44 protein-coding genes and 3 pseudogenes (2 of these 47 only partly in view) are annotated in these 57,671 nt (G+C 72.0%); 25 read left to right on the forward strand and 22 right to left on the reverse strand.

Annotated features, from left to right (window positions below; genetic code table 11):
- On the forward strand, window positions 1-580 hold the 3' portion of the coding sequence (locus AMK33_RS18700; RefSeq protein WP_073933973.1) for an aldo/keto reductase. The gene continues 362 nt to the left of window position 1, outside the view; only the last 580 of its 942 coding nucleotides appear in the window; its start codon lies beyond the left edge, outside the window; the stop codon is at window positions 578-580.
- Window positions 581-632: 52 nt separating this feature from the next.
- Window positions 633-2,525, forward strand: a complete 1,893-nt coding sequence (locus AMK33_RS18705) for an SMI1/KNR4 family protein (RefSeq protein WP_073933974.1) — start codon at window positions 633-635, stop codon at window positions 2,523-2,525.
- 200 nt (window positions 2,526-2,725) lie between these two features.
- Here AMK33_RS18705 and AMK33_RS18710 read toward each other — a convergent pair whose 3' ends face one another.
- A complete protein-coding gene (locus AMK33_RS18710; RefSeq protein ID WP_073933975.1) occupies window positions 2,726-3,490 on the reverse strand; it encodes an SDR family oxidoreductase in 765 nt (254 codons plus the stop codon).
- Between the two features lie 101 nt (window positions 3,491-3,591).
- Between AMK33_RS18710 and AMK33_RS18715 the strand changes: the two genes are divergently transcribed.
- On the forward strand, window positions 3,592-4,440 hold the full coding sequence (locus tag AMK33_RS18715) for a helix-turn-helix transcriptional regulator (protein WP_073933976.1): 849 nt from the start codon (window positions 3,592-3,594) through the stop codon (window positions 4,438-4,440).
- Here the strand turns inward: AMK33_RS18715 and AMK33_RS18720 are convergent.
- Window positions 4,437-4,733 carry a hypothetical protein gene (locus tag AMK33_RS18720; RefSeq protein ID WP_073933977.1) on the reverse strand — a complete coding sequence of 99 codons (297 nt, stop codon included), beginning with the start codon at window positions 4,731-4,733 and terminating at the stop codon, window positions 4,437-4,439. The two genes, AMK33_RS18715 and AMK33_RS18720, sit on opposite strands and share 4 nt — an antisense overlap.
- A gap of 186 nt (window positions 4,734-4,919) precedes the next feature.
- Here AMK33_RS18720 and AMK33_RS18725 point away from each other — a divergent pair, with 186 nt between their 5' ends.
- Both AMK33_RS18725 and AMK33_RS18730 read left to right on the forward strand, forming a co-directional pair.
- The gene (locus tag AMK33_RS18725; RefSeq protein WP_073933978.1) at window positions 4,920-5,702 is read left to right on the forward strand and encodes a DUF899 family protein; all 783 of its coding nucleotides are present in this window, start codon (window positions 4,920-4,922) and stop codon (window positions 5,700-5,702) included.
- Window positions 5,703-5,725: 23 nt separating this feature from the next.
- Window positions 5,726-6,334, forward strand: a complete 609-nt coding sequence (locus tag AMK33_RS18730; RefSeq protein WP_073933979.1) for a dihydrofolate reductase family protein — start codon at window positions 5,726-5,728, stop codon at window positions 6,332-6,334.
- Between the two features lie 52 nt (window positions 6,335-6,386).
- Here the strand turns inward: AMK33_RS18730 and AMK33_RS18735 are convergent, their stop codons facing one another.
- Entirely contained in the window at window positions 6,387-7,868 is a 1,482-nt protein-coding gene (locus AMK33_RS18735) for a family 43 glycosylhydrolase (protein ID WP_073933980.1), read from the reverse strand.
- A 623-nt stretch (window positions 7,869-8,491) separates the two neighbouring features.
- Here AMK33_RS18735 and AMK33_RS18745 point away from each other — a divergent pair.
- Together AMK33_RS18745 and AMK33_RS18750 are read left to right on the forward strand one after the other, a co-directional pair.
- Complete coding sequence (locus AMK33_RS18745; protein ID WP_073933982.1) at window positions 8,492-8,992, forward strand: GNAT family N-acetyltransferase; 501 nt, start codon at window positions 8,492-8,494, stop codon at window positions 8,990-8,992.
- Between the two features lie 120 nt (window positions 8,993-9,112).
- Entirely contained in the window at window positions 9,113-9,883 is a 771-nt protein-coding gene (locus AMK33_RS18750) for a GNAT family N-acetyltransferase (protein ID WP_073933983.1), read from the forward strand.
- Between the two features lie 138 nt (window positions 9,884-10,021).
- On the opposite strand, the gene AMK33_RS43855 is transcribed toward AMK33_RS18750, so the two are convergent.
- From AMK33_RS43855 to AMK33_RS43860, 4 genes and pseudogenes are all read right to left on the reverse strand, one after another.
- The gene (locus tag AMK33_RS43855) at window positions 10,022-10,465 is read right to left on the reverse strand and encodes a hypothetical protein (RefSeq protein WP_073933984.1); all 444 of its coding nucleotides are present in this window, start codon (window positions 10,463-10,465) and stop codon (window positions 10,022-10,024) included.
- 130 nt (window positions 10,466-10,595) lie between these two features.
- A complete protein-coding gene (locus AMK33_RS18760) occupies window positions 10,596-12,353 on the reverse strand; it encodes a lectin (protein ID WP_073933985.1) in 1,758 nt (585 codons plus the stop codon).
- A gap of 17 nt (window positions 12,354-12,370) precedes the next feature.
- On the reverse strand, window positions 12,371-15,193 hold the full coding sequence (locus AMK33_RS18765) for a lectin (protein WP_107425144.1): 2,823 nt from the start codon (window positions 15,191-15,193) through the stop codon (window positions 12,371-12,373).
- A 305-nt stretch (window positions 15,194-15,498) separates the two neighbouring features.
- Window positions 15,499-15,883 (reverse strand): annotated as a pseudogene (locus AMK33_RS43860) (glycoside hydrolase); the annotation flags it as partial.
- Window positions 15,884-16,125: 242 nt separating this feature from the next.
- Here AMK33_RS43860 and AMK33_RS18775 point away from each other — a divergent pair.
- Window positions 16,126-16,728, forward strand: coding sequence for a sugar O-acetyltransferase (locus AMK33_RS18775; RefSeq protein WP_073933987.1), 603 nt, complete (start codon window positions 16,126-16,128; stop codon window positions 16,726-16,728).
- Between the two features lie 61 nt (window positions 16,729-16,789).
- On the opposite strand, the gene AMK33_RS18780 is transcribed toward AMK33_RS18775, so the two are convergent.
- Both AMK33_RS18780 and AMK33_RS18785 read right to left on the reverse strand, forming a co-directional pair.
- Window positions 16,790-17,605, reverse strand: a complete 816-nt coding sequence (locus tag AMK33_RS18780) for a class I SAM-dependent methyltransferase (RefSeq protein WP_073933988.1) — start codon at window positions 17,603-17,605, stop codon at window positions 16,790-16,792.
- 238 nt (window positions 17,606-17,843) lie between these two features.
- Window positions 17,844-19,547: a SpoIIE family protein phosphatase gene (locus tag AMK33_RS18785; protein WP_073933989.1), complete on the reverse strand. Its 1,704-nt coding sequence runs from the start codon at window positions 19,545-19,547 to the stop codon at window positions 17,844-17,846.
- 303 nt (window positions 19,548-19,850) lie between these two features.
- On the opposite strand from AMK33_RS18785, the gene AMK33_RS18790 reads away from it, so the two are divergent.
- The 5 genes and pseudogenes from AMK33_RS18790 (at window position 19,851) to AMK33_RS42180 (ending at window position 27,263) form a co-directional block, all read left to right on the forward strand.
- Window positions 19,851-20,450 (forward strand): DUF2087 domain-containing protein, encoded by a 600-nt coding sequence (locus AMK33_RS18790; RefSeq protein ID WP_073933990.1) that lies wholly within the window; start codon window positions 19,851-19,853, stop codon window positions 20,448-20,450.
- Between the two features lie 97 nt (window positions 20,451-20,547).
- Window positions 20,548-21,081: pseudogene (gene tpg / locus AMK33_RS18795) on the forward strand (telomere-protecting terminal protein Tpg); the annotation flags it as partial.
- A gap of 749 nt (window positions 21,082-21,830) precedes the next feature.
- Window positions 21,831-22,160 carry a hypothetical protein gene (locus AMK33_RS18800; RefSeq protein ID WP_073933991.1) on the forward strand — a complete coding sequence of 110 codons (330 nt, stop codon included), beginning with the start codon at window positions 21,831-21,833 and terminating at the stop codon, window positions 22,158-22,160.
- Between the two features lie 17 nt (window positions 22,161-22,177).
- Window positions 22,178-25,342: an ATP-binding protein gene (locus AMK33_RS18805; protein ID WP_158075129.1), complete on the forward strand. Its 3,165-nt coding sequence runs from the start codon at window positions 22,178-22,180 to the stop codon at window positions 25,340-25,342.
- Between the two features lie 1,186 nt (window positions 25,343-26,528).
- The gene (locus tag AMK33_RS42180) at window positions 26,529-27,263 is read left to right on the forward strand and encodes a hypothetical protein (RefSeq protein WP_143203839.1); all 735 of its coding nucleotides are present in this window, start codon (window positions 26,529-26,531) and stop codon (window positions 27,261-27,263) included.
- Window positions 27,264-27,282: 19 nt separating this feature from the next.
- On the opposite strand, the pseudogene AMK33_RS18815 reads toward AMK33_RS42180, so the two are convergent.
- The 3 genes and pseudogenes from AMK33_RS18815 to AMK33_RS44720 all read right to left on the reverse strand — a co-directional run bounded on the left by AMK33_RS18815 (window position 27,283) and on the right by AMK33_RS44720 (window position 29,379).
- Window positions 27,283-28,003: pseudogene (locus AMK33_RS18815) on the reverse strand (transposase family protein).
- 77 nt (window positions 28,004-28,080) lie between these two features.
- Window positions 28,081-28,446 carry a hypothetical protein gene (locus tag AMK33_RS42465; protein WP_158075130.1) on the reverse strand — a complete coding sequence of 122 codons (366 nt, stop codon included), beginning with the start codon at window positions 28,444-28,446 and terminating at the stop codon, window positions 28,081-28,083.
- Between the two features lie 804 nt (window positions 28,447-29,250).
- Complete coding sequence (locus AMK33_RS44720) at window positions 29,251-29,379, reverse strand: hypothetical protein (RefSeq protein WP_268817372.1); 129 nt, start codon at window positions 29,377-29,379, stop codon at window positions 29,251-29,253.
- Between the two features lie 436 nt (window positions 29,380-29,815).
- On the opposite strand from AMK33_RS44720, the gene AMK33_RS42185 reads away from it, so the two are divergent.
- Complete coding sequence (locus tag AMK33_RS42185) at window positions 29,816-30,001, forward strand: hypothetical protein (protein WP_143203840.1); 186 nt, start codon at window positions 29,816-29,818, stop codon at window positions 29,999-30,001.
- Window positions 30,002-30,012: 11 nt separating this feature from the next.
- On the opposite strand, the gene AMK33_RS18830 is transcribed toward AMK33_RS42185, so the two are convergent.
- Entirely contained in the window at window positions 30,013-30,939 is a 927-nt protein-coding gene (locus AMK33_RS18830; RefSeq protein WP_073933996.1) for a ketopantoate reductase family protein, read from the reverse strand.
- A gap of 117 nt (window positions 30,940-31,056) precedes the next feature.
- Between AMK33_RS18830 and AMK33_RS18835 the strand changes: the two genes are divergently transcribed.
- Both AMK33_RS18835 and AMK33_RS18840 read left to right on the forward strand, forming a co-directional pair.
- Window positions 31,057-33,084: a DUF4139 domain-containing protein gene (locus tag AMK33_RS18835; protein WP_073933997.1), complete on the forward strand. Its 2,028-nt coding sequence runs from the start codon at window positions 31,057-31,059 to the stop codon at window positions 33,082-33,084.
- Window positions 33,085-33,090: 6 nt separating this feature from the next.
- Entirely contained in the window at window positions 33,091-34,650 is a 1,560-nt protein-coding gene (locus tag AMK33_RS18840; RefSeq protein WP_073933998.1) for a DUF4139 domain-containing protein, read from the forward strand.
- A 139-nt stretch (window positions 34,651-34,789) separates the two neighbouring features.
- On the opposite strand, the gene AMK33_RS18845 is transcribed toward AMK33_RS18840, so the two are convergent.
- Window positions 34,790-36,304, reverse strand: a complete 1,515-nt coding sequence (locus tag AMK33_RS18845) for an MFS transporter (RefSeq protein ID WP_073933999.1) — start codon at window positions 36,302-36,304, stop codon at window positions 34,790-34,792.
- 241 nt (window positions 36,305-36,545) lie between these two features.
- Here AMK33_RS18845 and AMK33_RS18850 point away from each other — a divergent pair, with 241 nt between their 5' ends.
- The 4 genes from AMK33_RS18850 (at window position 36,546) to AMK33_RS18865 (ending at window position 41,138) form a co-directional block, all read left to right on the forward strand.
- The gene (locus tag AMK33_RS18850) at window positions 36,546-37,421 is read left to right on the forward strand and encodes a hypothetical protein (protein WP_073934000.1); all 876 of its coding nucleotides are present in this window, start codon (window positions 36,546-36,548) and stop codon (window positions 37,419-37,421) included.
- A 144-nt stretch (window positions 37,422-37,565) separates the two neighbouring features.
- Window positions 37,566-38,537: an alpha/beta fold hydrolase gene (locus tag AMK33_RS18855; protein ID WP_073934001.1), complete on the forward strand. Its 972-nt coding sequence runs from the start codon at window positions 37,566-37,568 to the stop codon at window positions 38,535-38,537.
- 139 nt (window positions 38,538-38,676) lie between these two features.
- Complete coding sequence (locus AMK33_RS18860) at window positions 38,677-39,564, forward strand: AurF N-oxygenase family protein (protein WP_235618134.1); 888 nt, start codon at window positions 38,677-38,679, stop codon at window positions 39,562-39,564.
- 47 nt (window positions 39,565-39,611) lie between these two features.
- Window positions 39,612-41,138 (forward strand): FAD-dependent oxidoreductase, encoded by a 1,527-nt coding sequence (locus AMK33_RS18865; RefSeq protein WP_073934003.1) that lies wholly within the window; start codon window positions 39,612-39,614, stop codon window positions 41,136-41,138.
- A gap of 634 nt (window positions 41,139-41,772) precedes the next feature.
- Here the strand turns inward: AMK33_RS18865 and AMK33_RS18870 are convergent.
- Complete coding sequence (locus AMK33_RS18870; protein ID WP_073934004.1) at window positions 41,773-42,753, reverse strand: GlxA family transcriptional regulator; 981 nt, start codon at window positions 42,751-42,753, stop codon at window positions 41,773-41,775.
- A 126-nt stretch (window positions 42,754-42,879) separates the two neighbouring features.
- Between AMK33_RS18870 and AMK33_RS18875 the strand changes: the two genes are divergently transcribed.
- Together AMK33_RS18875 and AMK33_RS18880 are read left to right on the forward strand one after the other, a co-directional pair.
- Window positions 42,880-43,842 carry an NADP-dependent oxidoreductase gene (locus tag AMK33_RS18875; protein WP_073934194.1) on the forward strand — a complete coding sequence of 321 codons (963 nt, stop codon included), beginning with the start codon at window positions 42,880-42,882 and terminating at the stop codon, window positions 43,840-43,842.
- A 139-nt stretch (window positions 43,843-43,981) separates the two neighbouring features.
- Window positions 43,982-45,073, forward strand: a complete 1,092-nt coding sequence (locus AMK33_RS18880; RefSeq protein ID WP_073934005.1) for a DUF475 domain-containing protein — start codon at window positions 43,982-43,984, stop codon at window positions 45,071-45,073.
- 5 nt (window positions 45,074-45,078) lie between these two features.
- Here AMK33_RS18880 and AMK33_RS18885 read toward each other — a convergent pair whose 3' ends face one another.
- Window positions 45,079-45,567 carry a hypothetical protein gene (locus AMK33_RS18885; RefSeq protein ID WP_073934195.1) on the reverse strand — a complete coding sequence of 163 codons (489 nt, stop codon included), beginning with the start codon at window positions 45,565-45,567 and terminating at the stop codon, window positions 45,079-45,081.
- Between the two features lie 96 nt (window positions 45,568-45,663).
- The gene (locus tag AMK33_RS18890) at window positions 45,664-46,050 is read right to left on the reverse strand and encodes a MerR family transcriptional regulator (protein ID WP_073934006.1); all 387 of its coding nucleotides are present in this window, start codon (window positions 46,048-46,050) and stop codon (window positions 45,664-45,666) included.
- Window positions 46,051-46,165: 115 nt separating this feature from the next.
- On the opposite strand from AMK33_RS18890, the gene AMK33_RS18895 reads away from it, so the two are divergent.
- Window positions 46,166-47,239 carry an alkene reductase gene (locus AMK33_RS18895; protein WP_073934007.1) on the forward strand — a complete coding sequence of 358 codons (1,074 nt, stop codon included), beginning with the start codon at window positions 46,166-46,168 and terminating at the stop codon, window positions 47,237-47,239.
- Between the two features lie 54 nt (window positions 47,240-47,293).
- A complete protein-coding gene (locus AMK33_RS18900; RefSeq protein ID WP_073934008.1) occupies window positions 47,294-47,803 on the forward strand; it encodes a hypothetical protein in 510 nt (169 codons plus the stop codon).
- 84 nt (window positions 47,804-47,887) lie between these two features.
- On the opposite strand, the gene AMK33_RS18905 is transcribed toward AMK33_RS18900, so the two are convergent.
- The gene (locus AMK33_RS18905) at window positions 47,888-48,895 is read right to left on the reverse strand and encodes an epimerase (protein ID WP_073934009.1); all 1,008 of its coding nucleotides are present in this window, start codon (window positions 48,893-48,895) and stop codon (window positions 47,888-47,890) included.
- 120 nt (window positions 48,896-49,015) lie between these two features.
- Here AMK33_RS18905 and AMK33_RS18910 point away from each other — a divergent pair, with 120 nt between their 5' ends.
- Window positions 49,016-49,972, forward strand: a complete 957-nt coding sequence (locus AMK33_RS18910; RefSeq protein WP_443030921.1) for an SDR family NAD(P)-dependent oxidoreductase — start codon at window positions 49,016-49,018, stop codon at window positions 49,970-49,972.
- An 18-nt stretch (window positions 49,973-49,990) separates the two neighbouring features.
- On the opposite strand, the gene AMK33_RS18915 is transcribed toward AMK33_RS18910, so the two are convergent.
- The 4 genes in view from AMK33_RS18915 to AMK33_RS18930 are tightly spaced (at most 35 nt apart) and all read right to left on the reverse strand, a layout consistent with a single transcriptional unit that may run on beyond the window.
- The gene (locus tag AMK33_RS18915; RefSeq protein WP_073934010.1) at window positions 49,991-51,730 is read right to left on the reverse strand and encodes a hypothetical protein; all 1,740 of its coding nucleotides are present in this window, start codon (window positions 51,728-51,730) and stop codon (window positions 49,991-49,993) included.
- Window positions 51,727-55,272, reverse strand: coding sequence for a vWA domain-containing protein (locus tag AMK33_RS18920; protein WP_107425157.1), 3,546 nt, complete (start codon window positions 55,270-55,272; stop codon window positions 51,727-51,729). Before AMK33_RS18920 ends, AMK33_RS18915 begins: the two co-directional genes overlap by 4 nt.
- Window positions 55,269-56,438, reverse strand: coding sequence for an ATP-binding protein (locus AMK33_RS18925; protein WP_073934012.1), 1,170 nt, complete (start codon window positions 56,436-56,438; stop codon window positions 55,269-55,271). Before AMK33_RS18925 ends, AMK33_RS18920 begins: the two co-directional genes overlap by 4 nt.
- Before the next feature lie 35 nt (window positions 56,439-56,473).
- A protein-coding gene (locus AMK33_RS18930) for a hypothetical protein (RefSeq protein WP_073934013.1) crosses the window boundary here: on the reverse strand, window positions 56,474-57,671 show its 3' portion. 3,860 nt of this gene lie beyond the right edge of the window; the window shows 1,198 of its 5,058 coding nt (coding positions 3,861-5,058); its start codon lies beyond the right edge, outside the window; its stop codon occupies window positions 56,474-56,476.

Here is a 57,671-nt window from a genome sequence, read left to right on the forward strand (position 1 = left end):
GGACAACCTGGCGGCTCTCGGGACGGAACAGATCCCCCTGGTCAACCTCCGTCGTACGGACACCGGCCCCGGTCTGCGCGCCGAGGGGGACCAGGTCGTCCCCCTCGACGACCAGCTCGCCGTCATGACCGCGCTGCGCGACGAGGGCAAGATCGGCGCGATCGGCCTCAGCGGTGTCTCCCTCGACGTCCTGCGCAGCGCCCTGCCCGCGGGCATCGCCTGCGTGCAGAACGCCTACAGCCTGCTGGCCCGCGACGACGAGGACATGCTCCGCCTGTGCCGGGAGGAAGGTGTCGCCTGGGTGCCGTACTTCCCTCTCGGCAGCGCCTTCGACGGTATGCCGAAGGTGACCGACGAGCCCGCCGTGCGCTCCGCCGCGCGTGAGCTGGGCGCCACACCCGCACAGGTGGGTCTGGCCTGGCTGCTCCACCACTCCCCCAACGTCCTGCTGATCCCCGGCACGGCCGACCCCGGACACCTGGAGGCGAACGTGGCGGCGGGAGCGGTCACGCTCGACGAGGCGACGCTCTCCGCCCTGGACGCCGTGCCTTCCCGCTCGGGAGACATCGTCCTCGACTGAGGACTTCCGGCACTCGCCCGGGACTGTCAGTGGTGGGTGACAGCATCGGAGCATGACGGAGAACTCACCCTTCGATTGGCGGCCGTTCCTGCTCAAGTGGAGCGGGGAGTGGGCGGATTCCCTGCCGGACAGCGAGACGCGGGGCGAAGAGGACGAAGCCGCCCGGCAGGCGCGGTGGCTGGGGTTCCCGCCCGCGTCCGAGGAGCGGATCACGGCCCTGGAGAAGCGCCTCGGCCGGCGGATGCCGCCCTCGTACCGGGAGTTCCTGAAGGTCAGCGACGGCTGGCGGCACGCGGGCGGGTTCGTGTCGTTGCTGGCGGGGACCGCGGACGCGCGCTGGCACGACGACGAGTCGGGTCTCGCGGTCATGTTCGAGGAGTACCTGGACGAGGACGCCGGGCCCGAGGAGCGGCGGGAGGTGGACATCTGGCGGCGCGGGCTGCAGCTCGACGTCGAGTCCGACGTCACCTACGTCCTGTTGGATCCCGAGGACGTGGACGAGGACGGCGAGTGGGCCGTGTACACGTGGGCGAGCTGGCGGGCCGAGTCGCCCGAACGGCACGCGAGCTTCCTCGCGTTCATGCAGGACATGCACCGTGAGTTCCACAGCCTGCGGGCGCAGCCGCGCGACGGGGAGCCGGAGTTCGTCAACGACACGACGCGGAAGCTGGACACCGCGGTGGAGGAGGCCCGGCTGGAGGCGCTGCGCGGCGGCTGGGAGCGGGCCGGGAAGGCGCTGGACGAGGCCAAGGGATACAACAGGCCGCGGGCCGCCGGGCTGGGCGACCAGATACGCCGCCTGCTCGGGCAGACGTACATGGTGTACTTCGACGGCCTGGTGACGGACCCCCGGTACGCGCCCGAGCTGCTGCCGCTCCTGGTCGCCGAGCACGCGGCGCACTCGTACCGGGACGACTCCACGCTGAAGTTCCACCTGCGGGGCGCCGACGAGGACCTGATGGCACTGGCTTACGCGACGCTGGAGCGGGTGCGCGGCGGCACGTACCGGTACACGGCGGCCGGGCCGTTCGGGGAGGCGGTGGAGCGGGCTCGGGAGCTGGCCCGGTGGGGGGACACCGACGGGGCGTGGCGGAACCTGATGGACGCCCTGCCCTCGTGGGAGCCGCTGGGGCCGGACCTCCTGGCGCCGCTGGGGTGGGTGGCCGACCCCCTGCTCGGACCGCTGCTGACCCCGGAGCGGGGCCGCGAGCTGCTGTCCACTCCGCGGGGCGGGCAGACGGGCGGGGCACCGGGGCCGACGGCCGGGATCGACCCGGACGGCCTGGCCTGGCTCGCGGAGCCCGACTCCGGCAACAACCGTACGTCCTACCGGTTCGTCCTGGTGGAAGGGGTGGAACCGGAGGAGTTGCCGGCCCGTCTGGCGGACGGGGACGGCACGGTGCTGAACGAGCCCATGACCCTCTGGGATGCGCGCAGCAGGCTGCTGCACAACCGGAGGGAGTTCTCGTCCTACGACGACAGGGCGCTCATGGCGGTCGGCCGGGCCGGCACCGGCTGGAGCTTCGCCTTCGACGGCGACCCCGCCTCGTTCGACCGGCAGCGGTTCGTCTCCCCCGCCCCGGCCGCCGGCGCGGACACCCGCGCGGTGGTGGTGTGGAGCGGCCTCAGAGCATGGCACGGTGAGCCGTTCTTCCATCTCTCGGTGGCACGGGACGGCGTCGAGCAGTACGCGTTCACCTACGCGGACGGGGAGGTCCGGCGCAGCGGGGACATACCGCGGGCGCTGGACCCGAGCCGGTTCTTCGGTGCTCCGGAGGACGCCGCCGAGGCGGAACGGCCGCTGCTGGAAGCGGTGGCCGGGGAGTTCGGTGCGCGGCTGCCGCGCCACGCGATCGTGAACGGACGGCTGCACACGTTCACCACCCGCTCCTGGACACGGCCGCCGGGGGACGGCGAGACGTACGTGGTGATCCGCATGAATTGAGGAGCCACGCGCCCGGGCTTCCGGAACCGCCTCGTCACCGCTCCGCGGGGCGGCCGACGGCGTCCACGTCACCTGGCCTCCGGCCTCGGGCCGATCGCACCGCACGCCCGGTCCGACGGGTCAGGAACGCGGCGTGTCCCGGCAGCCCACGGTGCGGCACCGACAGGCCGGGCGGGTGCGTGGTGGCGAGCGGTTCCGGCTTACTTTCCGTGCGGGTCGGTGCCGTTGAGTGTCTCGACGACCTGGTCGTAGTCGCCGCGGGCCTCGCCGTAGCGCAGGAACTTCACGCGCTCGACCTGGATCTCCTTCGCGTCGGGCCGGGTCTCGATCAGGCCGATCACCTCTGCGACGAACTCGTCGAGCGGCATGGCGTGTTCGTTGTCCTCGTGTCCGGGCAGCAGCGCGGTGCGGACGGACGGCGGTTCGAGTTCCACGACCTTCACCGAGGTGCCGGCGAACTGCAGCCGGATGGACTCGCTGAGCATGTGGATCGCCGCCTTCGACGCGTTGTAGCTCGGTGTGGCCTTGAGCGGGGTGAAGGCCAGGCCCGAGGAGACGGTCATGATCGTGGCGTCCGGCCGCGCCTGCAGATGCTCGACGAACGCGGCGATCAGACGGATCGGACCGAGCACGTTCGTCGTCACCGTGGACTCCGCGGAGGCGAGGAACGACGCGGGATCGCGCCAGTCCTCGACGCGCATCACGCCGGCCATGGTGACGAGGACGTTGAGGTCCGGGTGACGGTCCAGCACCCGCTTCGCGGCGGAGGTGATGCTCGCGGCGTCCGCGGTGTCGATCTGCACGGTGTCGATGCCGGGGTGCTCGGCCGCGATCCGTTCCAGCAGCTCGGTGCGTCGGCCGCCGACGATGACGGTGTTCCCCCTGGCCTTCAGCTCGAGGGCGAGAGCGAGACCGATGCCGCTGGTGGAGCCGGGGATGAAGACGGTGTTTCCGGAGATGTTCATGCCCCGATCGTCGCCGGTCCGCCGCCGCGGGGGCAGAGACCGGTTGTCGGGGGATCGGCGATCCCTGGCTCGGGCACCGGTGCCGGACGATAATCGCCTCCATGGACCGTGCAGCTCTGGCCGACTTCCTGCGCCGCCGCCGCGAGGCGATGCAGCCGGAGGACCTCGGCCTTCCCACAGGCGCACGCCGGCGGACCCGGGGTCTACGGCGTGAGGAGGTCGCGTCGCTGGCCGTGATGTCGACCGACTACTACACCCGGCTGGAGCAGCGGCGCGGGCCGCAGCCCAGCGAGCACATGCTGGCCTCGCTCGCCCGGGCGCTGCGGCTGACGGGTGACGAGCGCACCTACCTGTACCGGATAGCCGGGCACAACGCACCGGTGTCGCTGTCGGCCTCGCCGCATGTCGCTCCCGCGCTGCTGCGGGTGCTGGACCGGCTCGACGACACCCCGGCGCTCGTTCTGACCGACCTCGGCGAGACGCTGGTGCAGAACAGGATGGCCGCCGCCCTGCTCGGGGACGCGTCGAAGCACACGGGTCTCGCCCGGAGCGCGATCTACCGCTGGTTCACCGATCCCGCGGAACGGTCGATCTATCCCGAGGCCGACCACGCCCGGCAGAGCCGCGCCCAGGTCGCGAACCTGCGCGCCGCCCATGGGCTGCGCGGCCCGCGCTCGCGGGCCGGTGAACTCGTGCGCGCCCTCCAGAAGGCGAACGAGGAGTTCGCCGAACTGTGGGCCCGCCATGAGGTGGCGCAGCGGTTCGAGGACCACAAGACGCTCATCCACCCCGAACTCGGCGCGATCGAGCTGGACTGCCAGGCGCTGTTCACCGAGGACCAGTCCCAGACACTGCTCGTGCTCACGGCTCCGCCGCGCACCGAGGGCCACGAGAAGCTGCAACTGCTCGCCGTGCTCGGCCTGGACCGCTTCACCGAAGCGGAGCACTAGGGTCGGCGCCGGGGGCCGGTGCCGACGCGGCCCAGCGGGCGGTCCGCCGCGCACACCAGCAGGAAGGCGGCCGCACCGAGGAGCAGACCCGCCAGGTCATGCAGTCCGATGAGCCCTTGAGGGACGCCGACGACTCCGGCGAGCAGAGCGAGCAGCCACAACGGGCTGCCGGCGCCGAGGAACAGCAGCGCGCCGCAGCCCAGGATGTGGACACCCGCGCCGACGACCAGGTCGATCCGCACCCGTGAGCGGCGCCCGGTGAGCGCGGTGACGGCCATGGCGGTCGCCGGCATCGGCAGGCCGACCTGCGGTGCCTTGCCGCCGAGGACGCGCAGGTCCAGGAACGGTTCGCCTTCCGTGCGTCGGAATCGGTGCTCGCCGGTGCGATGAGTTCCGGCCCCGCCGCGGGTCTCCCCTGGTGAGCGTCGCAGAGCGTCGTCGTACGGCGCCGCCCGGCACGAGGCACCACGGAGGACACCATGACGACCACGCCGGAAGACCCGACCACCGCGCTGTCCGGACGCCCGCCCGTGGTCGACCTGGCCACCTGGCAGGCCGCACGTGACGAGCTGCTGGTCCGCGAGAAGGCCCACACCCACGAGGGCGACGCCATCGCCGCGGCCCGCCGCCGGCTGCCGATGGTGGAGTTCGACGGCACGGTCGAGGTCGTCGGACCCGACGGCCCGGTTCCGTTCCTGGACCTGTTCCAGGGACGTGACGAACTCATGGTCTACAAGCACATGTGGTACGACGGCGCGCCGCACCAGGGGCAGTGCGAGGGCTGCACCACCACGGCCTGGCACCTGAAGGACGCCGTCTACCTCAACGCCCGCGGCGTCTCGTTCGCCGTCCTGACCACCGGCCCCTGGGACGAGGTGGCCTCCTACGTCGCGTTCATGGGCTACACCCAGCCCTGGTACTCGGTACGCGACGTGGACGCGCCGGTCGGCGGCGACATGGGGTACCTCACCTCCTTCCTCCGCGACGGCGACCGCGCGTTCCTCACCTACTCCACGACGGGCCGCGGCAACGAGCGGGTCAACGGCTCCCTCGGCCTGCTCGACATGACGCCCTACGGCCGCGGCGAGGCGTGGGAGGACAACCCCGAGGGCCGGCCCGAGGGGGGCAGCCCGTGCTGGTCCTGGCGCTCGGACGCGGACGGGAACGCGACCTGGGGCCCGACCAGCCGCCCCGTACCGCAGTGGACCCGCCCCGACGCGACCCCCGTGGAGACCCTCGGCCGCCGCGGTCACCACCACTGACGCGTACGAGGAGGGCCGCACGCATGAGCAGGGTGATCTGTGATCTCACGATCTCGGCCGACGGTTACTCGGCGGGGCTCGGCCAGACCGAGGAACGGCCGTTCGGCGACGACGGCGGTGACGGGTCGGGCGCCCGGCTGCACGCCTGGATGTTCGACACGCCCGATGAGAACAGGACCGAGGTCGACCGGATGAGCGCGGCCGGCGCGTTCATCATGGGGCGCAACATGTTCGGCCCGGTGCGCGGCGCGTGGGACCGGAAGTGGAACGGCTGGTGGGGCGAGGATCCGCCGTTCCACGCGCCGGTGTTCGTGCTCACCCACCACGCGCGCGAACCGCAGCCGATGGACGGCGGCACCACCTACCACTTCGTCACCGACGGAATCGCGTCGGCACTGGCACAGGCGCGCGCGGCGGCCGGTGACGGCGATGTCGCGGTCCAGGGCGGCGCGACCACCGTGAACCAGTACCTCGCCGCCGGTCTGATCGACGAGCTGCGGCTGCACATCGTGCCGCTCACCCTCGGCGCCGGCACGCGGCTGTTCGAAGGTGTTCCGCCGCTGAAACTGGAGCAGGTGACGTCGCGGTCGGCGAGTCTGGTCACGCACCTGACGTACCGCGTGCTGCCGTGAGCCGAGGGCCGGCCGTCGGCGGATCGGCTCACCGACGGCCGGCGGGGTGGTTTCAGTTCACGTAGACCTCGGCGCGGTCGACGCTCACGAAGGACGCTCCGGACTGGGAGTTGTGCTGTCCCGTCACCCGGACCCGGAGGGTGTGGCTGCCGTACGCGAGACGTGGGCTGGTGTACTGCACCGCCTCGCCAACGCGGATCGGGCCGTGGAAGTCCACCCGCTGTTCGGGGCCGCCGTCGACGCTGACGGCCGCGTAACCGTTGCCGGTGTCCTTGACGGAGAGCAGGACGATACGGGTGCCGGTGAAGGAGAAGGTCGCCGTGGCGCCGGCCCGGTCGCTCCAGTGGTCGTCGCTCCAGAAGCACTGTGTGGCGCAGCCCGTCCCGGAGTTCCAGGCGCCGCTGTAGGTGACGCCGCCGGGGCCGCTGGACCGTCCGTCGTCGTTGATCCAGTAGTTGCCGGATCCGGGGTCCCCGGACGGCAGGTCCTGGGTGGCTCCCATCGCCAGCGGACGGCCGAAGTCGGGGCTTCCGTCGGCTCGCCAGGTGAACTTCTGCGCCCGGGTCGTGCGGTTGCTGTACGTGTTCCGGGACGTGGTCTTGGCGTGGTGGACGATCCAGTCCTCACTGCCGTCGGGAGAGCGGAAGAAGGCGTGGTGGCCCGGCCCGAACACGCCCCGGTCGTCGGCCCGGGAGAACACCGCGCCCTGGTGCTGCCGCCAGTTCCCCGGTACGAGCGGGTCGGCGTCCAGCGGCATCGACATCATCCAGACCTGGTAGTCCGGCTTGCCGGTGTCACACGCGGAGTAGGTCATCCACACCCGGCCGTTGCGGTACAGGAACTCCGGGCCCTCCCGCACTTCGGGGCATCCCCCGGCCGCATCGATGGCGACGGCGTTGCCCGAAACGGTGTACGGGCTGGACATCGGGGCGATGTTGAGCCCGTTGTGCTGGTACTGGTTGATGCCGCTGTACGCGAGGTAGAGCCGGCCGCCGAGCTGGAGGATGCCCGCGTCGATGGCGAAGTCGTCGGCGTGGTTGGGCGGGGCGAGCTTCGCCTTGAAGTGGTACGGGCCGGCCGGGTCGTCGCGCTCCGACTCCAGGACGTACAGGCGGTGGTGGTCGTCGACGCCGTCGTCGGCCGTGTAGTAGAGGTACCAGCGGTCACCGAAGCGGTAGAACTCCGGGGCCCAGATGTTGCGGTCGCGGGACGGGTCGGAGTCCGTCCACACGGTGATCGGGTCGGCCGTCAGCAGGGTGCTCAGGGACGGTGAGCGCCACATCCTGATGCTGTTGCCCTGGGTGGTGGTGAGGTAGTAGTTCCCGTTCCAGTGCGTCATGAACGGGTCGGGTCCGGTGTTGAGCGGGTTGCGGAACGTCCCGGCTGCCGCGGCGGCGCCTGGCTCGGGAGCCTTGGGCGCGGCCGCGGCGGCCGGGGCGGCGGCCGGCGGCAGCAGGCCCAGGACGAGCCCGAGGAGGGCGGCGACGAGCAGGGCGATGTGTCCGCGGGGACGTAGGAGAGGGCTGGAAGGCACGGGGGGGGTCCTTTCCGGGAGCGGATCTCGGCCGGAAGGCCACGGCAGGGGATGGCAGGGGATGGGCCACACAGCGCTTTACATCGATGTAATGATGCGGCGCCATGCTAGGGACGGCCGTCCTGCCCGTCAATGGCCGCCGCGTCGAATGGAGTTGGCGGCGGGCTCGGTGCTGCGGGCATGACGGCCGGGGCGACCGCCGCTGCCGAAACGGCCCTCCCGGTGAGGTCCTCACATGTGCCGCATGTGCCGCATGGCGCGGGGTGCCGGACGGTGAGACCCCGGAAGTGGTGCTGTGCGCCGCTCCGCGCTCTCGCGAGGAGGGATGGTCATGGCCGAGCGTCTGGTCGTCTGCTGCGACGGCACATGGAATTTCGCGGACCAGCCGAGCAAGACCAACGTCGCCAAGGTCGCCCTGTCCGTGCGCCCCGGGTCCGCCGCCGGGAAGGAACAGCGCGCCTGCTGCCGGACCTCGCCTCGAGCCTGCCGCCCATGCCTCCCGCCACGTCCGGTCCGGGAACGGCGGCCGACGCGCGGGACGGACTCCACCGTGCCACGTGACACCGGTCGGCCGCGGCGATATCCCTTTGCGCGGCGCTTCCCGGCCTGGTTGGCTCACGCCCATGACCTGGCTTCCGCATGATTTCGTCCATCCCCTCCACGTCGGCATACCCGACGGCGGAGGCCACAGGCTGCGCCCGATCAGCGGTGCGGACGCGCCGCTGGACTACCCGACGGTGATGGGTTCGCGGGAGCGGCTGTGGTCGATCTTCGGCCCCGCGTGGGGCTGGCCGGCGACCACGATGTCGTACGAGGCGAACCTCGCCGATCTGGAGCGGCACGCCGCGGAGATCGAGGCGCACGAGTCGTTCAACTACACGATCGAGAACGCGGACCGCACCGCCCTGCGCGGCTGCGTCTACATCGACCCGCCCGAGAAGCAGGGGGCGGACGCAGAGATTTCCTGGTGGGTGGTGGACGACGAGGTGGGCGGCGCGCTGGAGCGGGCGCTGGAGGCGTTCGTGCCGCGCTGGATCGCCGAGGACTGGCCCTTCGAGCGGCCGCGCTTCATCGGCCGGGACCTGACCTGGGAGGAGTGGCTCCGGCTGCCGGATCATCCGTGAGCGGGGCCGTTCCAGCCGTTCCGGGCGTGCTTCGCCGGTCCCGGTGGGCAGACATGTCCCGACCGGTGATCGAGCGAAGGGGACAAGGTGACGCAGAACTTGGCTGACGCGGTGGAATCGATGGAGCAGCTCGCCACGGTCTGGCGGGGCATGGTGCTCGACCGGGATCCGGGCGCGGACGTACGGGACCTGCCGGGCATCGCGGTGCGCTGGGCGGAGTGCCGGTTCGGTTTCTGGAACTGCGTCACGCTCACCGACGCCGGGGCGGACGCGGGCCTCATGGAGAAGCGGCTGGGGCAGGCGGCGGACATCATGCGGTCGAAGAGGCACGCGGGCTTCCTGTGGGTCTTCGAGGACCTCCTCGACGCCGAGGCACGCCCGCGCTTGACGGAAGCGGTCGAGCGGGCCGGTCTGGTGCACGCCTTCTCGGGCACCGGTATGGCCGGCGACCTGCTGCCGGTCCCTGAGCCGGCGCACCCGGACCTGACGTTCACGCGGGTCGGCACGGACGAGCACCTGCGTGCCTACGCCGACCTCAACTCGCGCGCCTACGGCATGCCGCTGGAGGCCGGCCGCGACGGCCTCGTGGGCTCGGACCTGTGGAGGACGGGGGTGCACGCCTACCTGGGCATGCGGGACGGCGTTCCGGTGACGTGCGCCGGGGCCGTGGAAGCGGACGGCCGCCTCTTCGTCGTACTGGTGGCCACGGATCCACGATGGGAGCGCAGGGGGTACGGGGAGGCGGTGACCCGCAAGGCCCTGTACGAAGGTGCCCGGGCCACCGGACTGACCCGCGCCACGCTGCACGCGACCGCCGCCGGGGCCCCCATGTACCCGCGGATCGGCTTCGAGCCGAACAGCCCGCTGCACTTCTTCACCCTGGGAAGCTGACGGGCCGGATGCCGCCACCGCGCTGTGCGCGCTCTGCACGGTGGTGCGCGAACGCTGCCTCCGCGCCCGGCCCACGGTGAGCAGCGTGCCGGTGCGGACATGGGGGGCAGGCCGCCCGTCGGGCGAGGGCCACCGGGGCTACCGCTCCTCCGGCGCCTCACCACCGGCGCCCGGGCCGCCGGGGCTCCCGCGGAGGGTCTCGCGCACCTCGCGCAGGCGCCGCACCTGCCGGCCGCCCTGCCATGTCAGCACCAGCAGGACGGCCACCGCGCCCGCCGAGGTCACGGCGGACCGCGCCGGCACCACGATGGCCGGCTCCCCCGACGACCCCAGTATGATCACCGCCCAGCCCAGGAGGACGACGAGCAGTACCTGGGCCCATAGGTGGCGGCTGAGGAAGGTGTTGAGCCGTTCCACCGCCGCCCCCTGCCGTCCGGCCCGGGCGTCGCCGCGTGGGACGCTTACCGTCCGGGCGGTCAGCGCGGCCGCCGGCAGTACGCAGGCCACCGCGCTGTACGCCCATTCCGCCGTTCCGCGCGCCACGCCGACGACGCTCCACACCGCCCACGGGGCGAGCACCACGCACAGTGCCGTCGAGACGATGTCGGCGACGCGTGCGCGTAACCGGGCACGCGCCGGCGCGTGCCCGGTTCGAGGTCACCGAGTCCCTGACGCCCTATCGGCTACCACGGGTCGAAGGCACCGAGCGGGATCAGGGCAGGGTCCACTTCTGGTTGGGTCCGGTGTGGCAGCTCCACAGGTGGACCGGCGTACCGTCGTTCCACGTACCGCCCGAGGCGTCCAGACACTTGCCGGACTGCGGGTTGCGGACCGTGCCGTCCGCCTGGGCCGCCCACTTCTGCGCCCCCGTCCCGTTGCACGTCCACAACTGGATCCGCGTACCGTCCGCACTCCCGCCACCGGACACGTCCAGACACTTGCCCAACGCCCTCAACGAGCCGTCGTCGGCCACCGTCCACCGCTGCGCCGCCGACGCGTTGCACGTCCAGATCTGCACCTCCGTACCGTCCGCCGTACCCGCGTTGTCCACGTCCAGACACTTGCCGTTCACCCCCCTCACCTCACCCGTGCGCGGGTCGGACGGGGTTCCGGCCTGTTTGATCCGGATGTTGCGGAAGGCCACCTCGTCGCCGTCGCCGTGGTTCTGGAGGCCGATGTGGCCCTGTGTCAGGCTGCGTGCCGGGTCGGTGTTGGTGAAGTCGTTGATCTTCCGGCCGTTGAGGAAGACCTCCAGCCGCTCTCCGGTGACGCGGATCTCGTACGTGTTCCACTCACCCGGCGGATTCAGCGCCGCGTCGCGCGCGGCGAGGTCGGCGGACCGGAATCCGTACACGGCTCCCGTGGTGCGGTCGGCCGCGTCGGTGGCGTCGATCTGGATCTCGTAGCCGTTGTCCACCGCCGACCAGGGGTCGTCGGACGCCGGGAAGCCGATGAAGACACCGGAGTTGTCGTCCCCGCTCGCCCTCCAGTCCAGTTTCAGGGAGTAGTCACCGGTGAACTCCTCGGCGTCGTACCAGAAGAGGCCCAGTCCGCCGTGCGAGGTGAGGGTGCCGTCGGCCAGGGTGAAGCCGCCCGGTCCCGCCTGCTTCCAGCCGGTCGTGCCGGTGCCGTCGAACAGGGGTGTGTAGCCGGTCTCCGGGCGGCAGTCGGCCTGGGTGGTGCCGGCGGCCCAGCGGATGCCTCCGAGCAGGTGCCGGCGGAAGGCGGGGTCGGCGTAGGACTCCTCGGTGTGGCCGCCACCGGTGTAGAAGGCGCGGCCACCGGCGTAGTCCTTGCACCAGGCGATCGGGTGGTCGCCGGACATGGAGCCGCCGGAGTAGCTGGACTCGTCCAGCGAGGCCAGGACGTGGGCGGTGGTGCGGGGGTTGGTGCGGTAGTTGTACCACTCGTCGGTGCGCTGCCAGGTGCCGGCGAGGTGCGCGGTGGCGTCGTGCGCCCGGTCCTCGACCTCGACGGTCGCGGGCTGGATGGCGGGGTGGGACTGGAAGAGGGCGCCGGCCAGTCCTTCGTAGAAGGGCCAGTCGTACTCGGTGTCGGCGGCGGCGTGGATGCCGACGTATCCGCCGCCGGTGCCGAGGTACTGCTCGAAGGCGGTCTGCTGGGCGGGGCCCAGGACGTCGCCGGTGGTCGACAGGAAGACCACGGTCCGGTACTGCGCCAGGTTGGCGGTGGTGAAGGCCGCCGGGTCCTCGGTGGCGGTGACGGTGAAGTTGTTCGCCGCTCCGAGGTCGCGCAGGGCCGTGACGCCCTCGTCGATCGAGGAGTGGCGGAAGCCCGCCGTCCGGGAGAAGACGAGGATCTTGTACGCCGGGTCGGCCGCCGCGGTGGCCGTGCGGTCCGCGGTGTCGAGGGCCGCAGGTGCGGTGCCGGGCAGGGCCGCGGCCTGGGGTGTCAGGCAGAGCACGGCGCCGGCACACAGGCTGAGCGCTGTCTTGAGCAGGGTGCGCATCGTGGGTCGCCTCCTTTCTACGGCAGGGTCCACTTCTGGTTGGGTCCGGTGTGGCAGGTCCACAGGTGGACCGGCGTACCGTCGTTCCACGTACCGCCCGAGGCGTCCAGACACTTGCCGGACTGCGGGTTGCGGACCGTGCCGTCCGGCTGGGCCGCCCACTTCTGCGCCCCCGTCCCGTTGCACGTCCACAACTGGATCCGCGTACCGTCCGCACTCCCGCCACCGGACACGTCCAGACACTTGCCCAACGCCCTCAACGAGCCGTCGTCGGCCACCGTCCACCGCTGCGCCGCCGACGCGTTGCACGTCCAGATCTGCACCTCCGTACCGTCCGCCGTACCCGCGTTGTCCACGTCCAGACACTTGCCGTTCACCCCCCTCACCTCACCCGTGCGGGTGCCGCCGGTGGAGGTGGTGAAGGAGAACTCGTCCACGTCGAACAGGGCGCCGCTGCCGCCCTTGAAGACGAGGTACAGGGTGGTGGTGCCGGCCGGCCGGCCGGTGAGGGACGCCGTGACGTCCTGGAAGGTCTCCCAGCCGCCGGTGACCGGCACGGTGGCCGTGCCGAGCAGGGTGCCGGCCGGGGAGCCCGCGCGGACTTCGAGGGTGCCGCCGCTGCCCGCCGAGGAGACGCGGGCGGTGAAGCCGGTGGCGTTGTCGAGGCTGTAGGGCGTGAAGGAGATCCAGTCGCCGTCGTGGATCTCGCCGACCGTCCTGCCGCCGTGCGCGGGTGCGTGGTTGACGACCTGGACGCCGGCGGAGTCGCCGTAGTGCTCGGCCTGCCGGTGGCTGGGCTGGGTGATGTGCTGGTCGTGCGCGGTGAGCGCGGGCTGGCCGTTCGCGCCGTTGTCGGTGTACTCGGCGTCGATGACGCCGAAGATGTTGGCGTTGGGGTCGTGTTCGCCGTCGGCCAGGGTGTGCAGGGTGCCGGTGCAGCCGGTGGCCGAGGTCTGCGGGTGGCCGTGGCTGTCGTGACCGATGATGAAGGTGACCTTCACCTTGGCGCAGTCGACCGTGCCGTCCTCCGGGTCGGTGACCGTGACCTTGAAGGGGATGGCGGCGCCGAAGTCGTAGATCCGTCCGTCGGCGGGTGTGTCGAGTCGTACGGTCGGGGCGGTGTTGCCGACGGTGATCTGGACGGAGGCCGTGGCGGACTTGCCGGTGGGGTCGGTGACCTTCAGCGTCGCGGTGTACTGGCCGTTGGCGGTGTAGGTGTGGGACGGGTCGGCCGCGGTGGAGGTGGCGCCGTCACCGAAGGTCCAGGCGTGGGTGAGCGCGCCCCCGTCCGGGTCGGAGCTGCCGGCCGAGGAGAAGCCGACGGTGAGGGGTGCTGTGCCGGAGGTGGTGTCCGCCTCGGCCTGGGCCACCGGGGCGCGTCCGCCGGTCACGTGCTCGATGCGGTACAGGGCGGAGTTGGCGTCGCCGTTGAAGTAGCCGGTGCCGTAGTCGAGGACGTAGAGGGCGCCGTCCGGGCCGAAGGCCATGTCCATCACCTGGGTGCCCGCCCAGGGGAAGGCGTTGACGGCCTGCACGCTTCCGTCGCCGCCGGTCTCGATCCGTTTGATCCAGCGGCGGCCGAACTCGCCGGCGAAGAAGTCGCCGTCGTACTCGGCGGGGAACTTCACCTCGGAGGTGGAGTTCGCGTCGTACCGGTAGACGGGTCCGCCCATGGGCGACTCGGATCCGTTGCCGAACTCGGGGACGGAGGCGCCGTCGTAGGGGATCCAGGCGGGCTGGGCGGGCGGCAGGTCGGTCAGGCCGGTGTTGTGCGGCGAGGTGTTCTTCGGTGCCGCGCAGTCGAAGGCCGCGCCCGAGGCGCCGGCGGCGAAGTCGTAGTCGACGTAGGCGTCGTTCTCGCCGGTGCAGTAGGGCCAGCCGAAGTTGCCCGCCCTGGTGATCCGGTTGAACTCGACCTGCCCGCCGGGGCCCCGGGAGGCGTTGGCGGTGCCCGCGTCCGGGCCGTAGTCACCGACGTAGACGGTGCCCGTGGCCTTGTCGACGCTCATCCGGAAGGGGTTGCGGAAGCCCATCGCGTAGATCTCGGGCCGGGTCCTGGCGGTGCCGGGCGCGAAGAGGTTGCCCGCCGGGATGCCGTAGGTGCCGTCGGGGTTCACCTTGATCCGCAGGATCTTGCCGCGCAGGTCGTTGGTGTTGCCCGAGGAACGCTGGGCGTCGTAGGCGGGGTTGCGGGAGGTCCGCTCGTCGATGGGGGTGTAGCCGTCCGAGGCGAAGGGGTTGGTGTCGTCGCCCGTCGACAGGTACAGGTTGCCCGCCGCGTCGAAGTCGATGTCGCCGCCGACGTGACAGCACAGGCCGCGGGAGGCGGGCACGTCGAGGATCTTCTTCTCGCTCCCCACGTCGAGGGTGCCGTCGGTCCGCAGGACGAACCGGGACAGCCGGTTGACGCCGTCGAACGGGGTGAAGTCGGATGCCGTTCCGTCGGCGGGGGCGTCGCCTGCCGGGGTGTTCGACTCGGGGGCGTAGTACAGGTAGACGAAGCGGTTGGTGGAGAACCCGGGGTCGGCCGCGACGCCCTGCAGGCCCTCCTCGTCGTGGCTGTAGACGTCCAGTCTGCCCGCCACGGTGGTGGTGCCGACCGCGTCGGTCCGTCGCAGGGTGCCGTCGCGCGAGGTGTGCAGCACCGAGCGGTCCGGCAGGACGGCCAGGGTCATGGGCTCGCCCGTTTCGGCCACGCCCTTGGCGAGGGTGACCTGCTGGAAGTCCTCGGCCGCCGCGGCTGCGCCGCCGGGTCCGGCCGGGGCGGCGGCGGGGGCCCCGGCGGCCGGGCCCACGGGCAGCGCCAGGCCCATGGCACACGCCACGGCCGTCAGCAGCATGCGGACACGTCTGTGTCCGAGCGGTTTCGTGCGCACGGAAGTCTCCAGGAATATGGGGGGTGGCGGCAGGCCACGGTGGCCTGCCGTGAAGGAGTACGGGCGCGCGCCGTCGCGCCGTCGAACACCGGACCGTCATCCCGGACAGGGTTATGACCGGTCCATTTCAAGGAAGTTAGCGGGCTTCACGTGAACGCGTAACCCCTTTCGCGCACAGTCCCGCGTCTTCTTCCTCGCATGAGACAAAGTGCCGGTGCCGCGCCGTGGGCCCGGGTCGCTTCGGCCGAGGACCGGAGAACCCGTCGGCCGAGCTCGCGGCAGTACGGGGCATCCGGGTGCGTGAAGAGCCGATACGGCCGGTGCAGGCGATACCGGCGGCGTACTCGCCGTCCGCGCACTGGCCCTTGTGGTGGCCGTGTCCGAAGTCGCCGCCCTTGGGCAGGGCGCCCCGGTTGTCGCCCCGGTCGAACCAGACCGTACGGCCGCTCGTGCCGGTGATCCCGCCGGGCACGGCCTTCGCGCACAGGGCGGCCGGGACGGCGGCGCCGCGGACGCTGTACCCGGTGGGGAATCGGCTCTCGGAACACTGGAGTTCGGTGCATCCGGAGGCCCAGTCACCGCCGGGACGTGCCGCTCGCCCTCGACCGCCTCGTGCCCGCCGCTCGGGTCCCACAACGGCCCGGCGTGGTGGTCGGCGTCCTCGTCCGCGCCGCCGGTGCCGTTCCAGGTGCCGCCGGCACCGTGCCAGTTGCCGGACCGCAGTTTGAACCGGTCACCGTCCCGGTCGTCATCGCGACGTATTGATTGTCATGCGAGCCTCATAATGCGGGACAGGGGCGCCGCGGTCCGGGCGAAGGCATAGGCTCGGTGCGCGCGGCCGACCGAGGGCGCGTCGGGCCCGGGCCCTGGAGTTGGACGAACGGAGCCGTTCCGCTGTGACGCACGCGCACGAGGAAGAGGTCCTGGCCCGGATCGCCAAAGGGCTCGTCTACACCGAGTCGGAAGCGGCCTTCCAGGCTCCCCTGCGCCGCACCGAGCAGATCTTCGAGTACAACCACACCCCACCGGGTGAGACGGAGAAGCGCCGGTCGCTGCTCGTCGCGATCCTCGGGTCGGTCGGTGAACGCACGGTGCTGCTGCCGCCGTTCCACGCCGGGTTCGGCAGCAACGTCCACATCGGCGACGACTTCTTCGGGAACGTGAACCTCACCTTCGTCGACGATGTCGACATCCGCATAGGCGACGGTGTGATGATCGCTCCGAGCGTGACCCTGACCACGACGGGACACCCGGTGCACCCCTCACGACGCACCGACTTCGGGCGGTTCTCGGAGCCGATCGTGATCGAGGACAAGGTGTGGATCGGCAGCAACGCCGTTGTCCTGCCCGGCGTCCGCATCGGATACGGGTCGGTCATCGGCGCCGGCAGTGTCGTCAGCCGCAGCGTTCCCCCGATGACCGTCGCGCTCGGCACCCCTTGCCGCGTGGTCCGCGCCATCACCGACGAGGACCTGGCCACACGCACCGCCGAAGGGTAGGCGGCGTCGTCCTGCCGTGAGTCGGTGCCTTGCGCTTCACAGCCGCTCCGGTCGGAGACGGTCAGCGGTGGGCCTCCTCGGGTTTCCGGCCCCAGACGGTCAGCAGGCCGGCGGACAGCGCGGCGCACTCGTCGGAGTCCAGGTACCGGACCGCGGCGTCGACGGCGGCGTCGTCGACCAGGCCGGTGGCGAGCATCGCCGCTCTGCTCCGCTCCCAGGTGTCCGCCCAGAAGCGGCTGATGGGACTGCCGGGCAGCAGCGGCGGCACATGCATCTCGGCGGCGACACGCACGAGCCCCGCCCCGCGCAGCAGTCGGGGATACGACGGCACCCAGGAGACATCGGTGCCGATGGTCTCCCGCAGCCCCTGCCACATCGCCCGCATCACCACCGTGTACGGCGTGCCGGGCGCCCGGTCGCTCGTCAGGTCGACCGCGTCACCGAGCACCAGCACACCGCCGGGCTCGACGAGTCCGGCCAGTGCCGTGATCAGACGTTCACGCTCGGGCAGGTGCATCAGCACGAAGCGCGCGTGGACGAGCCGGAACCGGCCGGGGGCGAAGTCCGGGGCGGTGATGTCGGCCTCCAGCACGTCGAGCCCCGGCACGGGCCGCTCGGTGAGGAAACGGACGTCGCGGTCCACGGCGAGCACGCTCGTCACCCCGGCCTCGTCCAGCAGCCGGCGGGAGACCGTGCCCGTTCCTGCACCCACGTCGAGGCAGCGCCATCCCGGGCCGGCCCCGAGTGACCGCAGCCGCGCCAGGGTGATGTCGTCGTAGGCGAGGGCGCCGCAGTCGATGCGCTCGTCCTCGTGCGGCTGTCCGGGGCGGAAGACGTCCTCGCCGTACCGGCCGTGCCCGCGCGGTCCGGCGGTCACGTCGCCGCCCGCGTGACGCCGGGAGTGCCGTCCCCGGCGCGTTCCGGCGCCCGGCCGGCGGAGGACTTCGGCGGCGGGTCGTCGGACTGTTCCATGGCCGGACCTCGTTCACGCGGTGGACGGTGCCGGGCGGCCCGTCGCGGGACCGCCGCCCCACCGATCCTCCACCGGGACCCGCCGGGACGGCCGAGGCGCGCCGCGCCTGGGCCGATCGGCCCTCCGGAGACCCCTTACGGGCTCAGCCCTCGGGAACGCGCAGGGCCAGGAGGGCCACGTCGTCGTCGTTGTCGGCGGGGCGGACACGGTGGAGCAGTTGGTCGGTGAACGAGGTGAGGGGGCGGTGGGCGAGGGCGGCGGCGTGCCGGCACAGCCGGTTCAGCCCCGTGTCGATGCTCTGGCCGGGCGCTTCGATGAGGCCGTCCGTGTACAGCACCAGGGTGGACCCCGGCGGGAGCAGCGCTGTGGCGTCGGGGCGCCGCAGGCCCGTCTGGGTGCCCAGGAGGATGCCGTGGCCGTCGGTGAGGTAGCTCGACAGGCCGTCTCTGCTGATCAGCAGCGGTGGAGGGTGGCCCGCGTTGGTCCAGGACAGCCGCCAGTGACCGTCGTGGGCCGTTTCGATCCGACCGAAGATCATGGTGGCCATGGTGACGTCGGTGATGTGCTGGATCGCCTCGTCGAGCCGTTCGACGATGCGGCTGGGGGGTTCGTGCTGGGACCAGGCGTAGGCGCGGAGCATGTTGCGGACCTGTGCCATGCCGGCCGCCGCCTCCAGGTCGTGGCCGACGACGTCGCCGATGGCCAGGGCGGTGGACGCGTCGGCCAGGGGGAAGGCGTCGTACCAGTCGCCGCCGACATGTGAGGCGTCGGGTGCCGGCAGGTAGCGGACGGCCATCTCCAGGCCCTGAACACCCGGCATCTGGGGCAGCAGGTGGTTCTGCATGGTCTCGGCCACCTTGCGCTGACGCTGGTAGAGGCGGGCGTTGTCCAGGGCGAGGCCGGCCCGGCGCGCGATGTCCTCGATCAACGGAAGGTCCGCGGGGGCGAAGGCCGCCGGGGTCTCGGTACGGCCCAGGGTCAGCGCGCCCAGGACCGCGCGCGGGCCGCGGATGGGCGCGATGGCCGCGGAGTGCATCCCCGTGGCGTGGAACAGACGGCCCTGCTCGACCGCGATGCCGGAATCCGGTGTCCCCTGGTAGGTCTGCGGACCGGCCAGGGTGGAGGCGACCCCGCGCAGGGCTCTGGACAGGGGCATCCGGGATTCCTCGGGGATCGGCGACATCGGTCCCTGCAAATCCTCGTGCCGCACCAGCGTGTCGCCCTCGGCGTGGACCACTACGGTACGCCACACCTCGTCACGTTCGATGATCAGGTCGACGACCACCCAGTCCGCCAGCCGGGGCACGACCAGGGCCGTCAGCCGCCGCAGCGCCTCGTCGACGTCGAGGGTGGAGGTGAGCTGCGCGGTGGTCTCGGCCAGCAGTGCCAGCCGTTGCAGTTCCGACAGCGACCGGGCCGTCGGCTCCGGTCGCGGGCCGGTGTCCCTCGGGTGCTCGGGAGTGTGGAAGACGACGAGTGTGGCGGCTCGGCGGTCGCCGAGGCCGTACGGGGTGATCAGCCAGGAGATCGGCAGCACCGAACCGTCGGCGCGTGCGAAGTACTCCTCGTCGCCCTGGGCCGGGCGTCCGGCGTGGAACGCCTGTCGCATCGCGCATTGGGTCCTCGGCAGCTGCTGCCCCTCCGGGCCCCGGTGCAGCAGGTCGTGCGCGTCATGGCCGAGGAGCTCCGCTGCGGGCCGGCCCAGCAGTTCCTCGGCGCGGGCGTTGACGGCGATGATGCAGCCCTGCTCGTCGACGACGTAGGCGCCGGTGCCGATGGCTTCCAGCGTGGCGGAAGCGGCCGCCACGGACAGCCCGTGGACCTCCCCGCGCTCCGACCCTGTCATCGTGACCTCCTTGCCGGCCGGGCCGACGCCCCGCCCGCCGCCCGTGTGCCCAGCCGCATGTGCCTTCTCCTGCTTTCCCGCCTTCCCCGTATGCCCAAGCGTGTGAATATCCCACGTCGTCCGACGTCTACCGGTGAAGTTCGCTCCGGTGAAGCCGGGCAGGGGCACCGCGCTTGACGCGCTCGACTTGCCTGGCGCCCGGGAACCCGCGCGGAAAAATGACGGGCGTCCGCTGTGCCCCGGAGGTAGCGTCCCGGTGACATGGTTCGGGGGGTACCGCTCCCGGAAGGACGGAGACGGAGCATGACGGGCGAAGACGTGGCCGGGCTGTTCGCCGACGAGACCCGGGTGCGGGTCTTCGCCGCTGTGGCGCTGGGCGCGACGAGCGCCGCCGAGGTCGTCGAGCGGACCGGGCTGCCGGCCAAGAAGGCCCTCCTCGCACTGCGGCGGCTCGAGGAACGGGAGGCCGTCGCGGCGAACGCCGACGGCCTCGCGGTGTCCTACGACTCGTTCCGCCGCCTGGCGCGCGAGGCGGCCGGGCCGCGGCCCGCGCGGGACCACGGCACCGGGGACGAGCGGCTCGAGACGGTGCTCCGCACGTTCGTACGGGACGGACGGCTGGTGAAGCTGCCGGCGCAGTGGAACCGGAAGAAGCTCGTACTGCGCCACATCGCGGAACGCACCTTCGAGCCGGGCCGGGAGTACGCGGAGAAGGAGGTCGGCGAAAGGCTCCGCGCCTGGTGCGAAGGGGGCCGGACCGACCATGTGACCCTGCGCCGGTACCTCGTCGACCTGCACCATCTGCACCGGAGCGACGGCGTCTACCGCCGTCCGGCCGAGGGGGCGGACACACAGCCGGTCACGGAGCGGACGGTGACGGCCGGCAGCGGGAAGGACGAGTAGAAGCCCGTCGGCGACGCGGCGCGGGGCGGGATCACGCGTCCAGTCGGTACGGGCTGCACGCCGGCCCGCGAGAACCGCCGCCGGGGAGTAGACCGCGATGGGCAAGCTCGGGGACAGCCTCGACCAGGCGGTGGCAAAGGCGTTCACACGCCCCGCCCCCAGATCGGCACAGGCGCAGATGAAGTACCTCGTCAAGCAACTCAAGGGAACCAAGGCCGCATCAGAGGCCCTGGGCGTTTCCCAGCGCACCGTGGAGCGATACGTCACCGGCAAGATCAAGCGCCCCCGGAAGGACCTCGCAGCCCGCTTCGAGGGCGAGGTCCGCAGGCGCTGGCAGCCGCAGATCCGGGCCAAGGCGAAGAAGGCGGCCGCCACCAGCGGCGGACTCGTCATCGAGACCCGGGCCCGGTTCGGCTACACCGCTGCGGCCGGCACCACGGACGACGGGCGCATGCGCCACCTCACCCAGGCTCTGCCCTCCGCCTACGCGGCGCGTCTCTTCGAAGCCCAGGAGCAGGGCGCTACCGAAGATCGGCTTCTGGCCATCGCCGCCGAGGGCTTCCAGGAGATCCACTTCAAGGACCGCGGTCGCCGTGCCAGCGGCCTCTTGGTCGAGTTCACGGACGTCGAGACCACATCGACGTCCAGCTGTAGTGACCAGGCACGGCTGGGCCCTGGAATCAGTCACATCTGCGAGGGGAGCACGACAGCTTGCGAACGCGTGGCCAGTGACCGATCTCTCGTCAGGAAGGTTGAGTGGCGAGATCTTCCGGATCTTGAAGATCTCGTCCGTCTTCATGCCGCGCATCACGTGATGGCCGAGGTGGAGGAGGCGAGCCGGGCAGTGCACGAGGCGTGCTGGCGGTCACGCATCAGCATGCCCTCGAGGCCCCATAGGTCACCCGGGTGAAGCGGCGCACTGCATTGGACCGGCCGTGATCGATGGCGCGGCCGGGGGGGGTGGCGATCAACGCCCTGCCAGGCCCGTTCCATGTGCTGCATCTGGTCCAGCAGCGTTAAAATCCATATATGGCCAGGGCCAGGACGTGCACCCATTGCGGTACGAGCCTTGCCTTCGATGCACAAGTATGTGGAGCATGCGGGCAGGCGGTCCCGAACTCCTATGCTGACGCCCCGTCCACGCCGTCTCAGCAGCCGTTCCGGACGTGGGGCCAGTCGTCTCGCCCGGCCGGCGGCGCCTGGCAACCAGGCGGCCCATCCGGCGATGCCGGCGCTTTCCCGGGACAGGGAGGCGGATCGGTGCATGGTGCCGCCGGAACGGCTCCGCTCCCTAACGGTGAAGCGCAGGTCGAGGGGCAGGTCCGCGGCATACAGACGCGGTCCGAGTCACGCGGGGAGGGCGCATCAGAGACCATTTGGATGTTCCGCATAGAGCGGTATGACGCTGCCGGAAGCCGCACCGTACTCATCCCCGTGGAAATGCGCGGCCTGGCCTTTCACGGTTCGATCCAGGAGGGTGATCTGGTGCGGGTCCGCGGCAAGGTGAAGAACGGAACCCTGCGGGCGACTAAGCTGGACAACCTCACCACCGGAGCCGGCGTGCATGCCAAAGGAATACCGAAGGCGGCCTACATCGCAGCCGTGGTGATTTTCGTGCTCGGAGTCCTGGCGCTCATCCTCTGGACCATTTCCGATTTCTCTGGTACCGGTCCCCCTCCTGGATTCCCGACCGACTTCCCTGAGCCATGATGGCCGCCCCCCGCGCCATGACCGACACCGTCGCCTTGGACCTGGACCGACTTCAGCGGGCAGGATTCGTTCCGCCCGGCCTGGCCGCCGGCCAGTCCTTCACCACCTCCCCGGTCGATCTGCGCACGCTCATGAGAGTCGACGGCATCGGCCGTAGCGACAAGGCCTCGAACAGCGCGACGCCGCGGGACCTGCTGGTCAGCCTGTGCGGATATCACGTCCCGCTGGCATTCATGCTCACCTGTGATGCGGATCGCGTGTCGCTCCGCATCGGTACCTGGCTGTCCGCCGGATCGTCGCCAGAAGCAGTCCGGGAGAACGGCCGACTTGTGCAGACCGCTCTGCGCGGCCTCTACCCCGTGGTGGACATGACCGTCACCGAACCCGTATCAGGCTCGTGGCCGCTCGGCGGCCTGGTCATGGGCGTCCCGACCCCGAAGGCGCCCGATACCGCTGACGCAGGCCATCAGATCGACCGGCTGTTGCAGGCGCTGCAGGGCTTGCGATGGGGTGCCTTGATCCTTGCGCAGCCCATCGGCGAGTCGGCTCTGCGGGGCCTCAAGCTCCGCCTCGTCAACGAGCTCCGAGGCGTGCAGACCGAGACCAAGTTCGCCGGAGTCCCGCGTCCCCTGGCAGACCACTACTCGGAACTGCTAGGCCTCCAGCTTCGCGCATTCGCCGACGCCGAGGGCACGGGAGCCTGGCGCACCGCGGTCTACGTACTCGGAGATCACGACAGCTACCCTCACGCAGCCAGCCTGTGGCGCGGGGTGTACTCCGGCAACCAATCACTTCCCGAACCCATACGTGTGTGGGATCGCGACGACGTACCAATGCTCGCCGACGCCTGGTCCCTGCCCAACCCCCCGCACCAGGGCGACACCGACGGGCGCTACCGCCCGCCCTTCGATCACCAGACGCTTCATAGTTCGACGCAACTCGCGGCCTACATCGACTTCCCTACCACCGAGACCAACGGTCTGACGATCACCCAGGTACCGGCTTTCGACACGGTCCCTCCCCCTGCGCCCGACGGCTCCCTCACCCTGGGAACAGTGGTGGAACGCCAGCGCGTCAGAACCACGCCCTACGCGATACACCCTGACAAGCTGACCCGCCACACCTTCGTAGCCGGAGTCACCGGTTCAGGAAAGACCAACACGGTCTTCAACCTGCTGCGGGAAGCAGCTGAGAGGGGAATTCCATTCCTGGTTCTCGAGCCTGCCAAATCGGAGTACCGCGTGCTGCTGCGCGACCCTGGCCTGGGAGAGCGGATCACCGTCCTCACCCCCGGCAACGAGAATGTCTCGCCGATGCGGCTGAATCCTTTCGAGGTCCCGGACGGAATTCCGGTCGCCGTCCATATCGACCTCCTCAGGTCGGTATTCAACGCGAGCTTCGGAATGTGGACGCCTCTGCCTCAAATTCTTGAGAGATGTCTCCATGACGTCTACATTGATCGCGGCTGGGATGTAACGGCTGACACCAACCGAAGGCTTGACGGATCAAACCGATCGGAGTCTTTCCCCACGCTCACGGATCTCGTGGCAAAGGTCGAATCCACCGTCCCCAACCTCGGATACGAGGACAAGGTGGCCGGCGACCTGCGAGCGGCTCTCGGCACGCGCCTCAACAGCCTGCGCACCACCGGTAAGGGCCGCATGCTCGACACACGCCACTGGACGAATTGGGACGAGCTTCTTGGCCGGCTCGTTGTTATCGAGCTCGAAGGCATGGGTGACGACGACGACAAGGCCTTCATGATGGGCTTGATCATGATCCGTTTGGTGGAGTACCGCCGCACCCATGGAGACGCCCAAACCCTGCGGCATCTGCTCGTCATCGAGGAGGCCCACCGGCTGCTGACCGCCACCACCCGGCCGCAAGGCGGCGGCGAGAACGTAGAAGCGGATGCCCGTGGCAAGGCTGTTGAGACCTTCGCACACCTCTTGTCCGAGGTACGTGCCTACGGGCAGGGCGTCGTCATCGTGGACCAGGTGCCCAGCAAGCTCTCACCGGATGTCGTCAAGAACACCAACCTCAAGATCGCGCACCGTATCGTCGCCAGCGACGACCGGGAGACGCTGGGCGGGGCGATGGCCATGACCCAGCGCCACACCGCAGCCCTGGCCACCCTGCCAGTGGGCCGCGCGGCTGTCTTCACCGACGGCGAGGACGCGCCCCTGCTCCTCCAGATCCCGCTCGGCAAGGGCGGATCGGGAACATGGCCTTCGCACCAAGAGGTCCGCAGCCACACGAGCCGGCCCGACGCCGCCACAGGGATCGTCCCGGACCTCCGACCTACGACCGACTGCGACCAGCACTGCCTCGCCTCGCCGATGGAATGCGAGACGGCACGCCGCCTGCTGGAGGCACCGGCAGTCCATCGCAGCATCACCCGCCTCGTCCTGTCCGCCGTGCAGACACAGGACGCGCTCACCCGCAACTGGCCTGACATCGTGACGGCCGTGGCGCCTCGCTGCCCCCCTTGGATGGACCTCCCCGCCCTGTTCCACTGCCTCGCCCAACACGGCGCCCGTGGCCTCGCCAACGCCTGGGGCGCGCGTGCAGGTTGGACCTACGCTCAAACCGCCGCCATAGCAGAGCTCGTCAACAGGGCCCTGTCGGACCACCTGGAAGGCCGCGACGGCAATGGCAGCATGGGCGCCCTACGCACACTGCTCCTCGACTTGCAAGGCTCCGCATACGGGCCGTACCAGGGCTGCCCCCGAATCTGGGCTGACCGGGCGGGGCCGTGTCTGTGCAGGCTTCCCGTCGCCGACCTCGTCGCGTCGGGCGCCTTCAACGAGACCTGGACGGCAGCGCGAGCCACCGACCGCACCGCACCCTCGAACGGACAGCCCGCACTCTGGGAGGTCTGCCGGCGCGCCGCGTACGAGCTCGTCGAATTCCCTGACGAGAACTCGGATGCCGCCCTCGACACATGGCTCGGAGACGTCGCCGACTCTATCGCCCTGTGCTTCGGCCAGCAGATGCTCTCGAACGAACGATGGGCACACCCCGGAATTGAACGAAGGGCCCTTTCTGAGTTCTTGACAGCAGCGGGTCGGCCGGGAGTCACTACGACAAAAGAGGCGGTGATCGACTCGGACGGCGACCGTGTCCAGCACTCGGAACGTGAGACCGACGGCAGCAAATCCGGGGGAGGCACCGATGCGTAGCAAGGACCGCTCGCCAGAGTCGGACCAAAAGTCAGACCGCGACCGCAAGCGAGACCGCCCACCTCCGATACCCGAACCAACCCGAGGCACCGGCTCCAGCGACTCCGGGCCGAGTTCCCCTGGGGGCGAAACGCAGTCTCGCGACAATAAAGACGCGGGACCTTCCCAAACATCGTCGACTACCTATGACAACGCCAGCTACGACGCGAACACCAGTTCTTCAGGTGCCAACCAGAGCCAGTCCACACAGCAGGCAAGCGGGCAGACACAGTCGCCGGCGCAGCCGAACCCGCCCTCATCGACGCAGGGCACGAGCACATCGAAAGATGACAACAATACAATTCCTCAAAATGCCTCTCTCACCCTGAATTTCAGCCTGTCGCCAGAAGCTCAGAGAGAGTATGACAAAAACAGGCATAGCGGCCGGGAGGAAGGTAAACTCGATGGCCTTGGAGACAGAAATCCCTCCCTCGAAGACGTGCCGCAGTTCTTTGACTCAGATCCCGTGAGTCCGGATCCAACGGGCAAGGCCCCGGAGGGATGGAAGCCAGGGGATATCGGACCACCACCACCTCCAGGCAAGCCCCCGGAAGGCGGCAAACCCCCGGAAGGTGGCAAACCCCCCGAGGGCGGCAAGGCCCCGGAGGGCGGCAAGGCCCCGGAGGGATGGAAACCAGGGGATATCGGACCACCACCGCCTCCAGGGAAGCCCCCGGAAGGCGACAAACCCCCTGAGGGCAGCAAACCCCCGGAAGGTGGCAAACCGCCGGAGGGCGGCAAGGCCCCGGAGGGCAGCAAGCCACCTGAGGGCGGCAAGCCCCCGGAGGGATGGAAACCAGGGGATATCGGACCACCACCGCCTCCAGGCAAGCCCTCGGAAGGCGGCAAACCCCCCGAGGGTGGCAAGCCGGGTGAGGGGGGGAAGCCTGGTGAGATCGGCCCACCGGCCCCCCCTGACCTCGTCGGTGTGCTTCTAGGCGCTAAGTCCTTCGACGAGGCGAAACTGCAACTGGGCCTCGGACCCGTTACAGACCAGGTTCTGTACCAATACGTGCAGACGCGCCTTACGCAGAGCGCCCAGAACGCGCAGCGCGGCAACACCGCAGGCAAGCCCCCGAAATCGGAAGACTTCCGGGGCCCGTCCGTCGGTCTCCCACCAGTGCGCGAAGCAGGCTCAGTAACCGTCATGGCGGACGGCGTGGAATTCACGATGCCGGAGGATCAATACGACCAACTGAGGCAGCCCGCCGTACAGCAACAGGCACGGGATGTCTTCAACGGCCTGGGGGGCGGACTCGCCGGCATCGTGCAAGCACGCAACAGGAACGAGGCGCTCAACCGGCAAGGTGACAAGAAGCAACAGACAACCGTCGTCGCTTCGGAAGCGAGATCGGCCGGGATCACCGCAGCGCCCGCCGGCACGGCTTTGCCTGGCGCAACCGGTCCTCCCGCGGGGGGCCTACCCCGCGACGTCCCGACTTTCACCAAGGCGTTCTACTCCACCGACGGAAAGATGCTCAATCAGTTGGCCCTCGACGTCAAAGCCACCGCTCAGAGACTCGGCGTAGACCATCCGAACCTGACAACTGCCGTCAGCGTCGGCCTAATCAACGGGCAGCTCGAGTACCGTGTCACGGTCTCGGACCCGCGTGCATACGCCACCCTTCGCGCGAATGAGTCGCTCCTACCTCGTGGATTGCGCATGGGGCCACCGCCGACGATGGGGCCGGACAAAATGCTGGACCCGATGCGGCATGTCGAGGTCGAGGGTCCGCTCGGCCTGCGTGACGAAGGGGCCCGCGGGGTCATCGTCGGCACATCAAGAGAGGCGTGCGCCCAACGGTGTGAGCCGCAGTGGAACCAAGCTGGCAGCCCTGGCGACGTATGGCATACCCACCGCGCGAAGCCGTCCGCGAAATAATGAGCCTTTCCTATCTTGATCAGGTGGCGAGTTCGAGGGCGACAACGGCACGGACGACGGCGGTGATCCGGGTGGTACTGCAGCGGATCTTCCGCAGGAGCCGCCAGCATTTGAGGGTGGCCATGGCGCGTTCGCCGAGGCTACGGATCAAGATTCCGGTCAGCCAGCCCAGGAGACGGATCTGTCGGTGACGCCACCACCCATCGTCACTGTCCGCCCAGCACTTGACGTCGTCGGCGGCGAGAGCGGCGGGAATGCCGTGGGTCCGGGCCTCGGTCGGATCGTGCACGGCTCCGGGCAGCGCGTCCGAGGCCCAGATCAGGCGGCTGGCTGGATCCGCGAGGACCTGCACGTTCATCCCGTGGCGCTTCTTCCCCGAGTAGTACGGCTGGTCGGCAGCGATGCGGTCGATCGGCAGCACGACGCCGTCGAGGATCACGTACGCCTTCTTCCGCACTGTCTGCATCGCCTGCTCCGGTGTGGGCGCCGGAGCGGCCAGGAGGTCGACGGCCTCGCATATGTACCGGTAGACCGTCGCGACCCCGACGCGGAAACCCGCTGCGAGGCGCAGCGTAGGTGTCACCGCAGCGCAGGTGGGCCAGGACGAGCAGGGCGGCCTGCCGGCCACAGGTCAGGCGACGCCACCGGGAGCCGATCCGGCGGCGGTGACCTGCGAGGAGACCGGACAGGTGTTGCAGGGTGCGGCTGGACAGATCGATACCGGGCGGGTGGACAAGCACGCGAAAGCCCCTGGCGGACTGGTGATCTTGGTCGTGAACCCGTCTACCAGGAGCTTCCTTCGTGCCCGCTGCCGGGTTCACCAGTCCAACCTCCGGTCAGGTTGGAAACAGCTCAGTGCCCATACGGACCAGCACCACAGGGGCATGTAGACCAATACGTGATGCGTGTACTTCCTCTCCTCCAGCCAGAGGAAACGAAGGAGGCTGTCGGTGGCCAGCACAACGATCACCCCGAGCAGGACGATCGCCCCGGAGGCCCTGAACTGCCGCCTTCCCCAGTAGTCCCGAGCCGCTGTCGCCGCCGCTCCTTGCACGACACCCGACAGGACGAACAGAACACCGGTGATGCGTTGTGCGAAAGCCGGGGCCCCCGAGGCGTCCGGCCATCCGATGACCGCGCTGAAGGTCATGGGGACAAGCAGCCCGGCCATCATGAGCGACATGACCGTGCGCCTTCTCCAGGCCCGGTCGGGCCATGTCCCGGTCGGGCCATGGCCTGCTGTCACCCCCGCGCCAGGATATGGATGACGGATCATCCAGGTCCGCGTTTTCCGGGTAATCGAAACGGCGGAGTATTTTTCGCAGCTCGTCCGGTGACCAGGCACTGCCGGCCGTCTCACCGCCGATGGTGACTCGGCGGAGGCCACGGCTGTCGGGCGGCTCCACGACGGCCCATGGACGGATGCGCATGACCCCAGACTCGAACCCGAGTCGGCGTGGTGCACCCGGAGCTACCCCGTTCGGAAGGGGGCCGGAGAGGCCTCCGTGTCACTCGCACGGGCGGAGCGACCGGGCGGGGAGCACGATGTCCGGACGACGCGACAGGCGCCCCGCCAGGTCACATAGGACAGTAAGACCATGAACCGTCACCGACGCCCGCCCCGGCGTGCCCCGTGGATCGCAGGCGGCGCCGCTGTGCTCGTCCTCGGTGGCATCGGCGTATGGGTGTTGGTGGCGCAGGACGGCGGCACGCCCAGCCCCACGCCTTCGGCCTCGAACGACCTGTCCCTTCCGACGCTGAACCCATTGCCGTCCTGGACGTTCACGACAGAGCCGTCGAGCACGGCACGGCGGACGCCGACGTCCACGCTGTCACCCGGGCCGACGGCGTCCCGGCCCCGTCAGCCGACCCCGCCGGCCCCGCCGAGCCGGCGGCCGACGACCCGACCGACGCCGCCGGCACAGCGGCCGACCGGCGAGCCGCTGCCGCCGGCACTGCGGACGGCAACCGAGCCGGCGCCGCCGGGTCAGAGGCCCACGACCCGGCCGGCGCCGCCCAGCAGTCGGCCCGTGCCCCAGCGGACCGCGACCGGCGCGTCGGCCCTGCGCACTCCGAAGGCGGGACCGACCACACCGCCGCGACCGGCGCGGACCACAACACCCCGCCCCTCGCCGGGCTCCCCGACACCCGCACCCTCGCCACGGTCCGCGACACCCGAACTCCCGCAGCGGCCCGCAACACCCGAACCTCCGTCGAAGTCCGTCACTCCCAAGCCCCCGCCGAAGTCCGCGACACCCGAACCCCCGTCGAAGCACGCCACGCCCGAACCCCCGCCGAAGCCCGTCACACCCAAGCCCCCGCCGAAGTCCGCGACACCCGAACCCCCGTCGAAGCACGCCACGCCCAGATCCACGCTGAAGCCCGCCGCCCCCGAACCCCCGCCGAAGTCCGCGACGCCGAAGCACCCTGCATCACCCGCCCGCCCAGCACCGACACGGACACCGACGACGCGGCCGGCGCCCTCGAAGCATGTAGCGACGCCGTCCGTCATGTCACCCGGGCCGACGCCCACGGCCGGTGGCGGCAAACGGGTGACCACCACGTGGTACACCTCCCCGGCCGCGACGGCCGCCGCCCACCGCATGGCGGACGCCGACGCGGTCGGTGACCCCGCCTGCTCGATGGCGGCCGTGGGGCAGCCGGACCCCGGCCTGGTTCCGCGGAACGGCCGTATCGGCATCGGGCACCACGGCACGTACTGGTGCCTGGTCTGGTGAGGCGGCAGCCGTCACCCCGCCGCCGCTCCGAGCACGTACGGGGACAGGATGTCGGCCACCGTCCGGTTGCGCGGTGCGGGGACGTCGAGCCGGGCCGCGAGGTCGGCCACTCCCCCGCTGAGCCAGGGCAGCTCGAGACGGTTGCCGTTCTCCAGGTCGTTGTGCATGGAGGACGTCATGTCCGCGGGCAGCGTGTCGCAGAAGGCCAGTTGACGCTCGGCGAACGTGTCGTCCAGCGCGACACCCGACGCCTGCGCGAGCGCCACGGTCTCCTCCATGATCTCCCGCAGCAGTGCCCGGGAACGCTCGTGGGAACGGACGACACCGATGGGCCGGCGGACGGTGGCCGTGGTGGCCGACAGCCCGACGAGGAAGACGAACTTCTCCCAGATCACCCTGTCGATCTCCGCACTGGTCTCCGCGTCGATGCCCGCCTCACGACAGGCGGTCAGAAACCGCTGTACGACGGATTCCTGATCCGGGTGGCGGGCGCCGAAGACCATTCTCTGCAGGGCGCTGTTGTGCCTGACGACGCCGGGTTCCTCGATGAAGGCCGAGATGAAGCACGTTCCGCCCAGGACGGAGTCCGCGGGCAGGTGACGGCGGAGGATGTCGTCCTTGTGCACCCCGTTCTGCAGCGAGAGCACAGGGGCGTCCCCCGCCTTCGAGGAAGCCAGTTGTATGGCGATGTCCTCGGTGTCCCAGAGTTTCACGGCGACGACCACCAGGTCCGTGGGACCGAGTCGGGCAACGCTGTCGACGGCCGAGCCGGGCTGGGTGCGCACGTCCCCCAGCGGGCTGCGGACCAGCAGCCCCGAGCTGCGTACGGCCTCCAGATGACGGCCCCGGGCCACGAACGTGACCTCGTGGCCCGCCGCGGCCAGCCGCGCTCCGAAGTAACCACCGACTCCACCGGCTCCGACAACCGCGATACGCATGTGTGACCGCCTCCTTGAGGACCGTTCCGAGGATTATGACGATCCGCCTCGACCCGGCCTCGGGCCGGTCACCGCGTAGGCTGCCCTCGGCACGGAAACGGCTGGGTGGGGGAGCGCATGACGGCTGGAACGGCCCCGAGGTGGGCATCGACTCTCGATTCGGTGGTGGTGTACGCGCAGGGCGCGCTCTGCCGCCGCCTGGCCCGGGGCACGGTGCCGGCGGGCGGACGCGTGCGGGTGGCGGGACTGCCCCGCTCGCTGGACCCGGGTTCGTTGCGGGCCCGCGTCGTCGAAGCGTCCGGGGTACGTGTCACCGAGGCCCGGGTGGAGGTGGAGGCCGAACTCCTCGATGCGGAACCGTCCGACGAGTTGCGGCGTGAGGAGAAGCGGCTGCGCGACGAGTGGGCGGCGGCGCGGGACCGCCGGGACCGGCAGCTGGGTCTGATCGAGGAGGTCGGGGCGCTCCGTCCGGTGCCGCCGGCCCGCAGGCGGGACGACCCGCATCGCCGTACCCCGGTCGACGCGTGGCTGGAGCTCTCCGAGTTCGTCGACGAGCGCCTGACCGGGCTGCACGGCAGGCTCCGTGAGCTGGAGGAGGAGCTGCGCCGGGTCGAGCACGAGCTCACGGTCGCCGTGGACAGGCTCTCCCGTGCCTCCACCGACGCGCCCTCGGCACCGGTGGCCGACTCGATGTGCGCGGTCCTGACGCTGGACGGCGCGGACGACGCGGAGGTGGAGCTGGAGGTGGAGTACGGGGTGCCCGGCGCCGTCTGGGTGCCCGCCTACCGGCTCACCCATCGGGAGGGCGAGAGCGACGGATCCCTGGTGCTGCGGGCCTCGGTCGCCCAGCGCACGGGTGAGGACTGGACCGGTGTGCGCATCGCCCTGGCCACCGCCGATCTGCGCCGTCGCACCGACCTGCCCCGGCTCCGCTCGGTCCGCGTCGGACGCAGTCAGTCCGCCCCCGCGCCTTCGGGCTGGCGTGAGCACCCGGCGGGGCTGACCGATCTCTTCGCCGGTTACGACACGGCAGGCCCCCGCCCCGACACGAGGCCGGCGTCCGGGGCTGTGGCCGGTGCCGCGCCCGGCCCCGTTCCCCCGCCCCCGCCCGTCCCGCTCCCGGAGGGCGCCGCCCGGCCGGCCTTCGGCAGCGCCCGGGCCCGGCCGGGCGGCGGGCCGCGTACCGGCGCGCGGCCCGCCGCGCCCGCCGCGCCCGGAGCCGCCCCGGCTGCTCCCGCGGCCTTCGGGGCGGCTCCACCACCGCCCGCCGCGTCCGCGGCGTCCGCGCCGCCGGTGCCCGTGGCCGGTCCGCCGCAGCCGGACGGCGCCGAACTCGACTACTCCGCGCTCGTCCTGTGCGGCCCGGACGAGCCGGGCGGCCGCCGGGGCAGGCTGTTCCCCGGCTCCGGCTTCGACCCGGTGACCGCCGAGTACCGCCGCCGCGCCGAGACGGTGGGCGCGCTGCCCCTTCCCGGGCACGCCGTGCGGCCCCGCGAGTCTGCGGGTTCCTTCGACCACCGGTTCGATGCCGCGGCCCCCGCCGACATTCCCTCGGACGGCACCTGGCACACCGTCACCGTCGGCGAGATCCCGGTCGGCCTGCGCACCGAGTACATCTGCGTTCCGTCCGTGGAGCAGACCGCGTACACGACGCTGGTGCTCTCCAACGCCACCGATCAGGCCCTGCTGGCCGGTCCGGTGGAGGTCACCGTGAACGAGGAGTTCCTGCTGACCGCCGCGCTGCCCACGCTCGCCCCGGGCGGCGTGTCCCGGGTGGGGCTCGGACCGGCCGAGGCCATCGGGGTCACCCGCCGGGTGAATCTGCACGAGTCGACCGCGGGGCTGCGCAACAACGTCACGGTGCTCGACCACCGCGTCCACGTGGAGCTGGCCAACCGGCTTCCGGTGCCCGTCTCCGTGGAGGTGCGCGAGCGCGTGCCCGTCACCTCCGACGCGGACATCCGGATCGAGGAACGCGCCGACTGGACGGCGCCCGAAGGCGACACCGGCCCGGAGCGCCACGCGCCGGGCACACGCCTGTGGCGGATCGAACTGCCCGCCGGCGGCACCACCGCTCTCGACGGCGGCTACGAAATCCGGATCCCGGCCGGCAAGGCCCTTACCGGCGGCAACCGCAGGAGCTGACCCAGCATGTCTACGTCATCGGAGCTCATCCCCCTCCCCGTCACCGCCGTCACCTGTACGGAGGACCGTGCTCACGTCGAGCGTGCGACCGTGCTCGATCTGAAGGCCGGCACGCAGCGACTGCGTCTCGGACCGGTCAGCGCGCTGGCCGTGGACCGTACCCTCCATGCCGAGCTGACCGCCGGTCACCCGGCGACCGTGCTCGACGCGCGGATCGTCCGTGGCTGGACGCCGCGCGGGCCGGGGCCCGCCGACGACGACTCCGCGCTGCGCCGGCACGTGACGGCCCTGGAAGAGAAGCGGACGGCCCTGGAGCAGCGGCGTGACCGGCTGCGTGCCCGTCTCGATCTGCTCGGCCGTCTCGCCACCGATCTGCTGCGGGAGATCGGCGAGGGCGCCGGCTACGGAGAGGCGGAAAGGGACCGCTGGGCCCGGGAACTGGACCGGGTGGACGGCGAACGCGACTCCCACGGCGAGCGGCTGCGCTCCGTGGAGGCCGAGTTGTCCGCCGTCACCGCCGAACTGTCCGAGACCCGGCGGGCCTTGGACCTCTCCGAGGCGGAGCCCGCCGAGCTGGTCGGTCACATCGAGCTGACCGTGCGCGCCCCGGCCGCCGGGCAGGCCGGGCTGCGGCTGAGCCATCTCACGCCGTGCGCGGTGTGGCGGCCCGCTTATCGGGCCGTGCTCGACGGGGATTCCCTCACGCTGGACACGGACGCGATCGTCTGGCAGCGCACCGGCGAGGACTGGTCGGGCGTACGGCTGACCTTGTCGACGGCCCGCTCCGCGGGGGCCGCGGAACCGCCCCGGCTCGGCGAGGACCGGCTGACGCTCCAGGAGCGTTCCGCCGCGGAGCGCCGCACCGTCCACGTCGACCTGCGCGAGGAGGAGGTCGCGGACCTCGGTCCCGCCCCCGTGCTCGGGCTGCCGGGCGTGGACGACGGCGGGGAGGTGCGCGTGCTCCACTCCCCCGCACCGGTCTCCGTGCCGGCCGACGGCCGCGCCCACCGGGTGCCGCTCTCCTCGTTCACCTCGCCCGCGAGGAGTGAGTACGCCAGTTCGCCCGAGCTGTCGCCCCTGGTCACCCAGGTGGTGCGGTGCGACAACCGGTCCGGCCACGCACTGCTCGCCGGGCCTGTCGACCTGATCCGCGGCAGTGGGTTCAGCGGACGCGGCACCCTGGACTTCACCGCCCCCGGTGCCCCCCTCGAGCTCGCCTTCGGCAGTCGGGACGACCACCGGGTGCTGCGGCACACCGAGGAGACCCGCGAGACCGCCGGGATCACCCAGCGGACCGTCCTCACCCGGACCGTCCGCCTGCACCTCTCCAGGTTCTCCGCCCCCGGTGAGCAGGACGACAGGACGGTCGTCGTCCGGGAGCGCGTCCCGGTCTCCGAGGTCTCGGCGGTGGAGGTACGCCTGCGTCGGGACGACTGCTCCCCCGCGCCCGACGCGATCGACGCGGACGGCATCGTCCGCTGGAACATCCCGCTGGCCCCGGGCGGCCGACGCACCGTCACCCTTGTCTACGAGGTCTCGGCGAGCAGCAAGGTCACCGGCCTGTGACCCCTGGGGAGGCGCTCCGCTGTCACGTCCTCGGCCCGCCGCGTGTCCGGCACGGCACGCATGCCGGACGCGTGGCTGCCGTGTGTTCGACGACGTCCGTCCGGTGAGCCCGACGGTTCCACCGGACGTGCCCGCGCCGTCAGAACTTCGGTGTCGGTGCCTGTGACCGCACCAGCTCCACCGCCTCCTGTTCCGTCTGCACCGAGGGCGGCGAGCCCTCGAGCGGCTGCTGGGCCGTCTCCTTCATGCAGGCCACCGCGATGACACCGACCAGGGCCGCGGCCATCGAGTAGTACGCCGGCATCATGTCCGAGCCGGTCGCGCCGATGAGGGCCGTGATGACCAGCGGCGTCGTGCCGCCGAACAGGGACGCCGACAGGTTGTAGCCGACCGACAGGGAGCCGTAGCGCACCGGCGTCGGGAACATGGCCGGCAGCGCCGCCGACATGGTGCCCAGCAGGCAGACCAGTGACAGGCCGAGCATCAGCATGCCGGCCGAGACGGCGAGCAGACTGCCCTGCTGCACCAGCAGGAACGCCGGGGCGGACAGGACGAAGAAGCCGAGCATGCCGGTCATCAGCAACGGCTTGCGGCCGAACCGGTCGTTCAGCCGGCCCACCTGGTTGATGATCAGCATCAGCACCACCATGGTGGCCACCAGGATCAGCAGACCGTGGCTCTCGCTGTAGTGCAGCTCGTCCGACAGGTACGTCGGCATGTACGACAGCAGCATGTAGTCGGTGACGTTGTACGCGCCGACCAGCGCGATGCACAGCACCAGCGTCGGCCAGTACTGCCGGAAGATCTTGGCGAGGTCGCCGTGGGCGGTGGTCTCCGCCGCGTTCGCGGCCTCGGTGATGTGGACATTGCCCTGCTCCAGCTTCAGATACGCCGGTGTGTCGTCCAGCTTCAGCCGCAGGTAGATGCCGACGATGCCCAGCGGCCCGGCGACCAGGAACGGGATGCGCCAGCCCCAGGCGTCCATCGTGTCGGAGCCGAGCCAGGCGGTGAGGGCCGTGACCAGGCCCGCCGCGCCGGTGTACCCGGCCAGCGTGCCCAGTTCGAGGAAGCTGCCGAAGTAGCCGCGCCGCTTGTCCGGGGCGTACTCCGCGATGAAGGTGGAGGCACCGCCGTACTCGCCGCCGGTGGAGAAGCCTTGGAGCAGACGGAAGAGGATCAGCAGCAGCGGTGACCAGAAGCCGACGGCCGCGTAGGTCGGCAGCATGCCGATGGCGGCGGTGCCGATCGCCATCAGGATCATCGTCAGCGCGAGGACCTTCTTGCGGCCGACCTTGTCGCCCATCGGCCCGAAGACCATGCCTCCGAGCGGGCGCACCAGGAAGGCGACGGCGAAGGTGGCGAAGGACGACAGCAGCTGCGCGGTGTCGCTCCCGGAGGGGAAGAAGACCCGGCCGATGGTGCCGGCCAGATACGCGTAGATGCCGAAGTCGAACCACTCCATGGCGTTGCCGAGCGAGGCGGCCTTCACCGCTCGCTTGACCGCCCGCTCGTCCGTCACCGTGATGTCCGACCGGCGCAGTGGCGGGTTCCGCCGGCGGCGGACGGCGCGGAACAGGGCGGGGTGACGCCTGACCGCCTCGGAAGGGGGCGTGGGCTCGCTGTCGATGGGGGACGTGGCCGGGTTCCTTTCCAGGTCATGCCGTTGCGAACGGAACGTACCAGCGTCGTCGGGACGACGCCGGGAAGCGCGCTCGGAATCGCTTCTTCCCGGTGATCCCCCGGATACGCAGGTGTGAAGGCGGGCCGGTTCTCACCCGTGTGCCTCCGCTGCGCTGGTCGCCCGGGCGGACCGGTGATGCGGTGGGAGGACAAGGGCGGAAAGCGCCCGGGGCAGGCCGGCACCGGGGCGCTCGTCCCATCCTCAGGAGGCACTCGTGACCACCCCTCGCCCGATCGTCTGCTCGTCCCGTGTCCTGGCCGCCGTACTGGCCACCGGGACCCTGCTCACCACGGCGGCCTGTTCCGGCGCGGACAACAGCGCGTCGGCCGGGTCGGAGACCGCCGGCGCGGCCGTCGAGCGGGCCCTCGCGGCGCAGACCGAGTCGCCCACGTCCACGCAGTCGTCACCGACCTCGTCGCCGACGTCGTCGCCCGCCTCGGAGCTCACCGAGACCGGCGCGCGGAACGCGCTGATCACCGAGGCGGACCTCGAGGACAACTGGACGCAGGCCGAGAACCCGCAGGAGTGGCGGGACTCCCTGCTCGTCGGACAGGTCGACGTGGCCGCGTTCCTCGAGGGGAAGAGCGACGCCTCGGACTGCCAGCAACTGGTCGACTCGCTGTACGACGAGACCCTGCTGGGCCGCCCGTCCGGGGCGTCGGCGCTCAACGGGTTCCAGGAGGGTGACTCCCGGCTGCTCTACCAGGTCGCCGCGTACCAGAAGTCCGACCTCGACGAGTCGATGAAGTGGCTGCGGTCGCTTCCCGACACCTGCGACCAGTTCACTGTGAGCGGCGGCGACAGCGGTGACCGCACCGTCCAGGTCGTCGAGATGTCCCTGCCCGAAGAGGGCGACGCACGGCAGGGACTGACCGTGACGATGAAGGGCGACAGTGGGGGTGAGCCCGTGACCCTCACCCTGGACGTGGCCGTCGTCCAGATCGGCGCGAACGCGATCACGGTCACCAACGGCGGGCTCGACGGCGTCGACCACGACACCACCTCGACCGCCGTCGAGCAGGGCACACCGCGGCTTCAGGCAGTCCTCGCCGGCCGCACACCGACGCCCACTCCCAGCGGAGTCGAGTGACCGCGGGACCGGAGGCGGGACCGGTCGCGTGGAGACGACCGTGGGGGCGGCCCGTTCACTCGCCCGGCCCCTCTGACGGTGCTGGGCCACTCGGCCGCATGCAGTGTCGTGACAGCAGTCGTTCCCCTCGAAGAGAGAGCTGTCATGAAGTTCATACGGCACGTCTCCGCCCGGCGGTCACTCCCCCTGGCCCTCCTCGTCCCCGCCGCGGTCCTGATGGCCGCCGGTCCGTCCCCGGCATCCGAGAGCGGCGGGAGTGCCGGCTCCGGCGCGGGCGCCAAGCCGACCGTCGTGCTGGTGCACGGTGCCTGGGCGGACGACTCGGGCTGGGACGAGGTCATCCGGAGCCTGCGGGCGGAAGGGTATCCGGTGGTCGCCACCGCGAACCCGCTGCGCGGCCTCACCGGCGACTCCGCCTACCTGGCCGCCCGGCTGAAGACGATCGAGGGCCCGGTCGTCCTCGTCGGCCACTCCTACGGTGGCGCCGTCATCACCAACGCGGCGGCCGGCAACCCTGACGTCAAGTCCCTCGTCTACATCGCGGCGTTCGCGCCGGACAAGGGCGAGACGGCCCTGGAGCTGGCCGCCAAGCACCCCGGCAGCCATCTGACGGACGACCCCGACGCCCCCCTCCCCACCGCCCTGGCCGCGGTTCCGCTCGGCGGTGGCCCGGCCGACGTCGACACGTACATCAAGCCGGACAAGTTCAGTGACGTCTTCCTGAGCGACCGGCTGGAGGCGGGCCGGGCCGCCGTGCTGGCCGCCAGGCAGCGCCCCGCACACGTGGCGACCAGCGCCGAAGTGACCCGGGCGGTCGCCTGGAAGACGATCCCGTCCTGGTATCTCGTCGCCACCGACGACCGCACCATCGGCACGGACAACCTGCGCTTCATGGCCGAGCGGGCCGGCTCGACCACCATCGAGGTCGACGCCCCGCACGCGGTGCTGGAGACCGACCCGGACGACGTGACCGACCTGATCCTGCGGGCGGCGCACGGCTCCCGTCCCGCCCTCGCCACGACCGGCGCGAGCAAGGGGGCCGCGGCCCTCGGCGGCGTGGCGGTCCTGGCCGTCGCCGGTGGCACGGCCCTCGTGGTCCGGTCCCGCCGCGCCTGACCAGGGGGCCGGTGTCCCAGCGACGGCCCTTTGCTACTTGGGGGTAGGAACGCGACTCCTCTTGCTATACAGTTCGTCAGCAAGGCGGGATGGTTACCCGCGGTAATACTGATCGGACTCGATGCGAGGAGCCCTCGGCATGGGGAACAGGACCTCCGACGACGGCGCGGCCCGGCGGCTGCTGGACTCGTCCGCGCAGCTCTCCTACGACCCGCTCACCGAGGTCGACTGGGACACGCCGCTCGACACGGACTTCCACGGCGCCAGCCCGGAGTGGAGCACGCTCTACGGGACGGCGTACTGGGACGAGCTGACCGAGGCGCAGCGCAAGGAGCTGACGCGTCAGGAGGCGGCGTCCGTCGCCAGCACCGGCATCTGGTTCGAGATGATCCTGCAGCAGATGGTGCTGCGGGACATCTACGCCAAGGACCCGACGGACGACACCGTCCAGTGGGCGCTCACCGAGATAGCCGACGAGTGCCGGCACTCGATCATGTTCGCCCGCGGGGCGAAGAAGCTCCGGGCGCCGGCCTACCGGCCGCACCGGGTCGCGCTGGAACTCGGCCGGTTCTTCAAGACCGTCGCCTTCGGTGAGGCCGCGTACGCGGCGATCCTGGTCGCCGAGGAGGTCCTCGACGTCATGCAGCGCGACTGGATGCGCGACGAGCGGGTCGTGCCCTTCGTCCGCACCATCAACAACATCCATGTCGTCGAGGAATCCCGGCACATGAAGTTCGCCCGCGACGAGACACGCAGGCACCTCGCGCGTGCCGGACGGCTGCGCCGCCGGATCCACGCCCTGCTGATCGCCGTCGCGGCCTACGTCATCGTCACCAGCATGGTGAACCGGAAGGTCTACGCGAACGCCGGCCTGGACGAGGCACGCGCCCTGCGTGAGGCGAAGGCCAACGAGCACCACAAGTCGATGATGCGGGCGAGCTGTTCGGGCCTGATGGAGTTCCTGGCCTCGGTGGGACTGCTCACCCGGCCCGCGCTCCACTTCTACAAGCGCGCCCACCTCATCTGACGACCCTCACCCTGCACCTGCCCCGGCCTTCAGCGGAGTGGACGACCATGGCCTTCGCGATCACCCAGACCTGCTGCAGCGACGCCACCTGTGTGTCCGTCTGCCCGGTCAACTGCATTCACCCCACGCCCGAGGAACGGGCCTTCGGCAGCACGGAGATGCTGCACATCGACCCGAAGAGCTGCATCGACTGCGGTGCCTGCGCCGACGCCTGCCCGGTGGACGCCGTCCTCCCGCTCGACCGGCTGACCGGCGGGCAGCGGGAGTACGCGCGGATCAACGCGGCCTACTTCGAGCAGGACTTCCCCGAGGGGACAAAGTCACCGGCGCGTTCGGGGCCGAACTTCCACGCCTGGGGCGAGCCGTCCTTCGACCGGGTGCTGCCCTCGGACTTCGGGCCGCTGCGGGTCGCGATCGTCGGCACCGGCCCGGCCGGCATGTACGCCGCCAAGGACCTGCTGCTGCACACCCGGGCCGAGGTGACGCTCGTCGACCGGCTTCCGGTCGCCGGCGGGCTCGTCCGGTACGGCGTGGCACCGGACCATCCGGCCACCAAGAAGGTGGGCGAGAGTTTCGCCCGGTTCCTCACCCATCCGCGCGCGCGGACCTACCTGGACCTCGACGTGGGCACCCACGTCACCGCGGAGGAACTCGCCGCCCACCACGACGCCGTGATCTACGCGGTGGGCGCCGCCACGGACCGGCGGCTGGGCATTCCGGGCGAGGACCGGCCGGGCAGCGTCTCCGCGACCACCTTCGTCGCCTGGTACAACGCGCATCCGGAGGTCGCCGCGGACGCCGTCGGCCTGTCGTCCGAGCGGGTCGTCGTGGTCGGCAACGGCAACGTCGCCCTCGACGTCGCGCGGATCCTCGTCTGCGATCCGGAGACGCTGGCCGGCACCGGGATCGCCGGCCACGCGCTGGCGGAGCTGCGCCGCAGCAAGGTGCGCGAGGTGGTGCTGCTCGGGCGCCGCGGGCCGGAGCACGCGGCGTACACCAGACCCGAGTTGCTCGCCCTGAAGCACCTTCCCGGGGTGGATCTGCTCATCGACGACCACGATCCGCGCATCGGTGCGGCGATCGACGCCGCCGGTCCGGGGGACAAGGCGGCGGTGCTGCGGGGGGTGGCCCGGGAGGCCGTCGACTGGTCCCTGTCGCCGGGTACGTCGGGACGGCGGCGGCGTATCGTGTTCCGCTTCCTCTCCTCCCCTGTGGCGGTGTGCGGGGGCGAGGACACGCGTGCCGTGCGGGTCACCGGCGGCACCGCCGAGCCGGAGATCCCGGCCGGCCTGGTCCTGCGGGCGGTCGGCTACCGCGGGGTGGCCCAGGCGGGGCTGCCGTTCGACGAGGCCACGGGGACCGTGCCGCACCAGGGCGGCCGGGTGACCGGCCGGCCCGGGACGTACGTCGTCGGCTGGATCAAACGCGGGCCGTCGGGAGGCATCGGCGCCAACCGCGCCTGTGCGGCGGAGACCGTCGGTTCCCTGCTGGCCGACGCGGTGGCGGGCACCCTGCCCGCACCGGCCGGCGGGCCGAAGGCGTTCCGCCGCCTCGTACGCCGTCGGCGCCGCTGACTCCCGCACGGCGCGGTCACTCCACGCAGTCCTCGTCCCGAACGTGAGCGTCAGCGCGGTCGTTGGCGGCGCCGTTGAAGCTCACCGCCTGGCCGGGGGCGAGACAGATCGTCATGTCCCCGCCCGTGGACGGCCCTTGAATGGCGTCCTCGGGCACCTGCGCATGGTCCTCGACGCCCGCACCCGAGATGCCGTGGTTGGCCCAGGAGGAGTCTCGGCCTCTCCGGTAAAGCCGTACAACCGGTCAGAGCGGTCGGCGGACAGACGGCGGCGAGCGGCCTCCTGGTCGATCTCGTCGAACTTGTTCCGACTCCCGGTCCAGGGAGTGGCCGCCGCCGTGAAGCGCGCGTCGCAGACACGGTCCGCCGCGCGGGAAGCGCGGGCGTAGACGGTCCGGTCGGTAACACCACCCCTCGCCCATCCGGTCGGGTTCGGGCCAGAAGCAGACGTGGCCGGGCAGTACGGCGGCCAGGGCGGCCGAGGGCGACGCAACGGGTCCTCCGAGCAGGGCAGTCGGGCGGCTGCTCGCGGACCTCCCCGGGCGTTGTCGCGGGTGTAAGCGCATCCGGTTCGGGGTTCACCCGAACCGGTCACCGGTCATACCGCGGGCGTCCCGGGCGTCACCCGGGGGCGTTCATCCCGTCGCTGTCAGGTCCGGGGCGTTGTGGGCACGGCGGTAGGCCAGCGGGGACAGGCCGAGGTGGGTGGAGAAGTGCTTGCGCAGGGCGACGGCGTCGCCGAAGCCGCTCGCCGTGGCCACGCGCGCGACGGTCAGATCGGTGGACTCCAGCAGCCGGCGCGCCTGGTTCAGCCGGCACTGCAGCAGCCACTGGAGGGGGCTGGTGCCCACCTCGTTGCGGAACCGCCGGGTGAAGGTGCGTACGCTCATGTGCGCGTGCCGGGCCAGGTCCTCCAACGTCAGGGGTTCGGCCAGCCGGTTCAGGGCCCACTGCCGGGTGGCCGAGGTGGAACGGTCGGCGTCCTTCGGCACCGGGTGTTCGATGAACTGCGCCTGCCCGCCCTCGCGCCACGGCGCGACCACGCACCGGCGTGCCGCCGCGCCGGCCACCGCCGCTCCGTGGTCCCGGCGGATCAGGTGCAGGCACACGTCGATGCCGGCGGCGCCGCCCGCCGAGGTCAGGATGCGTCCGTTGTCGACGAACAGGACGTCCGGGTCGACCTCGACCCGGGGGAATCGCCGCGCGAACGCGTCGCAGAGCACCCAGTGGGTGGTGGCCCGCAGGCCGTCCAGCAGTCCGGCTGCCGCGAGCAGGAACGCCGAGGTGCACAGGCTGACGACACGGGTGCGCGGACCGATCCGGGCGAACGCCCCGGCGACCTCCGCGGGCAGTTCGCCGGTGGCGAGCAGATGCCTCTCGGGCTCCTGGGTGGCGATCACCACGGTGTCCACGCGCTCCAGGAGGGACTCGTCGTCGTCGACGACGATCCGGAAGCCCTCGTGGGTGCGGACGGGCCGGCCGCCGAGCGAGCAGGTCGTCACGGAGTACAGCGGCGCGCCGAACGGATCGCACGCCGCGTCGAACACGCGCGAGGCGATCCCGAGGTCCATGGCGAGGACGCCTTCGAGAGCGAGAACGGCAATGCGATGCACCATGGCCGGAATGGTACGACAGGTGGCCCTCCGGCCACTCACTCCGTCCGGGGGTACGGGACGAGGCTGGTGATCACCGGGCCCGGCCCGGTCTTCGCACACGCGGAACGGACAGGAAACGAGGAGAGCATGAGCGAGCGCACCATGCGTGCCGTCACCATCAGCGAGTTCGGCGGGCCGGAGGTGCTGACCGTCGGGCGGGTCGCGCGTCCCGAACCGCTGCCGACCGAGGTGCTGGTGCGGGTGCACGCCGCCGGGATCAACCCGGTGGACTGGAAGACCCGCGCGGGACAGGGCATGGCGGGACTGCAGACGCTGCCGCTGGTCCTCGGCTGGGACGTCTCCGGAGTCGTCGAGGAGGTCGGTTTCGGCGTCACCACGCTCGCGCCCGGTGACGAGGTGTACGCGATGCCCTGGTTCCCGCGCCCGGCCGGCGGTTACGCCGAGTACGTGACGGCGCCGTCGCGCCAGTTCGCGCGCAAGCCCGCCTCGGTCGGGCACCCCGAGGCCGCCGCCCTGCCCCTCGCGGCGCTCACCGCGTGGCACGCGCTGGTCGACACCGCGGGTGTCCGGGCCGGCCAGCGGGTACTGGTGCACGCCGCGGCCGGCGGTGTCGGGCATCTGGCGGTGCAGATGGCCAGGCATCTGGGCGCCGAAGTGGTCGCGACCGCCCGCGAGTCCCGGCACGCCTGGCTCAAGGAGCTGGGTGCCGACGAGACGATCGACTACACCCGGCAGCGGTTCGAGGACGTGGCCGGCGGGGTCGATGTCGTCATCGACCTGATCGGTGGCCTCGACGCCACCGACGTGCGGTCGGTGGCGGTGACCCGGCCCGGCGGCCTGGTCGTCTCCGTCCCGGGCGGTGTCTCCCCGGCGCTCGCCGCCGCGGCCGGGCAGGCCGGGGTGCGCACCAGCCCGCTTCTGGTCGAGCCGGACGGCGCGGCCCTGACCACCATCGCCGGCCTGGTCGACGCGGGAGCGGTCCGGGTCGAGGTCGAGCACGTGTTCGCGCTGGAACAGGCCGCCGAGGCACACCGCCGGGGCGAGACCAACCGCACCCGCGGCAAGCTCGTACTGGACGTCACGCGGTGACCCGCGTGCGGTCGACGGGCCGCAGGCGCGGTGTCGGCCGCTCTTCCGCGGCACCGGCGTAGTAGACATCACTGAGAGGGGCACTGGAACGGGGCCCGTCGTCCGGCGACGAGCGCGACGAGAGAGTGGGGAGTGCCGCGTGCTGCTGAAGACGTTCCGCTGGGCCTTCGCCGTCACGGGCCTCGGCCTGACCGCCGGAGTGCTCTATGACGGCTGGACGGCTCTGGGGCTGGTCGCCGTCCTCGCCGTTCTGGAGGTGTCGCTGTCCTTCGACAACGCGGTGATCAACGCCGGCATCCTCAAGAAGCTCAACGCCTTCTGGCAGAAGATCTTCCTCACCATCGGCATCCTGATCGCCGTCTTCGGCATGCGGCTGCTCTTCCCCATCGTCATCGTCGCCGTCAGCGCGCGGCTCGCGCCGACCGAGGCCGTCCACCTCGCGCTCACCGACAAGGACCGCTATCAGGAACTCGTCACCGACGCGCACCCGTCGATCGCCGCGTTCGGCGGGATGTTCCTGTTGATGATCTTCCTCGACTTCGTCCTGGAGGACCGCGAGGTCAAGTGGCTCGGCCCGGTCGAACGGCCGTTGGCCAGGCTCGGCCGGATCGACATGCTGTCGGTCTGCGTCGCCCTCGGGGTCCTCCTCGTCACCGCCGTGACATTCGCCGCCCACGCCCACCAGCACGGCGGCGAGCATGCCGACAAGGCCCAGACGGTTCTCGTCTCGGGCGTCGCGGGACTGATCACCTATCTGGTCGTGGGCGGGCTCTCCGGCTTCTTCGAGAGCAGGCTGGCCGCCGAGGAGGCCGGGGAGCCCGCCGGGCAACGGTCCGAGGACGCCGGGGCGGGGCGGCCGGCGGTCGCCCTGGCGGGCAGAGCCGCCTTCTTCACCTTCCTCTATCTGGAGGTCCTGGACGCGTCCTTCTCCTTCGACGGCGTCATCGGCGCCTTCGCCATCACCAACGACATCGTCCTGATGGCCCTCGGCCTGGGCATCGGCGCCATGTACGTCCGGTCCCTGACCGTGTACCTGGTCCGCCAGGGCACCCTCGACGACTACGTCTACCTCGAACACGGCGCCCACTACGCGATCGGTGCGCTCGCCCTCATCCTTCTCGTCAGCATCCAGTACGAGATCAACGACATCGTCACCGGCCTCATCGGCGTCACGCTCATCAGCGCGTCGTTCTACTCCTCCGTCCGCCACAACCGCGCCGCACGCCGGTGAACTCCTCACCACGTCAGCGTCAGTGAGCCGCCGACCGGCAGTGTGTGCCAGCGGTCGGCGTACTCGTCGAACCGGGACACGATCCGGTCGACCACCGGGGGAATCCCACCCGCCGTCACATACGCCGGCAGCTGCCGCGCATGACCGCGCCGCACCTCCCACACGGGTACGGCGATGCCCGCCAGGTGCTCCGACAGGGCCATGTCCGCCCGCGCCCGGGGGGACGGCTTCACCGGCCTGGACTTGCGGCGCCTCGCGGCCTTGGCGCGTTCCGCGGGGTCGGCGGGCCAGAACAGGCCGTTGTCACCGGCGGCCAGCCGCCCGTAGACCCCGAGTCCGATGCCCGCCTCCGCCTCGACCAGGAAGTGCACCAGGTCGTGCGGCAGGTACGGGTGCCCGCCGGGCCCGTTGCGCGGGGCGAGCGCCGCCCCGGTCTCACGGTGCACCGCGATGTCGTAGCTCGTGCCGGGGCCCTTGGTGAAAACGACGCGCATGGCCGCACGGTAGGAGACGGCCACCGCCGGCCGCACCTCGTTTCCGCGCCGGACCGTACGGCACGGCGAGGTGCGCCGCCTCGTCGGCCACGGAGGTCACGCCCCGCCGGCGGCCGGCGCGGCGCGCAGGCCGTCCCGGTACTTCCGGGCCACGATCACCAGTCCGTCGAGCGTCTCCCGGGTGCGTACGAGGTCGGCGATGTGCTCGGAGAGCCGGTCGCGCTCCTGGGCCATCCGCTCCAGCGCGGCGTCGGAGTTCTCCTCGCTGGGCGCGTCGGTACAGGGCAGCAGTTCGAGGACGGTGCGGCTGGACAGGCCCGCGGCGAACAACCGCTGGATGAACGCGACCCGCTCCACCGCGTCCTCCGTGTAGTGCCGCTGCCCGCTGGCGCTGCGGGTGCTGGCGAGCAGCCCCTGCTCCTCGTAGTAGCGCAGGGACCGGACGCTGACCCCTGTTCGTGACGCGAGCTCCCCGATACGCATGTGTCCCTCCCAGCCGCGCCTCTCGGCACCGGACTTGCCTCTCACATCGATGTGAGGTTTTAGCGTAACCGCCGAGCCCGAAACACGGGTTCTACGGATCGCAACGGAGTCTGCCGTGACACATCTTCTCGACAGTTATCAGCTCGGTGACCTGAGGCTGCCCAACCGGGTGGTGATGGCCCCGATGTCACGTGTCCGGGCCACCCCGGAGGGGCTGGCGACACCGTCGATGGCGACGTACTACGCCCAGCGTGCGACGGCCGGGCTGATCGTCTCCGAGGGGGTGCAGCCGAGCCTGGTCGGACAGTCGAATCCGGGCACGCCGGGACTGCACACCGGTGAGCAGGTCGCCGCGTGGCGCCCGGTGACCGCCGCCGTGCACGCCAACGGCGGCCGGATCTTCGCCCAGCTCATGCACGGCGGGCGGGTGTCGCACCCCGACACCACCGGTATGCGGCCCGTCGGGCCGTCGGCCGTCCCGGCCGTCGGTGACGTGTTCACCCCGGCCGGGCCCAAGCCCGCGCCGATGCCGCGCGCCCTGGACACCGCCGAGGTGCCCGAGCACGCCCTGTCGTACGCCGAGGCCGCCCGCCGTGCCGTCGACGCCGGTTTCGACGGCGTGGAGCTGCACGGCGCCAACGGCTATCTGATCTCGCAGTTCCTCTCCTCGAACGCCAATGTGCGCACGGACCGTTACGGAGGCTCGGTGGCCAACCGGATCCGGTTCGCCGTCGAGGCGGTGTCCGCGACCGTCGAGGCCGTCGGCGCGGCGCGGACCGGTATCCGTCTCTCCCCGGGCGGGACGTTCTGGGGCGTGGAGGAGACCGACGTCCCCGAGCTCTACGCCGCGCTGCTGGCCGAGTTGGCCCGGCTGGAGGTGGCCTACGTCCACTTCGAGGCCACGGTCGAGGAAGAGGTGCTGGTCGGTCTGCGCCGGGCCTGGCCGGGGACCCTCGTGATGAACCCCGTGGTCCCGATGGGCCCGAAGCAGACCGGGCGGGACGAGGCCGACCACTGGCTCGGGCTGGGCGCCGACCTCATCAGCTTCGGCCGCGCCTTCATCGCCAACCCCGACCTGGTCGAGCGGCTGCGCACCGGCCTCCCGATGGCGCCCGTCGACGAGGCCACCTACTACCAGGGAGGCGACGCGGGTTACCTGACGTACCCGGCCTACGCCCACACGGTCTGACGTCCGGAAGGCCGGGGCCGCATCGAACCGCCCGGGAACGGGCAGATTCGAACCATGCCCATCGACGCGACGGATTCGCCCGGAGTGCAGGTGTGCTCCCTGAAGCGGGACACTCCGCAGTCGGTCCCGGCCAACAGCCCCTACACGGTCGTACGGTTCCCGTTCGGGTCCGCGGAGTCCACCGACCGGTTCTCCATGCACCAGGTGAACCAGCCGGACGGGTACGTGGTCACGGACTGGGACTCGGACGACCGGTCCGGGCTGATATGGCCCAGCACGGCCGGCTGGGGCGTCCTGTACGCGATGATCCAGTGGGAGGCCGGGAACTACGGCGAACTGCGGGACCAGTTCGTCCGGGATCCGCTCGGTCTCACTCCGACTCCCGACGACACCACGGGGACGGAGCACCGGCCGCCGAGTCCCGGCATGCAGTGCTGGACGAAGCAGTGGGGCATCTTCGTCGACCCGGCCGTCCCGCTCGCCGTGCGCGCCACCCATGACGACAGCGTGGCGCGGGACATCGTCCTGGCGGAGTTCAAGCTCGTCGTCCACCAGGCCGCCTGACGGATCGTCCGGTGGGCCGATGACCTACCGGTGCCACGTGGGGAGCGGACGGTACGGCCGGGTCCGGGACGGGCGCCTCGCCGACTACGGTTCCAGGACGCTCCGCCGACCCGCCCGGCGTCCGGTGCGTGACGTCCCGCTCGTGCCCCGTCGCCCGCCGCGCCGGCGCCCCACCAGGTCGTGGGCGGCCTCCGGCCACATCGGGTACGTGAAGGTGAAGCCCGCCTCGATCAGCCGGCCGGGGACGACCCGCCGGCTCTTGAGCAGCAGTTCCGTGTCCGAGCGCAGTACGAGGGCGCCCGCTTCCGCCATCCACCGCGTCGCGGGCAGACCCACCGGTACACGCCACGCGGTGCGCAGGGCACGCATGAACGCGCGGTGCGGCAGGGGGCCGGGGGCGGCCAGGTTCACCGGGCCGGCGAGGTCGTCCCGGTCGGCCAGGAACTCGACCGCGCGGACGAAGTCGTGGTCGTGGATCCACGACACGTACTGGGTGCCGCCCGCGACCGGGCCGCCGAGCCCGAGGCGGGCCATCCACGACAGGACGTCGAAGACGCCGCCCCGGTCGGGGCTCATCACCATGGCGGAGCGCAGGGCCACCTTGCGGGTGTGCGGAGTCGCGGCCTGTTCCTGTTCCCGCTCCCACGCCTTGGCGATGTCCACGCTGTAGGACCAGTAGCCCGGCACGGCGGCCTCCGTCCCGCCGATCACGCCGGTGTCCTCGTCGTTGGGCGCGTCGAGGCGGTGCGCGTAGACGGTGGCGGTGCTCATCTGGAGCCAGACCCGCGGAGGGCGCGCCGCGGCGCCGATCGCCTCGCCCACGACACGGGTGGAGAGCACCCGTGAGTCCATCATGGCCCGGAGGTTGGCGGGGGTGTAGCGGCAGTTCACGCTGCGGCCGGCCAGGTTGATCACGACATCACTGCCGTCGACCACCTCGGTCCACGGCCCCGGTGTCCTGCCGTCCCAGTACACCTCCCCGGGCCCCGCCGGCCGTCTGGTCAGCACCACGACCTCGTGCCCGGCCGTGGTCAGCGCACGCTTCAGGACGGTGCCCACCTGCCCGGTCCCACCGGGAATCACGATCTTCATCCGGCCCTCCCCCTCCGTGTGAGGGCAACACTACTCCGGAATTGAACACGTTCAAAATCTTGGTACCGGTTGCGGTACGCACGGGGCGAGATGCCGGTCACCCGCACGAAGGGTCCGACCGTGAACCACGCCGTCCGCCTGACCACACCGTTCCACTCGCACTCCACCGCCGGCGACGTCGTCGACGGTGTGGACCTCGCCGGACGTCGCGTGATCGTCACCGGCGGTGCCTCCGGCATCGGCGTCGAGACCGTACGCGCCCTGGCCACCGCCGGAGCGGAGGTCACCGTCGCCACCCGGAACCCGGCGGCGGCCGATCCCCTCGGCCGCGACCTCGCCGCCGTGCCCGGAGCGGGCGCGGTGCGGGTGGCGGCGGTCGACCTGGCCGATCTCTCCTCGGTGGCCGCCTTCGTACGGGCATGGCGTGGACCGCTCGACGTCCTCGTGGCCAACGCCGGGGTCATGGCGGTTCCGGACCGTCGGGTCACCGCCGAGGGCTGGGAGCCGCACCTGGCCACCGGCCACCTCGGTCACTTCGCCCTCGTCGTCGGGCTGTACGACCATCTGCGTGCCGTCGGCGCCGCCCGCGTCGTCGTCAGCTCCGGCGCCCACCGCGACGCGGCGTTCGCCTTCGACGACCCGCACTTCGTCCGCCGCCCGTACGACCGCTGGGCGGCGTACGCGCAGTCCAAGACCGCCGACGTCCTGTTCGCCGTGGGCGCCCGCCGGTGGGCCGCCGACGGCATCACCGCCAACGCGCTCAACCCCAACTGGATCAGCACCGATCTGCAGCGCCACGTCGACGACGCCACCATGCGGGCCCTGGGGACGATGGACGACGACGGCGACATCATCGAGCAGCCCTGCTACAAGACGCCCGCCCAGGGCGCCGCGACATCCGTGCTGCCGGCCGCGTCTCCTCTCGTGGACGGCGTCACCGGACGCTATTTCGAGGACAACCAGGAGGCGCCGACCGTCACCGGCGACGAGGAGCCGGTCGGCGGCGTCGCGGCCCACGCCCCCGACCCGCGGGCCGCGGACCGTCTGTGGGAGTACGCCACCGACGCCCTGCGCTGACGGAGCACGCCGGCCGGACTACGCACCGCGCGCCTCGGCCGAGGACGCTCCCCAGGCGGCCGCGCACAGTGCCCGTTCGACCGCGTCGGTGTAGACGGCGGCGGCGAGCCAGGCCCGGGCGAAGCGGCCGGTGTCGGCCGGGAGCAGGCGGCCGAAGGTGTCGCGGGAGCGGTCCGCGGCGGCGGTGTGGAGGCCGTCGAGGAGGTCGCCCGCCGTGGCGAGGCCGAGACGGCGCAGCCGGGTGCCGTCGCCCGACCGGTTCCCGGCGAGGGCGAGGACACGGCGGCCTCCCGGCACCGCCTGGTGGACGCGGCGGCGCAGCAGGTGCAGCGGGGCCTCGTCCCCGGTGGACACGGCCCGCGCGGGTGGTGCGACCGCGCCGGTGGGCAGGTCCGCGTGCTGGAGGCGGTCCAGACCGAGGTCCACCCGGGCGCCGGGATCGGCGGGGTGCTCGGTGGCGAGCAGCAGGGCACGGGGATACGGCCCCGGTGCCAGGCGCGCGACGATCCGCAGCCGGCTGCCCCCGGCGGCGGCGAGCAGGCGGAGGTTGTCGCGGTGAGGGAGTGCGGGATCGTCGTGGGCGGTGGCCAGCCGCAGGGGCAGGCCACCGCAGTCGGCCAGCAGACAGTCGCCCGTCGTCTCCCGCACCGTGCCCTCGAGGGTCACCTCCAGGAACAGCAGGTCCTGTCCGCCGTCCAGCGCCCGGGCCACCTGTTCGGCGGCGGGTACGGCCCACAGCCGGTCCAGCGGCTCGGCGCGCCAGGCGGCGCCGGACGCGCGGACCGCCCGCACCCCCGCCCCCGCGCCGAGACGGCCCGTCGGGGAGACGGTGGCCCCGGACACGGCGAGCCCCGCGCGCGACAGTTCCCGGTGGGTCAGGGTGGTGTCACCGATCCGTACGGCCCGGTCGGCGGCGCCGGCCGCCCGGGAGGGCCCGCCCGGTGCCACGTCCGAGACCGTGTACAGGCGTCCGTCGGCGTCGGCGGTCCAGGTGACCGCGCCCGCGTATCCGGTCGCGGTGAGGACGGGCTCGGAGAAGAGCCCGTACAGCCGCAGGGAGCCGTCCGGGCGGTACGGCTGCCGGACCGTGCCGCGCAGTTCGGTCAGGTCCGGGCCGGTGGCGTGCGGAAGGCGGTGGGTGACGCCCAGGACTCCGGCCAGCGCGCCGGCGAGGTCGGTGAGGCGGTGTCCGGGGTCGGCGGAGCGGGCCGCGCGCACCCCGGTCACCACGGAGACCGCCGCGGCACAGGCCCGTGGGAGGCCGGCGAGGCGGGCGGTGTGCGCGGCGTGCAGGAGTTCCGCCTGGAGCACGGCGCCGGCGCCGTCGGTGCCGGCTTCCAGGACGGCTGCGGCCGCGTCGAACACCGCCCGTGCGGCGGCGCGTTGTCCGGGGGTGGCGGCGTCGGGCTCCGTCGGTGCCGTCTCCGTCTCTTCCCGCGTTCCCGTGGCCTCGGCGGGGGCCGGAGTCTCCTCGGCGACCGGTGCGGCCGAGGCCGCCGCCGCGCGGTGCAGGCAGTCGGGGGCCAGCAGGCATCCGCAGTGGATGGCGTCCGCTCCGGTCACCGTCCCACCGGGCGCCCGCAGGACGACGTCGGTCTCGTCGTCGACGGCGATCCGCACGGTGTCGCCCTCCCGGACGACCGGACGTGCCAGGAGCTTGGTCACGCCCGCGTCCAGCCGCTTGCGGAGCCGGGGCGAGAGCGCCGCGACGAGTTCGGCGGTGACGGACGGGACGACCGGAGGCAGGTCCGGGCTCATGCGATCTTCTCCCCTACCCAGCGGGCGAGTTCGAGCGGGCTGAGGGCGGCGACGGGCATGCCGGCCGCGACGAGCTGGCCGGCGACGCCCGTGGAGTAGCGGGGCCGGCCCGTGTCGTCGAGGCTCGCGCAGCCCAGGACGTGGCAGCCGGCTCCGACCAGTGCGCGGACCTCGGCGAGCAGACCGCCCAGCGGGTAGCCCTCCTCGAAGTCGCTGACGACCACGACGAGGGTGCGCGACGGTACGGTGACGAGCTCGCGCGCGTGCCGCAGGCCCGCGGCGATGTGGGTGCCGCCGCCCACGCTGACCTCCAGCAGCAGCGACAGCGGGTCGTCCACGTGTCCGGTGAGGTCGATGACCTCCGTGGAGAACGCCAGGAAGTGGGTGGAGAGGGTCGGCACCCCCGCCAGCACGGAGGCGGTCAGCGCGGCCCACACCGTGGACGCCTCCATGGACCCCGACACGTCCGTGACCAGGATCAGCCGCCAGTCGGCGGCCCGGCGCGCCCGGGTACGGAACACCGGGTGCTCGGGGATCACCCGCACCGTGCCGTCCGGGGCGCGGCGCGCGGTCGCCAGGTTGGCCCGCAGGGTGCGGGGCAGGTCCAGTCCGCCGCCGGGCCGTCTGCTGGGGCGGGGCAGGGCGGTGCCGTGCAGGGCGGGGCGCAGGCGGGTGGCGAGCTGCCGGGTCAGCGCGTCGACCAGCCGCCGTACGAGCGGGCGCAGTGCGGCCAGCCGGGCCTCGGGCAGTCCGCCCGCGTGCCGCAGGACGGTGCGCAGGAGGTCGACCGAGGGCCGCACGCCGTCCGCGTCCAGCTCGGCGAGGACGTCCCTGCGGCCCGACGCGGCGGCGGTCGCCAGCACTTCCTCCCGGATGCCGGGCCCGAACAGCGCGGCCAGTTCCTCGGACCACTCCCGCACTCCGGGGTACGGCGCCTGACGTCCTCCGCCGGTTCCCGGGCCCGTGAGGTCTCCCCGGCTGCCTTCGCCGCGTCCGCTGCCGTACAGCTCGTCCAGCGCGGTGGCGAGCGGTGACGCGGACGGCGGCAGCCGGTCGGCGCGGCGGCCGAGGAGGAGGCGCCAGCGGTCGGCGGGGGCGAGGGCATGCTCCTGGGCGGCCTCCGGAGCACCGCGCTCCGGGCGCTGCGGCGCGCCCTCCGCCGGACCGCCGCCCGGTGGGGGCAGCAGGCCGAGCGATCGCAGGGTCTCGCGGGCCGCGAAGTCCGCTTCGGTCCAGGTGGCGAGGGCGGCCGGGTCGACGTCGTCCGTGTCGGCGACGTGCGTGGTGCCGAGGCGTTCCTCGACGGCCGTGAGGAGGCGGTCGCGGGCCGCGGGGCTCAGGGTGTCGAAGCCGCCGCGCAGTGCGGGGAGCCGGTCGAGGAACGCCCGGTCGGGCAGCTCGGTCACCCGGGTGAGCAGGGGCTCCAGCGCGGGGGCCGCCGCCTCCAGCAGGGGGCCGGCGGCGGTCAGCAGTCCGCCGAGCCGGGCGGTGAGGGCGGCGCGGGAGTCGGGGTCGGTGGCCCCGTCGACCCAGGAGGCCACGCGGTCGCCGAAGGCCCGGGCGTCCTCGTGTCCGAGCAGGACGCGTACGGCCCCGGCGGCGCCGCGCATCAGCGGGGAGCCGGCGGCGGACAGGCGGTCCAGGGCGTCGGTGAGCCGGATGCCGCCCAGCAGGTCGGCGCGGTGGGAGAGTTCGAGCAGGGCGTGGGCGTCGGCGGGGTCCTCGGACCCGGTCAGTCCGTCGACCTGCCGCACCGCCGCCGCCGTGAGCAGTTCCGCGGCTGCGGCGGCCCGGGGCCCACGGTCCGGCTCGGCGGGGAGCCCGGGGACATGGCCGGCCCGCAGCCGGTCGAGCAGGGCCAGTCCGGCGAGGAGTTCCGGCAGGGTGCCGGCCCGGGGCAGGACGTCGGCGACGTCGTCGAGCCGTTCGTCCGCGAGCCCGGTCAGGCCGCACTCCGCCGCCCGTTCGAGCCCTTCGAGGGCCTGTGCGGCGGTCGGTCCGCCCTCGTCGCGTTCCTGGCGGCGCCGTTCGCGCAGGACTCCTTCGGCGGCCTGCGCGGGGGTGACCCCGCGCACTCCGGCCGCGGTCAGCACGGCCGCCGTGGCGGGGGTCCAGCGCACCTCCCAGCGGGAGGTGAGGGCCTCGGCGCCGCCCGCGCCGACGACCTCCCTGGCCTCCCCGTAGGGCACGCCGCACACCGTCAGCCGGCGCAGCAGCAGTTCACGGCGCCGGTCGAGGTCGGACCGCAGCGGGTCGAGACGCAGGTCCCGCGCGGGGCCGGGGCCGCCCGCCTCCGGGCCGGGCAGGCCGAGCCGGGCCAGCTCGGCCTCGACCGCGGGGACGAGTCCGCTGCGCGGTGCCCCCGGGGCGGGACGCCCGGTGCGCGTGCCGACGAGCACGCGCTCCATCGCCCGTGCCACGGCCCGGCCGCGCCCGTACGGCTCGCCCTGTGCGAGCACCGTCTGGACCGCTTCGACCAGTTCGCCGCGGCCCGCCGCGGGCAGTCCGCGCAGCCGGGCGAGGTCCGAGGCGAGCCGGCTGATCTCCCGGGCGTCGGCCGGTCCCGAGGGGTGGCCGAGGCTCCTCAGTTCGGCGCAGACGCGTACGGCCGCCCGGGTCAGCGCCTCCTCCAGCGCGGCCGGGTCGCCCGCCGCGCGCAGGACCATGTCCTGCCACTCCGGGTCCCGGATGCCCGCCGGGTAGCCGGACCGCTCGTCGAGGAGGGCGTAGGTGTACGGGATCAGCGAGGTGTTCCACCCGGGCCGTCGCTCGTCCGTGGCCGTCGCGTCCTCCTCCCCCGCGTCCTGCCGTACGAGTGCCGGGGCGTGGAAGGCGCCGACCACCACGGCGGCCCGTTCGCCGCCTGCGGTGGCCTCGGCCAGCCGGGCCCGCATCCAGCGTTCGCGCCGCAGGTCCAGCTCCGGTACGCCGCCCGAGGCGACCGCGTCCTCGCGCAGGGCCCACCCGGTGAGCAGGGCGGCCCGGCGCAGGGCCTCGGGCGGGGAGCCCGGGGCGGTCGCCTCGACGAGCCGGTCCCAGAGGTCGTCCCCGGGGCGGCCCGTCAGCCGGGTGCGCAGCGCGGTGGCGAGACCGGGGCCGCCGGCCCCCGTCCCCGTGGCCCGGCGTCCGTCGGTCCAGGCGCGGTCGGCGAGCGGCAGGTCGCAGGCGACCACCGGTACGCCGTGCCGGACGGCCCAGCGCACGGCGGCCAGTTCGGGCGAGAAGTCGGCGAACGGGTAGAACGCCGGCCCGCCGTCGCCGCCCTCGCCGGGGGCGGCGGCGAGCGCCACCGGGGCCCGGGTCTCCTCGTGCCCCAGCCAGGGCAGCCACTGCTGCGTCTCCGCGGGCAGTTCGACGAGCAGCACCTCCGGCTCCGCCTCGTCCAGCAGCGCGGGCACGGCGGCGGCCAGGGAGGGCGCGTGGTGCCGTACGCCGACGAGGTAGGGCGCGGACGGGCCGGTGAGGGCGGCGAGCGCCTCGTCGGGCGGGACGGGCGGGCCGTCCGGGGCGGCGGCCCCGTGGGAGAGGGACACGGCCGTCAGCCCTCCAGGACCGTGCGCAGGTCCCACAGGGTGCGCCAGGTGGCGGAGCCCTGCTCGGCACGGCGCCGGACGGGGCCGTCCCAGTAGCCGCGCAGCCGGGCGGCGTCGGCGGGGTCGTCCTTGCGGACCACGCCGAGCAGATGGCCGGGCAGCAGTCCGAGGACGTCGCGGTCGCCCGGGAAGTAGGCCGCCGCCAGCGCGAGCGCGCCGGCGACGGACACGGCCTCGGCGGTGCTCATCACCGTCGACGGCCGTTCCACCTCCCAGCCCTCCGCCGACCGGCCCTCGCGCAGGTCCCGGAACGCGGTGACCAGGGCCTCCAGCACAGCGTCGTCGACCTGGAACGGCGCCCCGGCTCGTTCCACGGACGCCCGCGCCTGGCCGCGCACCAGCGCGGTCTCCGCGTCGAGGTCGCCGATGGGGCCGACGGTCTCGAAGTTGAAGCGGCGCTTGAGGGCCGCGGACATCTCGGAGACGCCCTTGTCACGGAGGTTGGCGGTGGCGATGAGGTTGAAGCCGGGTGCCGCGTGCGCCAGCGCGTCCTCGGTGCCGGCCAGTTCGGGTACGGCGATGCGCCGCTCGGAGAGCAACGACACCAGCGAGTCCTGCACTTCGGGCAGGCAGCGGGTGACCTCCTCGACGCGGGCGATCGCACCCCTGGACATGGCGGTCAGGACGGGGGACGGCACGAGCGCCTGGCGGGTGGGGCCCTGTGCCAGCAGCAGCGCGTAGTTCCAGCCGTACTTGAGCTGGTCCTCGGTGGTGCCGGCGGTGCCCTGCACGACCAGGCCGCTGGTTCCGCACACGGCGGCGGAGAGCAGCTCCGACAGCATCGACTTGGCGGTACCGGGTTCGCCGACGAGCAGCAGACCGCGCTCGCCGGCGAGGGTCACCACGCACCGCTCGACCAGTGCCCGGTCGCCGACGAACTTGTCCTCGATCACCAGGCGGTGCGGGACTCCGTCGGGTGCCCCGGCGCCGTCGGGGAGCTTCAGGGCCCGGCCCCCGCTGCCCATGACGAACGTGACGACCGCGCGCGGGCTGAGCCGCCAGGCGGGCGGGCGCGGCCCGTCGTCGTAGGCGGCGAGGAAGGCGAGTTCGGTGGCGTACCGGTCCTCGGGCGGGACGATCTGGCGGGCCGGGGAGGGGGACAGGGTGGTGGTCATCGGCGCGGGTTCTTCCGGGTGCGGGTGGACGGTGGTCATCGGCGGCGGCCCTTGCGGGTGGCGCGGGTGGTGAGTTCCTCGTAGGCGGGTGCGTCGCCGACGCGGACGCGGTCCCAGGCGCGCGTGAACAGCTCGGGCACCGGCAGCAGCGGTACCGCGTGGGAGCGGTCGTGGACCGGGTAGAGGCCCTGCTTCCAGACCTCCACCGGCAGGGCGGGGGACTTCAGGTCGAGCCAGCCGCACGGCAGGAAGAGGGTGCGTCCGGCGCGGGACCGCTTCGCCTCCACGACCAGGCCGGTCGCGGCCAGTTCGGCGCGGGCCTTCTTCGCGCGGGCGGGCTTCCAGCCGGTCCAGCGGGCGCGGTTGCGGTCCGTCGGGTCCGGCAGGGCCAGCAGTTGCAGATAGAGCGCCGCCGCGTCCTCGCCCAGCCCGTGGGCCCCGGCGACCTCGGTGACCAGGCCGGGCACGCTCAGGGTGGGGTCCTGGGCGTAGCCGGTGGGTCCTTCGGGGTCCGTTCCGGCCGCGAGGGCACGGGCGAGTTCGTCGCCCAGGATGGTCCGCAGCGCCTGCATGCCGTCGCGCCGTCCGGGTCCGACGATTCCCTCGATCAGTCCGAACAGGGGGTCGTCCACCGAACTGAGGGCGCTCGTACGGACCAGGACGGCCTCCTGGTCCCCGTACCAGGGGCGCAGCACCAGCGCCTCGCCGACGGGTGTCAGTCCGTGCGCGTCGGCGCCGCCGGTGGCGGGCAGCCCGTACGCCTTGCGCAGTTCGGCGGCGGTCGACGTGCCCTTCTCGGTCCACTCCAGGTCGAGGTCGAGCAGCAGTGCGGGGTCCGCGACGCGGCGGCGCAGCGCGGTGAGCCCTCCGGGCAGGGCGGCGCGCAGGGGGTGTCCGTACGGCAGGGAGTAGGCGAGCCCGGCCAGGGCGGCCACGGCGCGCGTCAGGTGGTACCGGCCGGGGACGGCCCGGGGGTCCTCCGCTACGAGGTTGCCGTCCTTGTCGGGCCGCTGCACGGTGGTGCGGCCGATCCAGGGGGTGCGGTGCGGGTTGAGCACTTCCTCCACGGAGCCGGTGGGCAGCCCTGCCAGGGTGAGCTCGCCGGCGAGGTCCTCGGGAAGGCGGACGACGCCGTCGAGGCGCTCGGCCCACACCCGGCCGGCCGAGTCCGTGTCCGGTCCTGCGGTCCACAGGTCACCGGGGTTCTCGGGGAGCAGCGCGCCGATGAGCGCC

Origin of the sequence: Streptomyces sp. CB02400 (assembly GCF_001905725.1) — a bacterium.
In the GTDB taxonomy this organism is placed as follows: domain Bacteria; phylum Actinomycetota; class Actinomycetes; order Streptomycetales; family Streptomycetaceae; genus Streptomyces; species Streptomyces atrovirens.

Coding starts and splice junctions, on each gene's coding strand:
- AMK33_RS18805 (WP_158075129.1), top strand. CDS start 22,178: ATGACCGACACCGTCGCCTTGGACCTGGACCGACTTCAGCGGGCAGGA.
- AMK33_RS42180 (WP_143203839.1), top strand. CDS start 26,529: ATGGCGGACGGCGTGGAATTCACGATGCCGGAGGATCAATACGACCAA.
- AMK33_RS18705 (WP_073933974.1), top strand. CDS start 633: ATGACGGAGAACTCACCCTTCGATTGGCGGCCGTTCCTGCTCAAGTGG.
- AMK33_RS18925 (WP_073934012.1), bottom strand. CDS start 56,438: ATGACCACCACCCTGTCCCCCTCCCCGGCCCGCCAGATCGTCCCGCCC.
- AMK33_RS18875 (WP_073934194.1), top strand. CDS start 42,880: ATGAGCGAGCGCACCATGCGTGCCGTCACCATCAGCGAGTTCGGCGGG.
- AMK33_RS18730 (WP_073933979.1), top strand. CDS start 5,726: ATGAGCAGGGTGATCTGTGATCTCACGATCTCGGCCGACGGTTACTCG.
- AMK33_RS18865 (WP_073934003.1), top strand. CDS start 39,612: ATGGCCTTCGCGATCACCCAGACCTGCTGCAGCGACGCCACCTGTGTG.
- AMK33_RS18720 (WP_073933977.1), bottom strand. CDS start 4,733: ATGCCGGCGACCGCCATGGCCGTCACCGCGCTCACCGGGCGCCGCTCA.
- AMK33_RS18800 (WP_073933991.1), top strand. CDS start 21,831: ATGTTCCGCATAGAGCGGTATGACGCTGCCGGAAGCCGCACCGTACTC.
- AMK33_RS42465 (WP_158075130.1), bottom strand. CDS start 28,446: ATGTCGCTCATGATGGCCGGGCTGCTTGTCCCCATGACCTTCAGCGCG.
- AMK33_RS18745 (WP_073933982.1), top strand. CDS start 8,492: ATGACCTGGCTTCCGCATGATTTCGTCCATCCCCTCCACGTCGGCATA.
- AMK33_RS18750 (WP_073933983.1), top strand. CDS start 9,113: ATGGAGCAGCTCGCCACGGTCTGGCGGGGCATGGTGCTCGACCGGGAT.
- AMK33_RS18860 (WP_235618134.1), top strand. CDS start 38,677: ATGGGGAACAGGACCTCCGACGACGGCGCGGCCCGGCGGCTGCTGGAC.
- AMK33_RS18855 (WP_073934001.1), top strand. CDS start 37,566: ATGAAGTTCATACGGCACGTCTCCGCCCGGCGGTCACTCCCCCTGGCC.
- AMK33_RS18900 (WP_073934008.1), top strand. CDS start 47,294: ATGCCCATCGACGCGACGGATTCGCCCGGAGTGCAGGTGTGCTCCCTG.
- AMK33_RS18915 (WP_073934010.1), bottom strand. CDS start 51,730: ATGAGCCCGGACCTGCCTCCGGTCGTCCCGTCCGTCACCGCCGAACTC.
- AMK33_RS18765 (WP_107425144.1), bottom strand. CDS start 15,193: ATGCTGCTGACGGCCGTGGCGTGTGCCATGGGCCTGGCGCTGCCCGTG.
- AMK33_RS18725 (WP_073933978.1), top strand. CDS start 4,920: ATGACGACCACGCCGGAAGACCCGACCACCGCGCTGTCCGGACGCCCG.
- AMK33_RS18760 (WP_073933985.1), bottom strand. CDS start 12,353: ATGCGCACCCTGCTCAAGACAGCGCTCAGCCTGTGTGCCGGCGCCGTG.
- AMK33_RS18905 (WP_073934009.1), bottom strand. CDS start 48,895: ATGAAGATCGTGATTCCCGGTGGGACCGGGCAGGTGGGCACCGTCCTG.
- AMK33_RS18715 (WP_073933976.1), top strand. CDS start 3,592: ATGGACCGTGCAGCTCTGGCCGACTTCCTGCGCCGCCGCCGCGAGGCG.
- AMK33_RS18835 (WP_073933997.1), top strand. CDS start 31,057: ATGACGGCTGGAACGGCCCCGAGGTGGGCATCGACTCTCGATTCGGTG.
- AMK33_RS18885 (WP_073934195.1), bottom strand. CDS start 45,567: ATGCGCGTCGTTTTCACCAAGGGCCCCGGCACGAGCTACGACATCGCG.
- AMK33_RS18840 (WP_073933998.1), top strand. CDS start 33,091: ATGTCTACGTCATCGGAGCTCATCCCCCTCCCCGTCACCGCCGTCACC.
- AMK33_RS18870 (WP_073934004.1), bottom strand. CDS start 42,753: ATGGTGCATCGCATTGCCGTTCTCGCTCTCGAAGGCGTCCTCGCCATG.
- AMK33_RS18790 (WP_073933990.1), top strand. CDS start 19,851: ATGACGGGCGAAGACGTGGCCGGGCTGTTCGCCGACGAGACCCGGGTG.
- AMK33_RS18830 (WP_073933996.1), bottom strand. CDS start 30,939: ATGCGTATCGCGGTTGTCGGAGCCGGTGGAGTCGGTGGTTACTTCGGA.
- AMK33_RS18785 (WP_073933989.1), bottom strand. CDS start 19,547: ATGACAGGGTCGGAGCGCGGGGAGGTCCACGGGCTGTCCGTGGCGGCC.
- AMK33_RS18710 (WP_073933975.1), bottom strand. CDS start 3,490: ATGAACATCTCCGGAAACACCGTCTTCATCCCCGGCTCCACCAGCGGC.
- AMK33_RS18890 (WP_073934006.1), bottom strand. CDS start 46,050: ATGCGTATCGGGGAGCTCGCGTCACGAACAGGGGTCAGCGTCCGGTCC.